Below are 57,671 nucleotides of genomic sequence, written 5' to 3'. Positions count from 1 at the left end.
ATCGGGTATATTATAGTGTTCCGGGTAAGTTACTGCCACCAGGTAAAGTCCGCCGGGTTTCGCTGTAGCTGCAGCCTTGGTGCGGTCTTTCTGTCTTAACAATTCGCCAATCCAGTCCGGTGGCTGCAGGTGCTGACCAACAACGATCAAACTGCCGACGATATTTCGCACCATGTGGTGCAAAAAGGCATTCGCCGAAATATCCACGATAATATAGTCGCCACGGCGTTCAACCGTTAAATCGGAAACCTTACGAAACGGGGTATGCGACTGGCAATGAGATGCCCGGAATGCAGTAAAGTCGTGTTCACCGACTAGCGCCTGAGCAGCTTCTTGCATAACTTCAGCGTCAAGTGGTTGATGATAATGACTGACCCCTGCCGAATGGATACCCGGACGGAATCTGGTATTGGCAATAATATAACGGTAACGTCGCGACGTAGCGCTAAACCGCGCACTGAACTCACTGTCAACTTCCCGCGCCCAGCGTACAGCAATACCAGCGGGCAGATTACTGTTCACTCCTAACGTCCAGGCAACATCAGCTCTTGGTACCGGGACATCAAAATGCACGATCTGTGCGGTAGCATGAACACCAGCATCCGTTCTGCCGGCACAAGTTACCTCAACAGGCGCATTCGCTATTTTACTCAAAGCCTCTTCAACACACTGCTGAACACTGGCTACTTCACGTTGTCGTTGCCATCCATAATAACGACTGCCGTCGTATTCAAGGCATAAGGCCATTCGCATACTACTTTATCCTACGAATCTAGTTTCTGTTTCAGCGTCTTCGCTTCATTTGCCAGCGCTTCATCATCACCTTCTGCTAATTGCTGAAGAATCTCCCGAGCTTCGTCCTCTTCGCCCATTTCAATATAGGCTCTGGCAAGATCAAGCTGACCCGACGGATCATCATCTTGTGGAGCCCCTTCGGCATCTCCAGATTCATCATCCGGTAAAACGTCTTTTACTGCCGACGACTGATAGCGATCACTGTCTTCGTCTTCCTCATCGGCATCCGCCATTAAGGAGTCAATATCCACAAATTCATCGTCGTCGGTAGCGCTAAATGCATCAGTTTCGGCTTCGCTTTCGGTGTCGTTTTCTTCTGTAGCCGGCTCATCTTCATCGACAAGATTATCCGCATTATCGGAACCACCAAATAGCGACTCTAAGTCTTTGTCCGCTTCATCTTCAGCCTGATCAAGTTCCGCATCATCGTCGGGAACTTCTTCTTCAAGATCATCCAGGTCGTCCAGTGACTGCGTCAACTCATCCGACTCTTGTAACAACTGTTCCAGATTATCTTCTTCGGAGTCTTCTTCTACAGGCTGGCTTTCCTCCTGCGAGGTTAGCTCGGTTTCTTCCGCTTCGGCAGCTTCTTCTGATTGAGCCTCATCAGCTTCTGGTTCATCTTCGGCTTCGGAGCCCCCTGTTTCTAAACTTTCCGCTTTCTCAGTTTCCGGCTCATCGGCTTCGTTTTCCGCAAGACCCAACTCAGCGAGAACATCATCAACCTCGCTGTCGTCAAAGTCATCCGGCAACAAATCGTCACTTTCCTGGTCTGAATCAGTTTCGCCTTTGTCAGGCTTATCATCAACTGCACGCTCATCGTCGCTGTCAGCTTCTTCAGGAGTTTCTGAAGGCGCGTTGTCGGACAAAATGTCATCGATATCATCGACGTCAGCTACTGCAGACTCTTCTTCTGTTGCTTCACCTTCTTGCTCAATATTTTCTGAAACAGGTTCATCAGCATCTGCACTCGATGACTCCGGAGACTCTTCTTCATCAGTGACGGAAAGGTCAATTGCCTGTTCATCATCATCGTCGGCTTCGCCAAATAAACGATCCAGTTCATCCTGAGACAATTCACTAGACTCTTCGTCTTCTTCATCCGGCAATACAGCCTGATCATCGTCGTCTAAATCGTCTTCTACAGCCGGTTCAGTTTCGGCTTCCGGCTTCGGTTCTTCCTTCCTGGCATCGTCTTTTCCATCGTCAAGACGAACGCTCAAATCAGCGGCTTCCGGCTCATCCGAATTTCCGGTTAACTCAGCCTCTAGCGCACTTAAGTCGTCACCTTCGTCATCAGTGCTTTCTTCACCATCAATATCGAATAAGCCATCTGTACTGTCGTTAGGTACATCTCCCAGCAGTTCTTTATCGAGTTCAGCGGCGGCTTCTTCTTCAGTAAGCTCTTTACTGCTCTTTTCTTCCGCCTCTTCATCTTCCTCTACCGGTTTGGCTGAACGGCGCAAAAAGAAAAACACAATAAGACCGATAATAAGCAGTGCCGGTAATACTGATACAAGCAACATATTCAAAGGACTTTGCAACCAGTCGGAAAACCCGGACTCCTGCTCCAGCTCTTCTCTAGCCTGCTGTTCAAGCAGCTCCCGTTGTTGAGCTAATACCTGTTGAAACTGAACTTCCAGTTCATCGGTTTTGCTCACATTATTGGCAAGCTCATCTAAACGCGACGCTAATGCGTCGATACGCTCCTGCAGAGACTTATTCTCTTCATACATGCGCTCAACCGCCTGCATGGACTGCTGCATATCAGAGCGCAACTCCTGAAAGTTTTGTTCCTGTCGCTGTTCAACTTCCTGAATGGTTTGTTCAGCTTTCTCCCGGGCCTGCTCAAGTAACTCCTGCTGTTCCGCGCGAGTTTTCTGAGTGTCCTGCCGAGCTTGCGAGAGTTGTTGAGACTTGGTTTTTAATTGGCTATCTACCACGACTTGCCGACGAGCGGCTTCGGGGTTAACCATTTTAATTTCTTGCAAAGAGGGAATGCGCAGGTAAAAACCATTGAGCATGCGGTTCATATTACCATCGACGAAGGCATCGTCATTAGCCTGCACAATAGCAACCATAGTCTGATACTGGGTCACACTGGAGTGTGGCTTATAACGCCGCGCAATATCCCACAAGGTGTCGTTGCTGCTTATAGGCCCATAGCGCTCCTGGCCGATACGAACATCGGTTGCTTCTGAGCCTTTCTCGCCTTTTATAACGACGCCATCCTGCCAACCTGCAGCAGCGACAGTCATGCTGCCGGACAACACCATGGCTGCCAGCGAGAAGTATCTCAGTACCTGCACTATCTTGGTTTTTCTCATCCTTTAGTCTCTGCCCGCGCTTTGCTCTTATCTTTAACGGCGTTCGTTAAAAAAACTTTATGACATACAGCTGCTTAAATTACCAGTAATCACGAATTAAAGTTTCTGCAATTTGTATGCTGTTGGTTGCCGCACCTTTGCGTATGTTGTCCGATACAACCCACAGGTTAAGTCCGTTAGGGTGGCTGATATCTTCCCGTACCCGCCCTACAAAGACATCGTCATTGCCCGCGGCATTTCCCACTTGAGTCGGAAACTCCTCGCGCTGCTCCATTAAAGTAACACCTGGGGCTTCACTTAACAGCTGTTTTGCATGCTCGGCCGTAATTGGCTGTCGCGTTTCAATGTGAATGGCTTCTGCGTGTCCGAAAAATACAGGAACCCTTACCGCCGTGGGATTCACCCGAATACTGGGGTCATTAAATATCTTTTGGGTTTCCCACACCATTTTCATTTCTTCTTTGGTGTAATCATTCTCCTGAAAAACGTCTATTTGAGGAATGCAGTTGAAAGCAATTTGTCGACTGAAGTTCGCTACCGTCGGCTGCTTACCGTTTAAAAGTTCTGCTGTCTGCTTTGCCAGCTCTTCCATCGCTTCTTTACCAGCGCCAGATACCGACTGATAGGTACTGACATTAATACGCTCAATACCAACCGCATCATGAATAGGCTTCAGTGCAACCATCATTTGAATGGTCGAGCAATTCGGGTTAGCAATAATATTGCGGTTTCTGAAATCGGCTAGCGCCCAGGCATTAACCTCCGGCACCACCAAAGGAATATCCGGCTCGTAGCGATATTCAGAGGTGTTATCAATAACCACACAGCCTGCTTCAGCAGCTTTGGGGGCGAACTCGCGTGAAATTGAACCGCCCGCTGAAAAGAACGCGATATCAGCATTAGACCAGTCGAACTCACCAGCATCTAACACTTCTATTTCTTCGCCATTAAAATCAACTGTTGCGCCAACAGAGCGGGCACTAGCTAAAGGGAAAAGTTCTGCCACCGGGAATTTTCGCTCAGCTAAAATTTCTATCATTTGCTGGCCCACTAAACCTGTTGCACCTAATACAGCAACGCGAAACCCATGTGACATGCTAACTCCTTACTTAGACAATAGCCGGGCACTAAAGCCCAACTGTAAAAACTGGATATATTGCTCGCTATTATGGCATGTAACGACCTGATTAATGAACTCTCTGCGCGGGCTTTCTTTGCGATAATTGCGTCGTAAACTATCAAAACCTTCGGTAGTGAGACCCTGTTGTCGGAAAAGTTCATCGTCCCGGAACAAGTCGTAGTGTTCTTTTGCCCACAAATTAAGACTTTCCAGTGAATTCAACTCATCGGCATCACGTTCATTCCAGGCCTTCCCCGGCAACACATCAGACAAAGTCTTATCGGCGGGCTTACCAAAGTGTTCCAGCAATGCATTTGAAATCATTACCGCCCCGCCGACTTTACCTTCCAGACTGTGTCCGGCAATGTGTGGAGTTGCGATATCAACATAAGGCACTAAGCCTGACAATACTTCGGGTTCATTCTCCCATACATCCAGCACCAGCGATGGCCGCTCCCCCTGCTCTACACGCTCCAGTAAGGCATTATTGTCGATAACCGCACCCCGGCTGGCATTAATTAGTAACTGCTGCGAATGCAGTGACTGCAATGCCGTATTTTCAAACAAATGCTGAGTCGGGAAATCGCCGTCCCGCGTCAGGGGGACATGACAGGAGATAATATCGGCCGTTAGTACACGCTGCCAATGGTCATGCACAAACTTAACGCCTTTTTTACACAAGGGCGGATCATAATAATGAACATTGAGTCCCAGAGCTTCCAGCCTTTTTCCCGCCGCTTTCCCCGTATGCCCTGCACCAACAATAGCAACATCGATTTCGTCAGCTATATACCGGGATTTGCCATTTAACCAATTGAGCACGGCGCACAAAACATACTCACCAACTGACTGCGCATTCGCCCCCGGCGCGTGTGCAAAGCCAATGCCTCGCTCTTCTAGAGCCTGAAGATTGATATGCTCAGTGCCAATGGTTGCGGACGCAACAAACTTAAGTTCGGGAGCTTGTTCTAAAAGTACTTCATCAACTTGAGTCACAGAACGCACGAGTAAAGCATCAGCTTCTGCCAACAGTTTCTGCGGAGGGATTCGTTCAGAAAAGTAGGAAAGTGTTCCCGCACCCGACAATAAGTCGGAAAGTGCGGGAATATTCTGATCGGCAACGATTTTCATCGAAATAACCGATCTAGTCGATTATTCAGAGTATTGGCGCATCACTAACGATGCGTTTGTACCACCGAAGCCAAAGCTATTAGACATAACCGTTCTAAGTGGTGCTTCAGTCGTCTGCTGAATAATGTTCATGCCGTCGGCTTTTTCATCCAACGCTTCAATATTGATTGAAGGTGTAACAAAACCATTCTTAAGCATAAGCAGAGAGTAAATAGCTTCGTGCACACCAGCTGCGCCCAGAGCATGGCCTGTCATTGCTTTAGTAGCACTAATCATCGGCGTTTTCTCTGGGAAAACTTCACGAATAGCTTCTAACTCTTTAACGTCACCAACCGGTGTACTGGTGCCGTGCGTATTCAGATAATCGACCGGAGTATCTACCGTTTCCATTGCCATTTTCATACAGCGAACAGCGCCTTCACCCGACGGAGCAACCATATCGTAACCGTCTGAAGTCGCACCATAACCTACAATTTCACCGTAAATTTTGGCGCCACGAGCTTTTGCCGCTTCCAGTTCTTCAATAACCAGAATACCGCCACCACCAGCAGGTACGAAACCGTCACGACCCTGATCGTAAGTACGTGAAGCTTTTTCAGGCGTATCATTGTACTTAGTACTTAATGCGCCCATAGCGTCAAATTCCATGCCCAGCGTCCAGTGCAGTTCTTCACCGCCGCCGGCAAATACTCGGTCTTGTTTACCGAACTGAATTAATTCCAGCGCATGACCGATACAGTGCGCAGAGGTTGCACAAGCAGAACTAATTGAATAGTTAACACCTTTAATTTTAAAAGGTGTTGCCAGGCAAGCTGAAGTCGTTGACGCCATGCAACGAGGTACCATGTATGGGCCAACTTTTTTCACGCCACGTTCACGCAAAATATCAGCTGCTGCAACTTGATGTTCACCAGAAGCGCCACCGGAACCAACAACTAACCCCGTACGCGGGTGAGAAACTTGCTCTTCGGTTAAGCCTGAATCCTCGATAGCCTGAGCCATTGCGATATAGGCATAAGCCGCCGAATCGCCCATGAAACGCAACGCTTTGCGGTCAATATGGTCTTTAGGATCTAACTTAACTTCGCCCCATACCTGACAACGCAAGCCCATTTCAGCAAAAGATTCTGAACGGGTAATACCCGATTTGCCGGTACGTAATGACTCCAGCACTTCTTCTTGATTGTTCCCGATACTTGATACAATACCAAGTCCGGTGATAACAGCTCTTCTCATTCTATAATCCTGTCTGACATTTCTACGTCGATATCTTACCAACGTCGTGTGTGAATGTGGTCTGCTTTGTCCACTGTTGTTCGTAAAGTTGTTATTATAGCGTTCATCAACCAATAAATCATGGGATAGCCGCTTGAATTCTAGTTCATCTGTTCAGTTTAACGAGCAAGGCGTACCCGTTTCCACTACTTTCGATGATATTTATTTTTCTGTCGAAAGCGGTGTTGACGAAAGTCAGTACGTATTTCTGGCGCAAAACGGATTACCCCGCCGCTGGCTGTCGCTACCGGCTCATTATAGCTTTACCATAGCCGAAACCGGGTTTGGTACAGGTTTGAACTTTCTTCTGACCTGGAAACGTTTTTTAGAGCAGGCACCTGCCAATACACGTCTTCATTTTGTCAGTTTCGAGAAGTTCCCTTTATCGCGTCAGCAACTTGAACAAGCATACCAATTACTGGAACCCTTAAAGGAATTCAGTCAGTTGTTTCTGGAGCATTACCCGGCAACCGATCCCGGCTGTCATCGCATTATCCTATCACAGGGCCGGGTCATTCTGGACCTGTGGATAGGCGACCTCAATGAGCTATTGCCCGAATGGCTTCCACAGGCACAACACCAAATTGACGCCTGGTTTCTCGACGGTTTTGCTCCGGCAAAGAACCCGGAAATGTGGCAGCCCACACTTTTTGATGCCATGAAGCAAACCGCACACAGCGAAACAACCTTTGCTACCTTCACCGCTGCAGGCAGTGTCAAAAGAGCACTACAGCAAAACGGATTCGAGGTTCAAAAAGTAGCAGGCTTTGGTCGCAAACGAGACATGCTTTGTGGTCACTACCTTAGCGCCGAAGTTTGTCAGAAATATTACGATCGCCGCGATGTTACTATTATTGGCGGCGGCATTAGCGCGGCATGCTCTGCCCTTGCGCTGAAGCATAGAGGCGTTAACGTCAGAGTCGTTAGTGCAGGTAGCGCCGACGGCGCATCCGGAAATCCTCAAGGAGCCGTTTACCCTCTGTTACACGCCGAGCATACGCCGCTCAGTCGCTTCTATTGGCAGGCGTTTTCTACAGCCACCAGCTTCTACCGTAATTTTTGTGACGACCACTGGTTTCCCGTGGGGGTTATGCAGCCAGCATTTAACGACGACAGAGCCCGGCGTTATCAACGTATAGCCGATGAACTGTATGCGCCAGAAACGGTACGCTATTTATCTCAGCCGGAAGCAGAACAAGAAGCAGGGGTTTCGCTGGCGGTTCCGGCGCTGCTTTACCCTAAAGCCGGATGGTTACGACCGGCGGCTGTGGTCAAAAGCCTTTTAGAAACAGCACAAATTGAGCTTATTGAAGGCGAAGCTAAGGCTTTGGAGAAAACTGAAAGTGGCAGTTGGCAGATATCACTAAAGGACGGAAGTTTGCTGGCCGCTGAGCGAGTTCTTATTGCCACCGGTCATCACATCAATGGGTTATTGCCGGAAAGCGTTAACCCCCTGCCAATACAACCAGTTCGCGGACAAGTCAGTCTGGTTCAAACAACACCGTTATTATCTTCACTAAAAACGGTTTTATGCTTTAAAGGGTATTTAGTTCCGGAAGATGGCAACCATCATTGTGTTGGCGCAAGCTTTAATCGCGACAGAGAGGATTTAGAACCAACCCCCGAAGATGACGAAGAAAACCTGAAACAACTCGCTGAAAACGCGAAGCAGCCATGGGCTGAATCTCTGCAGTTAACATCCCAAAGAGTCTCGGTACGGGCGACCAGCCCCGATCACCAGCCTGTTACCGGAGCGGTTGCCGAAAACTTATATGTCATTACAGCGCTGGGGTCTCGGGGCTTCACTTCTGCCCCTATTCTGGCAGAAGTGATTGCCTGTCAGTTAACCGGAGAGTTAACGCCGTTAACTCAAGATGCTTTACGCCGCATCTCCGTTAGTCGCTTTAAGAGCTAACTTATCCAATACATTGTTAATGTGAGTCTGGTCAGCCGGAGACAACTCATGCCGCGTTTTGTGAACTGCCTCACGCAAAGCCGGCATAATTCTCTCCGGTTGAGTCTCACCAGCCATTTCCAGTTGCGCAACGACTAAGTCGAAATGCCCGCGCAAATAACCGCAGGCAAATAGCTCATCATCTGTGCCGGAAACCACCGCATCATCGAATACGGTTTCAAGTCGTTCCACTAATTGATCAAAGTCCGTACGAGTTCCCATCTGCAGTTTCCCGTTGAAAAACAAAGGCGCTCATTCTAACGGTCTTTTTGTTACAATGCATCCGCATCAAAGACTCAACCTATGACAGAGGTAGTTATTATGTCCCTGGAAATTGGCTTGTTTTACGGCTCTACCACTTGCTATACCGAAATTGCTGCAGAAAAAATTCAGCAAGCCATTGGCGAGGACATTGTTCAGCTGTTTGATATAAAAAATACCCCGCTAAAAGAAGCTGAGCAATTTGATATTCTTATTTTTGGTATTTCCACCTGGGATTTTGGCGAACTTCAGGAAGACTGGGAAAGCCATTGGGACGACATAAATGACGTGAACCTGCGCGGTAAAGTTGTTGCGCTGTTTGGAATGGGTGATCAGGAAGGTTATACCGACTGGTTCCAGGACGCTCTGGGCATGCTGCACGATGCCATAGCCAACCACGGCTGCAAGCGCATTGGTTTTTGGCCAAATCAGGGCTACGAATTTGCCGCCTCCAAAGCGTTAACCGCAGATAACACTCAGTTCGTCGGTTTATCACTAGATGAAGACTCCCAATATGAGCTATCAGATGAACGTATTGAACAATGGACGACGCAAATTTTAGAAGAAATTGCCGAACAATTAGGATAATAAAAATGCAAAGCTTTCTTTCAAAAACCCTGCTGTTACTCGCTTTGTTGATGTCGGTAACGGCCCAGGCAAAAACCGAAGCTCCCGGCATTGACGAGTTCACTTCGTCATTTCAGGAGCACCCCGGTTTTTTCACCTTTTACCACGATGAAGCTAGTGCAAAGTTTTATCTGGAAGTGCCCAGACAAGGACCACAGTTTATTTTTCAAACCAGTCTTCCCTGGGGGTTAGGTTCTAATGATGTCGGGCTGGACCGCGGGCAACTGGGTGAAACTCGGTTAGCATCATTTCATGTTGAAGGAAATAAGGCGTTATTGGTTCAACACAATACCGAGTTTCGTGCACAAACGCGGAATCAGGCTGAACGCAGCAGTGTCGATCAAGCGTTTGCCGACGCCGTGCTTTATGGTTTTGACGTTGTTGCGAGCAACGATGAACGTGTGTTAATCGACTACACCCCTTACTTGTTGAGCGATGTGCACGGTGTTAGTAAGCGCTTACAGCAAACCGAGCAAGGACAATTTAAGGCCGATACAAGCCGCTCAGTCATTTACCCTGAACGTAGCAAAGCCTTTTCAGAAAATACGGAGCTAGAAGCGAAAGTCACTTTTGTCGGTGACGGAAAAGGGCAGTGGATAAATCAGGTTGCGGCCAACGCCGATGCACTTTCTTTGCACCTGCACCACTCCTTTATAAAGCTACCTGACGCCGGATACCAACCCCGGAAATTTCATCCAAACAGCGGTTTTTGGGCTCACAGCTTTAAAGACTACGCAGCACCTCTTGGCGAATCGATGACAGTGCAATATATCCCGCGTCACCGGTTGAATAAGAAAGACCCTATTGCCTCACAAAGTGAAGCGCGTGAACCTATTGTTTATTATCTTGACCCAGGTGCACCGGAACCTGTCAAAACGGCACTGCTTGAAGGTGCCCGCTGGTGGGCTCAGGGCTTTGAAGCCTTAGGTTTCGAGAATGCTTTTCAGGTAAAAGTTCTGCCCGACGGTGCTGACCCTATGGATGTGCGCTACAACGTTATTCAGTGGGTTCACCGGGCAACCCGTGGCTGGTCTTACGGCTCGTCGGTAATAGACCCTCGTACCGGCGAAATCATTAAAGGTCATGTCACCCTGGGGTCGCTGCGTGTTCGCCAGGATATGAAAATAGCCGAAGGCTTGTTGACGCCTTTTATCGAAGACCGCAGTGAACTTAAAAGCGCGGTAAAAAATATGGCTCTGGCTCGTATTCGCCAATTAAGTGCACACGAAATAGGTCATACCTTAGGAATAGCTCATAACTTTGCTGCCAGCGCGTCAGACAGAGCTTCCGTTATGGACTACCCTCACCCGCTGGTAAACCTGACAACCGATGGCGGTTTAAGCCTAAGCAACGCTTATACAGAAGGCTTAGGAGTATGGGATAAGCAAGTTCTGGCTTATGGGTACAGTGACTTTGGCGGTATGCCATCGTCTGACGAGCAACTCGCCCGTATTCTGGATGAAAATAAAACGCTCAATCTCAGCTTCATTTCAGACAGAGATGCACGCCCTGCCGGTGGTGCTCACCCTCAGGCACATTTATGGGATAACGGCAGCGAACCTGTTACCGAGCTTGAACGCCTGCTTTCAGTGCGCCAGCAAGTGCTGGATAACTTCAGCAAGGACATGCTGAACAGCGATCAGCCATTAAGCCAGTTACAATCGATCTTTGTGCCTATTTACTTGCTGCACCGGTACCAAACAGAAGCCGCAGTAAAATGGTTAGGCGGCGTTAACTACCATTACTATATGGCTGACGACTCTACGGACGACTACCAGCCGGTAGGGGCCGCCAGACAACAAGCGGCTCTTAAACAGTTGTTAAAAACCATTCAGGCAGATACTTTGCGTGTGCCTTCACATATTAAACAATGGCTGGTTCCGTCAGCTTACGGTGAAAGCTCATCGCGCGAAAACTTCAGTGGTAAAACAGGGCTAATACCCGATACCGTCAGCATGGCTGCCAGTGCGGCGGATCACAGTTTAAGTTTGATGTTAAACAGCCAGCGTCTGAACCGGTTAGCACAACAACACGCGGACAATGACCGAGTGCCTTCTCCGGCCGGACTGATGACAGCTATTTTCAATACCGTTTTCAGCGACTGGGAAAACGCAAAGAAAGCCCCGGTTCAGCAGCGCTTGCTGGCAACAGCTATCAACGCCGAAGTAAGAGCGGTAAAAAATTCGGGACTGGCTGCAGAAACCCGGTTAGTTATGCGAGCTGAGCTTGCTGAGCAACAACAGAAGCTTGCCAAGTCCGACTCACTACTCGTAAAGCAATTGGCAAAAGATTTAGATAAATTCTTAAACGAAGGGGAATGGCCGGAACAATACGAACCCGAGCCGTTACCGCCGGGTTCGCCAATTTAAATGAAAGATCAGAGCCGCTTAAAGCGGCTCTGGAAAATCGTCTAACTGCTCTTTGGTTTTGCCATGAGGCGTTGGCTGACGAGTTTCCGGATCAATATGTACGAAAACAATATCATCAGCTGAACAAATATTTTGCTTGGTGTGCTTATTGCGTACCAGACAAGTAATCGCTAACGACGTGCGTCCCACAGATTTCACCTGCAGACCAAATTCAACGACATCGCCCTGAAACGCCGAAGTTTCAAAGGTAATAGCGCCAATATGCTTAGTTACCAGGCTTTTTGCCCCTAACTGGCAACTGGCAAAGATATAAGCTTCTTCGTCAATCCATTCTAAAATACGGCCACCAAATAACGACCCGGCAAAGTTCAAATCATTTGGCATAACCAGTCGGCGAGATAAAAAGCGCATAGTCACTCCTTGTTCATGGAAGATATGTACATATTATAACCTATTGTTCGCCAATGGTTTGTTGAAAAAATTGAGCAATCATTGAATATAAATGAATTTTTGTATTACGCCCGTTAATAGAATGCTTTTTCCCCGGGTAATTCATCATTTCAAAAGCCTGAGCGTTGTCCTGCAATTGCTTATACAGCTTCGTGCTATGAGTAAACAAAACATTGTCATCCGCCATTCCATGGTAAATCAGTAAATCACCTTTTAAGTTATCGCTGTATGGAAAAACCGATGAGTTTTCATAGGCATTACCATCACCCGGCATGCCCATAAAACGTTCGGTGTAATGCGTATCATACAAACGCCAGTCGGTTACCGGTGCGCCAGCCACTCCAGCCTTAAAATATTCAGGTGCTTTAAACATAGCCAGCAGCGACATGTAACCGCCGTAACTGTGACCATATATACCGATGCGCTTTGGGTCGACATAAGGCAGGCTGGTTAAATACTTAACCCCAACCACCTGATCATCTACTTCCGGGCTCCCCATATTCTTATAAATAGGTGCCTCAAAACGCTTTCCCCTATTCGCCGAACCGCGGTTATCCAGAGTGAAAACAATAAAGCCCTGTTGAGCCATATATTGAACAAAACCACTGCCCCAGCTTTTGGTTACTCGCTGCGCTCCGGGACCGCCATAAACATACACCAGCACCGGATATTTTTTTTCTGCATCAAAATCTCCTGGCTTGGTCATTTTGTAATAAAGCGTCTGCCCGTCTTCAGCTTTTAGCTCACCGAACTCAGGGTAACGCCAGTTTCTCAAGTAAGGAGACAGTGGATGCTCACCTGTCACTTCGTTTTCAGCCAACCACACCAAATGATTACCAGTTGGCCCGTGCAAACTTACTTGTTTGGGCTGCTGAGGCGATGAGTAGGTGTCCAGATACAAGCGCACATCGGCATCAAATTCAATATGGTGCATACCTTCACGCGTTGTAATGCGCGTTGGGTTGGCCGCAGAACTTGCATTTAGCTGAGTACGATACAGGTGAGATTCTAGTGGTGATTTTTTCCGGGCGGTAAAGTACAGCGTGCCAGTACTTTCATCAATAGCTTCCAGTTCATCTACTTGCCAATCGCCAGAACTCAATTGACGAATTAACGATCCGTCCAGGCGATATAAATAAAGATGTTTGAAACCGCTTCGTTCAGATGCCCAAATGAAATGCTTATTATCATTTAAGAAATACAAGTCATCGTGCAGATTCAGCCAGCTATCTGAGGTTTCTGTCAACAACTCACGCTGGGTTTCACTTGTTCGATTATAAAGCCAAAGCGTCAGTGCTTGCTGATCTCTGCTTTGCCATTGATAACTCAAACGTTTGCTGTCACCAACCCACTTAACCCGGGCTAAATACCCATCATTTAGCTTATCCAGCTGCAGCCAGTTGGTCTGTTTATCAGCAATTTGATATACCCCAAGGTCAATCTCTACGTTGTCGCTTCCGGCGAACGGATAACGCTGTTGTATGGTTTCAATTCGGTCCGCGTATATCTCACTGCGGGTAGCGAGAGGCACAGGACTTTCATCAACTTTGGTTAACGCAATAGCCGACTCATCCGGAGCCCACCAGTAACCGGTCATGCGCTTCATTTCTTCCTGGGCAACAAACTCCGCCATACCAAACTTAAGCGTGTTACCGCCTTCGGTTGTAACCGCATGTTCTTCACCACTGGCAAGGTCAATAAAGTACAAATTCTGTTCGCGGACAAAAGACACGTAGCTGCTTTTTGGCGAGAACTTAACGTCAGTTTCAAAAGCATCCGTTTTTGTCAGCTGAGTCACTTTTTCTTCGTCAGTCTGGTAATAAAAAACATCACCGTTATAGGGAAAAAGCAGCGCATCCCCTTTTGCTGACCAGCTGTACTCAATTATGCCACTGCCGCTAATGCGTTGACGTTCCCTACGGGCTTTCTCTTCGTCGGATAATTCAAGCTCACTGGCAGCGATCTGGTCTGCCGCAACTAACAATTTATGTGTCTCGGCCTCGATATCGTATAACCAGAGATCATAACGTTGCGGTTCTTCCTTACTGCCTTTTAAGTATGAAAGGTATTGCCCACCGGGCGCAAACTTTAACGATTTTGGTGTTTCCCCCGTAAGACTGGGGCCACTAAACAAACGTTCTATGGTTAACTCTTCGGCAAAAACAGAGAGACTAAAAAAGCTAAAAACAATAATAGCAATCGCCTGAATACGACGATTAAAATGAAAAGGCATGATGCAAGATCCAACGATGAGTTTATTACCACTTATATTAACAAAGTTCGGGATAAAAATCGGTTGGCTGCGGTGAAATAACACGAAAACGCTACCGCCGAATTACGACGATAGCGTTATTTTCGGGAGGGCGGTTCAATTAGAAGCTAATAGATACGCCAGCCTGGAAACGACGACCGGTAACAGGTGCGTCATCTTTTATAAAGGAGCTGTGAACAAAGCCTAGCTGATCTGTCAGGTTTTCACCTTTCAGATAAAGCGTAGCACCGTAGTTTGCTAACCACTCCGGGTAAAAATTGACGCGGGCGTTCAGTAAGCCATAAGCATCGGTTACGGTCTCATTCTGCCCTATTTTATCCTGTTCCATGTAGCGCGTATAACCGATAGCACCATCCCAGCCAACGGCCTGATAACGCACTTCTGTACCAATGCGTTGCGCCGGGATTCTCGGTAAATCATCGCCATCACGCTGTTTTGCACGGGTATAGTCACTAAAACCGTGAAGTGACCACTGTTCTGTGAATTTCCAGTCTAACTCAAGTTCATAACCATAAAGCTCGGCGTCAACTTGTTTAAACTGAACCACTTGCAGACCGCCATGATCATGCTCGCCTTCGTGTTCGTGCTCCTCTTCGTGGGCATGCTCTTCGTGGTCATGGTCCTCATCACCATGCAATTGTTCACTGTTAAGGCCAATAAAATCATCGTAAATGAAATCATCAACGCGATTGTAGAACACGTTCAAATTTGCATGAAAGCTGTCATTTTCATAATGCAACCCGACATCAATGTTGTTTGACGTTTCGGTTTTAATTGCCACATCGTTTGGCTCAACATGATACTCGTCAAGCTCTTCTTCATGTAGTTCGTAACCCAGGCCAAGTTCATAAGTACGGGTTGCAAAGTGATTCCCGTTAGCAAAGACTTCATTTGCAGCAGGAGCTCTTTCTGCATGACTGAGGTTAAATGAAACCGAGGTGTGATCATTGAAGTGGTAGAGATAACCAGCAGACGCTGAAGTGGCATCAAAGGTATCCAGTTTGCGCTCCTCACTGGAAAGCGATGTGCGCTCGTGACGAACACCTAAATCAACGTGATGAGAACCAAATTCCTGCTCTACGACCCAGAACAAGCCTTGAGTGCGACGCGAGGTATTCGGCGTAAAGGCTTCTTCTCCAAAAGCCGCTTTATCGCTGATGTCCCACTGCCAGCCGACAGCACCTTTCCACCCTGCAATTTCTTTATGCTGACCAATCAGTCGTATCTCTTTTTGTTCATTTTCAAATTGAGTCGCAACGAAATTGTCTTCAATTTCCTGATGCTGGTAGTCAGTTAAAGCGGCGCGAAAATCTAAGCGGTTAAAGCCACTGAATGGATTACGCCACTGACCGGCAAATTGAATACGTTCCTGCTCCAGGTCTGCATAAGGGCCGGCCTCTGCGTGTTCATGCTCGTCTTCATGACCCGGCTCTTCCTCATGCTCATCTTCTTCCTCACCATGACCGTGGTCATGACCGGGAATACCGTATTCCTGATAGAGTCCCTGGTAAGACACTCCGAAAAAGCCGTCATCAAACTGGTAGCTGGCACCAATGGTGCCACCCTGAGCATCAATAAACGAGTTCTCAACATGGTCTACCGTTTCACCTTCGTCATTCGTAAAGGATGGCGTCTCATAATCATTGGCGCGGCGAATAAAAGCATCGGTATAAAGTGCCCAGCGACCATTGCCTATTTGCAAGTCGTAAGAGCCTTCTTTGTTATCATTATTGGTAGAGGCTGACACATTTGCATTACCTTGAATGCCGTAAACAGGCTCAGAAGGGATCCGGTTGTCGACCACGTTAATCACGCCACCAATTGCTCCACTACCGTAAAGCAAAGTTGCAGGCCCTCTTAATACCTCAATTTGTTGTGCTGTACTGGTTTCCGTTGTAACTGCATGATCGGGACCACCACGGGATACGTCACCAGTATCGAGACCATTCTGAGTAATTTTCACTCTTGGTCCGCCCAGTCCACGAATAATGGGTCTACCAGCGACATTCGCAAAATGAGTGTTATTGATGCCCGGTTCCATTGCCAGAGTTTCCCCCAGACTATGAGCATTCTTTTGCTTAAGCGCGTCACCAGAAATAATATTGACCGGCTGTGCTGATTCAAGCGCTGTCTTATCCAGCGGGCTTGCATTAATGACAATGACTTCATAGTCATTAATGTGTTCATGTTCTTCTTGCTGTTGCGCATGCACGACGGTACTTGTTGCCAGTAATGCAAGAGTTAACGCATTCAGTTTCATAACCACTCCAGTTAACGTTGTTTCAGATTAACGCCATCTCGTTATTGTAATAATATAACATTACAAAATCCTGATACGTTTTGCAACACTCTTTCAACTATCCACTCTGGTTGTCTGTTATCTGCTGCGGTACACTAGCTTCGCTATTACGATAAAAATAAAACCAAGGACATGATATGAAGCCATCCCATATTCTTCTGCCCGTTACATTAAGCCTGCTGGTAGCGGCTTGTGGCGCATCAGAACCCGAGTCAAAAACGACGGAAATCCGTGCTGAGGAATCCAATATTCGTGCTCATTTAGAGTTTCTTGCAGACGATGACCTTAAAGGTCGTGAAACCGGTAGCAACGAGCACGAAATTGCCTCGAACTACATCGTTTCTGAATTCAAGCAGTTAGGCCTTGAGCCTGCAGGTGATGACGGCACTTATTATCAGCGCATTCCTTTTCGTAAAAGTACACTGAAAGAAAACAGCGCCCGAATGACCTTTGAAAACAATGGTGAAGTGGTCGAGTTTGAATTCCCTAAGCAATTCATTACCGGTCCAAGTCATTATGAAGAAAAGGACGAAATTACTGCGCCATTAGTTTTTGTCGGCTATGGTATGGAAGCTCCTGAATTTGGTCTTGATGACTACAACGGCCTTGACGTAGAAGGCAAAATTGTTGTCATGTTAACCGGCCGTCCGGAATTTTTACCTAGCGAGGAAGGTGCTCACCTGGCCAACATTAAAAGTGATATTGCCCGCGAAAAAGGTGCTGTTGGCATTATTACACTACACACTCCAGTGCGCGAAAAAACTCGCAAATACGAAACCAGTGTTTATTACACCAAGACACCTCGCATGACCTGGTTAGGTCCTAATGGCTTACCTAAAGGCGAAGAACAGCAGTTAAAAGGTTCTGCCTATATTGATGATGAACCTGCAGAGAAACTGTTTGCGAATGCTCCGACTGAATTGAGCACTATCTTCGAGAAAATTGAGGAAGACCCGGACTTCTCTCCTAAAGGGTTTGAACTGGAAGGCGAAGTCACCCTGGCTCGTGAATCGCGTCACGAGGAAATTTCCAGCCCTAACGTCGCAGCCGTATTACCTGGTTCTGACAAAACGCTGAAAGACGAATACGTTGTTTATACTGCGCATTCCGATCATATCGGCGTAGTAAAAGACATGAGTCGCGAAGACAATATCAATAATGGCGCGATGGATAATGCCAGTGGCGTTTCCATTATGCTGGAAACCGCGCGCTTGTTTGTAGAGTCAGAGCAAGAATTTGACCGTTCAATTATGTTCTTGTCGGTAACTGCAGAAGAAAAAGGTCTGTTAGGTGCGGACTACTTTGCCAATAACCCAACGGTTCCTTTAGAAAATATCGTAGCAAACGTAAACCTGGATATGCCGGTACTACTGTATGATTTTGCCGATGTCATTGCCTTTGGTGCTTCTCATTCAACTTTGGGTGACACTGTTAGCAAGGCAGCTCAGCAATTCGATACAAAGCAAAGCCCTGACCCTATGCCTGAGCAGGCTATTTTTACTCGCTCAGACCATTACACTCTGGTCAAAAAAGGCATTCCGGCGGTATTTTTAATGACTGGCTTTACCTCACGTACCGAAGGTGAAGACGGCGGCGAAGTCTGGGGCGAGTTTTTTGCTGAGCACTATCACAAGCCCAGCGATGGACTCAATTTAGATATTAACTACGAAGCAGGAGCCCGCTTTACCAATATTAACTTTGCCATTGGTAAAGAAATTGCGAACGCCGATAAGCGTCCACAATGGCTGGAAGACTCATTCTTCGGTAAGCAATTTAACGACTAAGCGTACTGTTAAAGCACAGAACGAATTCCAGGGAGTCTTAACCGGCTCCCTTTTTGTTAGCGACCGTCATTAAACTGTCATTTACGCTCTCTACACTTTTACCATCAGTAGCTGCCGGAGCACTTGATGTTATCTGTAGACAAAGTCGTTAATGACAAGCTTCCACTCATTAAAGGTAAACCCTGGTTAGAAAAGCCAACAACCTGGGTTTTACGCAACCTTTTACACGAAGAAGACATTCAGAAGTTTGGCAAAAGCTCGCCCTCTTTAGAAGGCATAGACTTTGTTGAACACACTCTGGACTACTTCAATTTCACTTACTCCTACTCTTCGCAAGAACTGGATAATATCCCTGTAAGCGGACGTCTGGTTATTATTGCGAATCATCCGATAGGCTCTCTTGATGGGCTGGCGTTATTAAAGTTAGTGAGTGAAATGCGCAGCGATGTAAAAATAGTTGCCAATGAATGGCTGTCTGCACTCGAACCTCTTAATTCTTTATTGCTGCCGGTTAATGTCTTCGGCGGCAAACCCAGCCGCAAAGATATTCGCAACATACATAACCACCTTCACGACGAAGGGTGCGTCATACTGTTTCCTGCAGGTGAAGTGTCGCGGTTACGCCCTAACGGGGTACGTGACACACACTGGCAAAGTGGCTTTCTGAAAATAGCCAAGGCGACTCAAAGTGACATTTTGCCTATACGCCTTGATGCCCACAACTCTGCCTGGTTTTACACCGCTTCTATGGTCTACAAGCCTTTAGCTACCATGCTCCTGGTGAAGGAAATGTTTCGTCAGCAACGTAAGCAGGTTAAGTGTCATATAGGGCAAAGAATTCCGGTTGAAGCCTTTCTTCATCAGGGGTTGAGTGTAAATCAGCAGGTTAAACTGTTTAAAAAGCACCTGTACCGTTTAGGCACTCAAAAAAAGCCGATTTTCCCGACTCAAACAGCAATAGCCCGTCCCGAGTCGCGCCAGCCTTTGAAAGCGGCCATTGAGGCCTGTGAATTACTGGGTGAAACCCCATGTGGCAAAAAGATTTATCTGTATGAATTCAGTGGTAGCTCCCCTATTCTTCGGGAAATAGGCCGCTTAAGAGAAGTGGCTTTTCGCACCGTGGGCGAAGGTACCTGGCGTAAACGCGACCTTGATGAGTACGATACCTGGTATATGCACCTGATACTCTGGGATCCGGATGATCTTGAAATTGCTGGTGCTTACCGTCTGGGCGACTGCAATAAAATAATAGAAACGCACGGCCAAAACGGACTCTACAGTGACGGATTCTATGAGTTCTCAGACGCTATGAAGGAGATTTTTCCGCAAAGTCTGGAGCTGGGTCGCTCATTTGTTCAACCCCGGTACTGGGGTAAACGCAGTCTGGACTATCTTTGGGTTGGTATTGGAGCTCTGTTGCGTAAGCACCCAAATTATCGTTACTTATTTGGCTCTGTCAGTATTAGCAACGCCTTACCAAAGGATGCACAGGCCGCTTTAGTTAAATTTTACAGCAGCCATTTCCCACCGCAAACACCCATGGCAAGGGCGAACATTCCTTATCGTTTAAACACCGACTCAACGGTGCCTGACTTTACCGGTAACAACTACGCCGATGAATTTGTTCTGCTAAAAAGCTACATGGCAAATATCGGTTCCGCCATTCCCACACTTTACAAACAGTACTCAGAGCTATGCGAACCCGGCGGAGTGCAGTTTTTAGAGTTTGGCGTTGACCCGGATTTTAATCATTCGATAGACGGACTGGTGTTAGTGGATACCACCAAACTCAGTGCGAAAAAGCGCAAGCGTTATTTAGAAACGAGATAAGCACTGGCCTGCTGATACCAGTCGCCCAATACAATACGTTTAGCAGGTTTGCCGTCACCGAGAGTAAAGCAATGCACGGCCGGACGGTGTGTGTGACCATGAATTAGCTTTCTAACGCCGTGCTTTTCCATAACATGCAGCACTTCACTGTGCTGAGCATCCATTTTATAAAGCTGTTCCGGGGTTAATTCAGGTCTTTGGCTACTGGATTTTTGCCGTAACCGATTAGCAATACGCATACGCCAGGACAAGGGTAAGCTGCGCATAATACCTTTGACCATAGCATTCTGGATAATAGCCCGATAACGCAGATAGCCTTTATCCAGCGTACATAAGGTATCACCATGCATCAGCAGTATCCGCTCGCCATACAAGTCAATGACCGTTTCATCCGGGAGAAGAGTTAAGCCAACGTCGCTGGCAAAACGCTCACCCACCATGAAATCACGGTTCCCGGCCATAAAGTAAAGGCGTACACCGCTATCCGTCATGTGCTTCAGCTGACTTTTTACTTGCGCCGCAAATTCGCTGGTGTCGTCGTCGCCCAGCCAGGCATCGAACAAATCACCTAGAATATATAGCGCATCAAGATTTTGGTGTTGCTGACAAAAGTCATCAAAAGCAGCCAGAATATCTGGCCGCCCCGGACTTAAATGTAAGTCAGCGATAAAACCGGTGGTCATGGAATCAGTCTTTAACCGACACACTTTCAATAACCACGTCTTCAACCGGCACGTCCTGATGGAAGCCCGCTGAACCGGTTTTCACGTCTTTAATGGTGTTTACCACATCCATACCTTCAACAACTTCAGCGAATACACAATAACCATAGCCATTCGGTGTTTCATTCTGAAAGTTTAAAAAGGCATTGTCGTTCACGTTAATGAAAAACTGAGACGATGCGGAATGAGGATCGGGCGTGCGCGCCATAGCCACCGAGCCAACCACATTGGGTTTTGCTGCCGGCGCTTCGTTTTCAATATTCGCGCGTGTTTCTTTTTGCTTCATGCCGGGCTCAAAACCACCGCCCTGCACCATGAAGTTACTAATAATACGGTGAAAAATTGTGCCGTCATAAAAACCGTCACGGGCATACTGTAAAAAGTTATCTACAGTCTTAGGCGCGGTTTCATTGTGCATTTCTAAAGTGATATCACCATGATTGGTATGTAAAACGACTTGCATTGAATGTACCTGTTTCATTGACTAAACCAGCCAATAGTGTACCAGAGCCGTACCATAGGTGGTATCATAAGCCCCCAGTTTTCATCGCTAACCGTTTAAAAGTAAGAGACACTATTTATGGCATTAACCGTATTTAACACCCTCACCCGCAAAAAGCAGTTATTTGAGCCTATTCAACCCGGCCTCGTGGGTATTTATGTGTGCGGTGTTACCACTTACGACTACTGCCATATTGGCCATGCCAGAACTTATGTCGCTTTTGATATTGTTGTGCGCTATCTGCGCAAGCTGGGGTACAGCGTTAAATACGTCCGCAACATTACTGATCTAGACGATAAAATCATTAAACGTGCAGCAGAAAACGGAGAGGATTTTCATCAGGTGACTGAGCGTTTTATTCGGGAAATGCACAAAGATTTTGACGCGTTGAACTTAGTCCGTCCCGATATTGAACCACGTGTAACCAGTCATATGGATGAAATTATCCAGATGATTGAACGCCTTATTGAAAACGGCAACGCCTATGAAGCCGGTAACGGCGACGTTCTGTTTGATGTTTCCACATTTAACGATTATGGCAAGCTCAGTCGTCAGGACTTAGAGCAATTACAAGCCGGTTCGCGGGTTGATGTTGATGCAGCCAAGCAAGATCCGCTCGACTTTGTGCTCTGGAAAGGTGCTAAACCCGGAGAGCCCAGCTGGTCTTCGCCCTGGGGCGAAGGTCGCCCGGGCTGGCATATTGAATGTTCAGCAATGAATAAGAGGCACTTAGGCAGCACTTTCGATATTCATGGTGGCGGCTCTGACTTGTCTTTTCCTCATCATGAAAATGAAATAGCTCAAAGCTGCTGCGCAAATCAATCTGAGTACGTAAAGTACTGGATGCACAGCGGTATGGTGCAGGTCGACAATGAAAAAATGTCGAAGTCACTGGGTAACTTTTTTACGATTCGCAGCGTACTGGAACAATACGACGCGGAAACGGTGCGGTACTTCCTGTTGTCGAGCCACTATCGCTCGCAGTTGAACTATACTCAGGAAAATCTGGATCAGGCGCACTCCGCTCTGGAGCGCTTATACACCGCATTGCGTGACATAACACCGCAAACCGCCAGCGAAGAACTGCGTAGCAAATACTGGCAGAGCTTTCAGCAGGCAATGGACGATGACTTAAACGCACCGGAAGCCATGAGTGTGTTATTTGAAATTGCCCGGGAAATTAACCGCAACCGCGAGAGTGCTCCGGACACAGCCGCGCAGTTAGCGCACGTTTTGCTTGAGCTGGCTGAGGTAATGGGGCTGCTGCAACAGTCTCCGGAAGAGTTTTTACAAGGTGACGACGACGATGTCGCCAAAATTGAAGCGTTGATCGCCAAGCGTAACCAGGCCCGGGAAGATAAAGACTGGGCTGCAGCAGACGAAGCCCGTGATGAACTAACCAACATGGGTATTGTTTTAGAGGATGGTGCTGAAGGCACCCGCTGGCGTCGCGCTTAACCGACAAACTGATTAAGAGGTTTTACCTATGGCATTTGCACAGTTGCAAATCGTCAGCTCACTGGCTGACGCATACTCAAAAGATGGTGCCGACGCACTTATCTTAATTGGAAATTTTGATTCTATTGACGACTCTGCTTTGGCTGAAACTATCCAGCAGGCACAAATCACCGATCAAAGAGTGGGCAAACAGCCGTTGCTGTTAAAAGCAGACGGTGTTCCGGGCCAGCGTTTGGTCGCGGCGCCTACCGGGCCGTTAAACCGTGACTTTGACGATGTCCGTCAAGTTTTCGATGCGGCACATGCAGCAGCAAAAGTTGCACAGGATGCCGGCGCCCGCCACCCGGTTATTGCACTGAATAATGTCAATATCAATGACGAACGTTACCAACAAGCCTTTTTAGCCGCTTACCTTGGCTTTTGTCAGGCACTTTACCAGCCACTGGAAGCTCGTGAAGCTCATGGTGAAGAAGCCATTGAACCGACTCAGAACGTCATTTTAGTTGGAGAGCTTGACGTTGAATGGGCTATGGCAGTTGAAGCCGGTAAACGCGTTGCTCGCGATCTTGCAGGTACCGAACCTGAGCGTATGGCACCACCCAAATTCGCTGAGTATTGCCGCCAGGCTTTTGCGCACACTTCGGTTAAGGTCACGGTTATCGATGACTACCAGCAACTCCAACATGAGTACCCTTTGCTGGCAGCCGTTGGTCGCTCATCAATGGCTGTGGAGCGTCACCGCCCTTGTGTTATTCGCCTTGAGTATCACGGCAGCAACCCGGAACGTACGGTCATGTTTGCCGGTAAAGGTATTGTTTACGATACCGGTGGTGCTGACTTAAAAACCGGTGGTCATATGGCTGGTATGAGTCGAGATAAAGGTGGTGCCGCAGGCGTTGCCGGCTTCTTAAAAACGGTTTCGGAATTACAGCCAGAACACCTTAATGTGGTTGCTGAGATAGGCGCGGTACGTAACAGCATTGGTTCGGATGCTTTTGTTGCTGATGAAATTATTACCGGCCACAGCGGCAAGCGTGTCCGCATTGGTAATACCGATGCCGAAGGCCGTCTGATAATGGCCGACTTGTTGTCGCATTTGCGCGAAGAAGCGGCAAAAAGTGATGGCGAACACGAATTGTATACGGTAGCAACTCTGACAGGCCACGCAGCCCTTTCAAAAGGTCCATACAGCGCTCTGGTACCCAATGGCCATGCACGTCGTCAAAATCTGGCTCAGGCTCTATTCAATGCAGGCGAAACCTATGGTGACCCAACAGAAATATCCTGGTCACGTCGTGAAGACTTTGACTTTGTTAAAGGCCGTACCTTGTGCGATGACCTCTTGTCATCTAACAACGGTCCTTCTGCCGCTACGCCACGTGGACACCAGTTCCCAATGGCATTTCTGACCGGGGTGTCCGGTCTGGACAATCATGGCATTGATAGTGAGCACCCAATAAGTTATATCCATATTGATATTGCCGGTAGCGGTGTGGAAGGCGGAGACTGGCAACACGGCAAACCAACAGCAGCTCCGGTTACTTGTCTGGCGGGTCATTACCTGAAGAAATAACTTTTACGAAAGCACTTTATTGAAAACAATAAAAAATGCCCGGTTCTGGTTAAACAGAACCGGGCATTTTTTTATTTAGCATTTACCTTAAGAAATAAAATCTGGCCCAAAACCATTGGTCCATAAAATGGCGGTTGTTGCCATTAATACAACCATAGCAATAAGACCTGCGGTCACTACCGAGCTCGCGTACAGAAAGCCACGTTCTTCCGGAATGTGCATAATAACCGGTAGGCCTGAGTAAAGCAGGTAAACCGAATAAGCCACACCAATAAGAAAAACGGAAGCAACAAACCACAGCTCAGGATAAATTGACGCTATCCCCGACATAATAACCGGAGTTGCCGCGTAAGCTGCTAATTCAAGCGATTTCGTATAGCTGGGATCAGCACCAAAGGTTTTTGCCATCCAGTAAATTAAGTAAGCCAACGCAAACGTGGCTCCCAAAATACCAATATACATTGCAACGCCAAGCATGATGCCACTGCTTTGGGTAAGATAAATAGACTCGCGGGCACCAACACTCCAGCCGATATGAGCTGAAGCGTAGTAAGCTGCCAGACAAGGTAATATTGCTATCAGTAAAATATGAGAACACGAATAAAGAAAGCTCTCACGCTTGCTGTCTATCGATTTCCACTCTTGCGCTGGATGGGCGTATAAACCCCAAATATGATTCAGTATCATAATTTCACTTCCCCATAGTTCGCGGTCATACCGCCAAATTCGTAAATACGTTATAATTTTTGATGCGGGTACTGCTGAAAAATTCACCCCATGTATCTAATATTCAGCACCACCGGTATTCTGTCAAGGCCTTTTGTTATAGAACAAAGGGTTAGTTGTTAATTTCTTATTACACCTTTTACGCCAAGAAGGATCGCTGTGAACTATAGTCTCGTCGAACCCTATCTAAATCTACTCGACCCAATACACTCGTTTTTACTTTGCCGAACGCCTCCTGAGTGGGTTAAGCAAGCGTCGCTGGCTGAGAATCTGCCCGTCATCTTACTGGATCATTTGCACTGTGAGCTAAAAGCGGCTCAAAGTGCAGCCTTATTGCTGCGCCGTTATGCCGTTAATAAAGATCACGGACAAACCCTGCTTGACGCTCTGCAGCCATACGAAGACCTGGTTTATCGCGGTATCGGAGATTTTCAACAACTTAAACAAAGCAAGAAGCTGTCTCACGCTTTACAAGCCGCAGAGTCACAACCATACGCCGACGAAATTATTGATAAAATGTCCCGTTTAATTCGGGAAGAGCTACATCACTTCCAGCAGGTTCTTGAAATAATGCAGGCGCGTGATGTGCCCCTTTATAAGCTCAGCGCATCGCGTTATGCGGCCAGCCTGATCCGGCATGTACGTACATACGAGCCGCAGGCCTTAATTGATAAGTTAATTATAGGCGCTCTTATTGAAGCGCGCTCTTGTGAGCGCTTTGCCGCACTGGCTCCTTATCTGGATGAGGATATAGCTCGCTTTTACGTGTCCCTGCTACGTTCAGAAGCACGCCATTATCAAGATTACCTCGAGTTAGCGCAGAAGCTAAGCGATACGGACATTACCGAGCGGGTTAATCAGTTCAGAGAGTGGGAAGCAGAATTGATTATGTCTGAAGATACTGAGCTACGTTTTCACTCAGGAGTACCGGTGCACGCTTGAGTGTGCACCGGCTCTCAAAGTAATAACCGGAAAAACGTCAGCCGTTAGAGCTCTTCCAGCTTTTTGCCAGCGTCGTTGTCATAATAAACATCTTCATCAAAGTCGCCTTCTGAGCGCGCAACCACACAACTGACCATCGCGTCACCGGTTACGTTAACTGCGGTTCGGGTCATATCCAACAAGCGATCCACACCGATAATAAGGCCAATACCTTCAACCGGTAAACCAACTTGCTGCAGCACCATGGCTAGCATGATAAGCCCAACCCCGGGCACGCCAGCTGTACCGACAGACGCGAGCGTCGCAGTCATAATCACCATCAGGTATTCAGCAACGCCTAAGTCCAGGCCATAAACCTGCGCAATAAAGACGGTAGCAACACCTTGCATAATAGCCGTACCATCCATGTTGATGGTAGCGCCCAGCGGCACAGTGAAGGAACCGACACTGTTACTAACACCTAAACGACGGGTAACGGTTTCTAATGTGATAGGCATAGTCGCATTACTGCTTGCTGTGCTAAAGCCAAACAGTTGAGCGTCTCGCATCTTACGCATAAAGATACCCGGCTTAACCCGTGCCAGAACGCGCATAAATAAGGGGTAAACAATTAAACCATGAGCGAGCAGCACAAACAGCACAAGCAGGAAGTACTTCGCCAGACTGCCTATCATTTCCACGCCAATTTCCGTAAACAGCTTAGCCATTAACGCAAATACACCATAAGGCGCCAGGTTCATTAAAATAACAACCAACTTCATGATGACCGAATTCAAATCATCGAAAAAGCCTTTCAAACGTTCACCCGGTTTACCAACCAGGGCCATAGAAATACCGAACAGCAATGCAAACACAATAATTTGCAGCATATTGCCTTCAGCCATCGCGTTAATGGGGTTGTCGGGAAACAAATTAACAATGACTTCGCTGACCGATGGTGCTTCACTGGGCTCAAAGCTGGCATCTGAAGCACGCTCAATACCCGAGCCCGGTTGCACCAGAATTGCCGAGCCAATTGCAAAAGTAATTGCTATGGCCGTGGTGACCATATACATGCCCACTGCTTTTCCGCCTAAGCGCCCAAGCTTACTAGGGTCACTTAAGGAACAGGTTCCGACCACCAGTGATACAAACACTAATGGCACAACCAGCATTTTCAAAGAGGTAATGAATATTTGACCAACAACGTCGAAAAGACCATTGGTTAAATACAAAGAAACCCAGGCATTATCACCGGCAACGTAACGAATAATGGTACCGAGAATGATCCCAGCGACCATGCCGATAACAATGCGGCTAGTCAGACTGAGTTTTTTCTTTTCGCTCATAAGCGTCCTTTATTATTCATTCTAAAAAACTGCGACAGCCTAGCAGAAAGCTTTTAAATAAGCAGCTATAAAACTGTAAGCCTCGCTGAACACCTTCTATTGTGCGACATCTGACCGGGTTAAGGAAGATTTTAAGGTATGAATAATAACAGACATACCTTTCGCAAAACGTTCACTTAGCGGTTTACGGATAACATACTGTAATTTTAATACGTCAAAACCTTTATGCTGTTTCATTAACCACGCGTCACTGGTTATCACTTCATCAATTAAGCCAAGCTCTTTTGCTTCCTGACCTGACCAGACCTCGCCTGTTGCTACTTTGTCTATATCCAGCTCGCTACGATTTTCCTGAACAAAAGACTTAAACTGACGGTGAATGGCCTCTAAATCCTGTTTAAACTTACGACGCCCTTCATCAGTATTTTCACCAAAGATAGTCAAAGTGCGCTTATATTCACCCGCGGTTAATTGCTCAAAATCGACATTATGCTTTTTCAAAAGCCGATGAAAATTCGGTATTTGCGCAACCACGCCTATTGAACCGATAAAGGCAAAAGGTGCCGCCATGAGCTTATGACCAACACAGGCCATCATATAACCGCCGCTTGCAGCCACTTTATCTATAGCAACATTAACGGTTAAGTTATGCTCTCTTAAACGCAGCAACTGAGCCGCCGCCAGACCATAACCATTAACCACACCACCGCCGCTTTCCAGCCTTACCAGTACTTCGTCTTTCTCGGTGGCCAAGTTTAGAATAGCGTTGACTTCATGGCGTAAACTGTCGACCTCTTTTGCATCCATGCTGCCTTTAAAATCAATAACAAAAAGACGTTTCTCTTTATTCTGCACAGCCTTCTTTTTCTTTAACGCTTTCAGTGCTTTTTTCTGAGCTTTTTTATCCATAAGCTCAATTTTCAATTGTTCACTCAGCTCATTCAGCTCTTTAGATAAATGCGTGACTTGTAAGTCACCTTTACTCTTTTTCTGTTTCTGCGCCGCCTGAGCAATAAGGCCCACAATAAAACCAACAGCCACCACAATAATAGCGGCTTTTAGTAAAAAACCTCCAATATCAGCAACAAAATCCATACCACTCTCCTAAAACGAAAAAGGCCAGCATAACTGCCGGCCTTTGAATACCAAGTGTTCAATAACCTGAGATTATTCTACCAAATCTGCGTCGCTGATTGTCACTTGCATCATATCAGATGCAAACCAAAATGCGATTTGTTGCTGCATTTCAGCCGTAACCGCCGCAGACGATTCTGAACTAACTAATGAAGCGTGCTCTGCATCACCGCCAAAACGAACGATGCCCGACACTGAATTGCCATCAGGTGTTGTTGTCTCAGAAATGCCCTCTAAACCTAGTAATCCGGCTAGAGGTTCGGTACCTGCCAAAGGTTTATTTTCAACTGCGTTTGGAATTACTGCATCACCTACAGCTTCAATCATAAGTACAGGTGTTTCCGATGCGACTACGCTACTTGCATAGTTAACAGGGTCGCCTGAATCGATAACGGTCTGAGCCGCAAAAGCGAACTGTTCAAGAGTTGCATTAATTTGCGCAACTTGCTGTTCTGACGCTTGTGCCATAAATCCTGCGTAGAATTCTTCAAGAGTCGCGCCGCCAGCGATAGCCTGGTCGGCCGCCGCTTTAAACTCTGGGTTAGACGAATAGAGTAAAGTTGCTTTAATAGTCGGTCCGAAGCTGTCAGAAGCCAATAGGAAACTCGCTATGCTACCACCTGGCATACCTAAACTTGAGGCTTGAACAGAAAACTGTCCATCAAGAGCCGCAAGCGGGCTGTCTTCACCGAAAGACGTATTAGCTAAGGCTGTGAAACCAGTTCCGGCAATTGCGCCTAAAGAATGTCCAACAAAATGCACATCCTGACCGTTTAGTTCTTCTGTAGCACCCGCATCCTGAAAGTAATTCAAACTTAGACGAAGCCCAATAAGGTCAGTAATAGACTGACGCAAGTTATCTCGTGTCGTTAATAAACTGCTTAAGTTCATATAAGCGGTAACGCCACTTTCACTGGATGCGTCGATATCATCAGTGCCGTCATTGTCGACATCAAATGCACGCCCGCCATGCAATGGATGGTCGATGGCAACAGTCGCAAATCCGGCTACTGCGAAAGTCCCCGCTATTGCTGCAGCATTTTCTTTCTCGCCCGTAATACCGTGTTGGAAGATAATAACAGGCCAACCATTGGCCGGAGCGGTTAAAGGATCAAGCCCCATTGTAGCTCGCACGCCATTTGCCGTTGCCAAATCAGGAATGGTAATAAACGCTTCTATAGTCTGATCGCCCTGATTTGCAGGAATAGGATTATATCGAGTTAAATTGCGTTCCTCATCAACACCTTCAATATCAAAGCAGTCGTTAGGCGGCAGCATCAATTTTGGATCATCAATCATTGCAGCACTGATTCCCTCAGCTGCAGCATCAATTTCACCAGCCTGCAAAGCATTTAGTATAGCAGCCGGACTATCACATTGAGCCGTCCACCGTCCTGTCAAAGGTGCATTTGGGTTCTCTGTAGTAGGTAACGGCGAGTAATAAGGTAAGTCTACCTGCCCTCCATAAACTTTTGCTGCACTTGCTACAGCCAGAACGTTCGGATCAGTAATTCCTGCGCCGGACAAAACCGTATTCAAAGTAATCCCCTGAGAAACGGCTTGAAGCACTGGTGGATTAGAAGCCGAAACCCGTTGTCCTAGTAAACTTTTAGTCGCGCCCAAAACATCACCCACAGACTGTGTAGTAAAGTTCGAGCTGTAAATCACGCCTTCAGGATCAACGCCAAACTGCTCTAAAGAACCTTCATAACTGTTAACCAGGCGCTGCAGAGAGACTGCACTTGCATCACCTGAAACAGGCTTCTCATCGGCATTACGCTTCATTAATGTATAGGTTTGTGATGGTTTAACATCGCGACCGAGGGAGTCTTGAATATTGTCGGTCAATACCACCAGGTAACCGGTTTTAGGTTTGAATGGACGCAGTGGTACAACGGCAACACTGCCCTCACCCGTTGCTTTAACCGTAAAGTCGGTATTGTGTTCAAGCTCACCTGTTACGGCACATACAGCCGCAGGATTTGCAGCGGCACATTGCTCAGAAACAGCGCTGCCGCCCTGAATCGTTTCAAATACCCGTATTGAACCCTGAGCTTCCAGGCTCGCAGCTTCAATAGTGACTTTCTCACCGTTTTCATCAACTGGTAATGAGAAATTAAAAGTTAAGGTTGAGTGCGTACCCCAGCCATCAAGCCCATTGATAGCAACCTGAGGGTTTGCTATATCTGACGCATCTTCAACCGGCAAATTCAACGTACCGTCAACTGATCCGCTTAAGAGTATGTTTGTTGGTACAGGTAAAGCACCATTCGACGGATCAAAAACTACGCGAGACGCAGCAACACTAACTTCAGTTTCTGTAACAGGAGCTTCGTCACCGCTACCACAGCCTACAAGGCTAAGTGCAGAACCAATTGCAAGCGGAAGTAATAATTTCTTCATGAGGTATCCTCAATTCTTTTTATGATTTGTTATTTTACGTCTTCTCTTAACGATTTTTATACACCTGTATCAAATAAGATGAAAGGCTTTTTACCGATTTTTCGTTCGTTTGCTGAGAAGTTACTCGAATATCGTTACAATAGCCCACTCACCCGACCACAGTCCAATGGTATTAAGAAACTGTTATGGAAATTAAAACCGTACATGATTATCAGGCAAGCCCTGAATTATTGAAAAATAAGGTTATTTTAGTTACTGGTGCAGGCGACGGAATTGGTCGTCAAGCCGCTCTGAGCTACGCGGAACATGGTGCTACAGTTATTTTACTGGGGCGTACGGTCAGCAAGCTGGAGTCGGTCTATGACGAAATTATCGCTCAGGGAAGCCCACAACCGGCAATTATTCCGCTAGATATTAAAGGCGCGACAGAAAATCATTACCGCGATATGGCAGCGACCATTGCCGATCAGTTCGGTAAACTTGACGGCGTACTGCATAACGCTGGGTTGCTTGGCATTCTGTCCCCTTTTACGCACATTGAGAAAGACAGCTGGGACGACATTATGCAGGTTAACGTAACGGGTCAGTTTGCCATGACTCAGGCACTGATTCCGGTAATGGAAAAGTCTCCGAATGCCTCCTTAGTTTTCACGTCTTCCGGCGTAGGAAGAAAAGGCCGGGCATTCTGGGGACCATATTCTGTCAGTAAATTTGCTACAGAAGGTATGGCTCAGGTTATTGCCGACGAGTATGAAGATACCAAATTACGCACCAACGTCATTAACCCCGGCGCGACCCGCACAGCGATGCGTGCAAAAGCGTATCCGGCAGAAGACGCGAAGTCACTTAAAACACCAAAAGATCTGATGCCGACTTATTTGTATCTGATGAGTGACGACAGCATTTCTGATAATGGATTGTGTTTCGACGCCCAGTAAACCGGCAGCTTCGAACTGACGTATCGGTAAAAAGGAAACGTGTTACACTCAATAACATGCATAATTAATTAGGTTACGTCTATGACATCGAAGCTACAGCAGCGAGCCGTTAATATACTTAGGCTCGCTTTGCCTTTCAGCGCATTGTTCAGTTTGTCAGCAGTTGCTGAGCCTCCGGAAATCGAAATTTTTGATAACGTCCGCCAGCAACAATGGGTGGGGGTAAGTCCTGTTAGTCGCGATACTATTTGGATCTCCGGTGAGAAAGGAACCGTAGCCAGAACCACAGATTCAGGGAAAAGCTGGGAGTATTTTCAACCCGGACCTAATGATCTGGATTTTCGCGATATTGAAGCTATTGATGACCGCCGCGCCTATGCATTAAGTGTTGGTACAGGAGGTCAGTCACGTATTTACTATACTGAGAATGGTGGTAACAGTTGGCGTCTGCGTTATCGCGGCGAAGCGGACAGCTTCTTCAACTGCATGGCACTTTCTCCTAGCGGCGAAGCCTGGGTACATGGCGACAGTGTTGGAGATGAATGGCGGATGGTACGCAGTGCCGATGGTCGCAACTGGATGCAAGTTCGCAGCGCGGTCGCCGAGCCGCCTCAATCTAATGAAGGTGGTTTCGCCTCAAGTGGCAGCTGTGCCCGCTTTAATAACGACAACTGGATGATTGCAACGGGTAATGCTGATAAAGCTCGAGTATTAATTAAAGGCTCGTTTGGCATTCGCTTTCGTGTGGTAGAAACACCAATGGAAGCAGGCCCTATGGCGGGCATTACCAGTGTGTGGCCTATTGACGATAAAACCTTTTATATTGCTGGTGGTGACTTAAATGATGCTTCTGGCGATGAAAATCGTTTATGGCATTATCAAAATAACGAATTTGAAGCCTTGCCCGGGCCACCAATTAAAGGCGCTCTTTATAGCTTGAGCCTTATCGATCACAACGGTTCCTGGTTACTAACGTCTAACCCCCAGGGCGCGGCGGCACTTAACCTACAAACTAAGAAATGGTTTAAGCTCTCTGATGCCAACATCTGGAATATTCAGTGTCATGGGGATATCAGTTGCTGGCTGGTTGGTAAAGACGGCTACGTTGGCCGTTTGCAATGGCAGGCGCCGCAACAGCGCCCTAAGCTCTAACAGTTCACGTACATTAAGCGGCTGGAGAACTTAATAAAGCCAGCCCACCTAATAAGTGACGGCTATTAAATCCGTGCCGCTTAAGCACGTTAGCGACAACCTGGCTTCTGTTGCCCGAGCGACATAAGCAAATAATATCGCGTTCTCGCAAGTGTGAGTTACTGTGTATAAACTGAATGACTTCAGTCAATGGTACATTAACCACCTCTGCATTACAGGGAATATCGGACAACACGTGCTCCTGCCGCTCTCGCACATCAACAATTAACAAATCATCGCGATGCCAGAATTCGTCAGTATCTCCGACCGGAATATTAACGCCATCATCAACACGACAGTCGCCGTTTAATTCACAAGGAGTGTAAACAATATGGTGCTCCGAATCCTGTCCCGGGCAAATAAGCGTATTCTCTCCGATAAAACACTCATAAGCGCTTGATGCTGCCTCAGCCCCCGTAAATAAAAAGTCTGATGCAACCCGACTTTTCAGTGTGGCTGATTCACTTAATACATAAACCGGATTACGGCTACCGACTCGAAATAAACGCCGCTCACCAATACTCACACAGCCAATGACGCTGCCTTCGCACTCAACCGGAACCGCGTCGCACGAATCGGCCGCAGAATGCGGCCAGCCAAATACATCATACTCGTCTATAGACTGGTCAGGCATAAGTATTGGCAATAACAACTCGATGGACTGGCTGGTAATTGAATCAGCTGATGTCGATACCACAGCTTTCACTCGATAGTGCTGGCAGCTGACAATATTTTCAATTCTGCCAGCCAAAGCCGGATGAGGATCGATAACGGCTATTTCTTTAGCTTGCTTATCTATCACCAGGTAACAGCAATGATCATCGTACTTCAGTTGCACAACACCATCTAACTGAGCGTCGTTATCGTTATTCGTGTCCGCAACAATTAGACAGGAATTTCTTAATGCGTCAGCAGCTTGTTTTATACGTACACAAGCCTCAGTAATTTCCTCTTGTCGCGTTGCCGGACCAAAAGATAATCGAATAGCGGAACCGCTGCGCCACTCTTCCAGCCCCATAGCGTCTAAAACAAAGCTTTTTGTTACCTTAGAACTGCATGCAGAGCCTGAACTCACTCTTATCTGACAGGCGTCAAAAACATCCATAATATCGCGCGAGGCAACTCCTTCTACGGAGAAGTTCAGCGTCGTAGGAACCGACAGCTCAAAATCATGATTAAATACAATAGAGGGAAAAGCTGACCGCAGGGCTTCAACCAACTGAGATCGATAATTCTGTAATTTAGCTTCACTATGAAAGCGACGGTTACTGCCATCCAGCATCAATTCAAATAACGCATTTAATGCTGCTATTCCGGGTAAGTTTTCGGTTCCGGAACGCAGGCCTGACTCCTGCCCTCCACCAATAATTAAAGGGGTATAAGGTGCTGAATCCCGAACCGCCATAAACCCGATACCTTTGGGGCCATAAAGCTTATGGCCACTAAACGGAGCGTAATCAATGGTTGTTTCATCTAAATTAAGAGCTTTTTTCCCTAGTACCTGAACGCAGTCAACCATCCAGGGTACATCCGGGCTATGCTGACGTATTGTCTTTTCCAGTTGTTTTAAGTTCTGAATAACACCGGTTTCGTTGTTAACAGCCATAGTGCATATCATGGCAGCATCTTTGACATGCTCAGCAATAAACTGGTTATCCAACAGGCCTTGTTTATCAACCGGAATGGCAACAAGCTCTGCCTCCAGTCCAAGTAACTGATTCCAGTGAGCTAAAGCTTGGGGCACGGCTTTGTGTTCCGTGGCACCATACAGCAGGTATTTTTTTCGCTTATCGGGAGCAACCTGCATAGCTGCATTAATTGCAGAAACCACGGCCGTCTGAATGCCTTCTGTCGCGCCACTGGTAAAAATAAGCCGCCCTGAAGGCAAACCAACAATTTTACGAGCTAACTGACGCGTGGTATCCAGAATATAACGAGCTTTTAAGCCCGTAATATGGCTACTTGAAGGGTTACCAAAAACTGTTTCCATCGTATGCGAAACAGCTTGGATAATTTCGGGAAGTACCGGAGTGGTAGCATTACAATCCAGATAAAGTTCGTTTGCGTTTGTCTGAATATCTATTGGTTTCATGCCACCCTCCAAATTAACTAAAAGTTATATGTTTATAACCTTTATGACTAAAAGGGTCAATGAATCTGGTTTTCTTTCCAGGTTTGTTCCTTTCTCATTCTATCTTTTCGCTTATCGCATGGTTCATCACAGTCACAGGCTTTTTCCATACCCAGAGCGCCGATACCACCACAGCTGCCGGAAATTGTCTTGCGCTGTACAATATAGCCAACGGCCATTGCCAGCACAACGATGATGAATAAGGCGAATACCATTATAAAGGTTTGCATTAAAACTCCTACTACTGCTCAGCCAACAACGGCTTAAATGCTTCACTCATATACTCTTCAAAACCGTCATCGGTTTTATAAATGAGCATAACTGCCATATTGTGTTTTTTTGCGAAGGACTTTGCTTTCTCCGTTCCCATTACAAATAATGCAGTTGCATAAGCGTCGGCAGACATTGTGTCCTCAGCATAAACTGAAGTAGAAACCAAGTTATGCTGCACTGGAGCACCAGTTACCGGATCAATAATATGCGAATATCGTTTACCATCTTCTTCATAATAGTTCCGGTAATCACCCGATGTCGCCAAAGCGCCGTCTTTAAATTGGACAACACGTTGCACCGCACGTTCCGTTGAAACCGGTTTTTCTATAGCCAGGCGCCATAATGCTTCATCCGGTTTGCCGCCTTTTGCAATAACCTCACCGCCAATTTCCACCAAGTACTGCTTTATCCGCAATTGATCTAATAAATGAGCAACTCTGTCGACGCCATAGCCTTTGGCAATAGTCGACAGGTCGACGTATAGCTCCGGGTTGTCTTTAATCAACTGATGATTTTCTACGCGTAGTTTCTGATAGCCCGTTTTTTCACGAACCGCATTCAACTCTTCTTCAGACGGTTCTTTTTCTGGCCTAGCCTGAGGACCAAAGCCCCAAAGATTCACCAGGGGACCAACGGTTATATCCAGAGCACCTTCCGTTTCCTCAGCAATTTCGAGACCACGATTAACTACCCGTTCAAGGTCGCGGCTAATAACCATAGGTTGGGTACTTTTAAACTGATTAAACTGGGAGAGTTCAGACTCTGGATCATAAGTCGACATTTGTGCATTAACTCTTTTGAGCACTATATCAACTTTCTTCTGAATCTCTTCTTTGTTGTGTCTGGGATCCTTAGAGTAGACAGTGACACTATAGGTGGTTCCCATAGTCTTACCGCTAAAGGATATTTTCTCAGGTGAATCAGAACAAGAAACTAAAAAGGCCAGCCCCAGAAGGGCTAGCCAAATTTTAGCAATCGACAATTTCGATAGCATCATGAATTAACCACCAAAGTCATCCAACATGATATTTTCGTCTTCAACGCCTAAGTCTTTCAACAAGTTGATAACTGCCGCGTTCATAACCGGTGGTCCACACATGTAGAACTCACAATCTTCTGGTGCGTCGTGGTCTTTAAGATAACGCTCATAAAGAACGTTGTGAATAAAGCCAGTATCGCCTTCCCAATTATCTTCCGGTTGTGGATCAGATAATGCCACGTGCCAGTCAAAGTTCTCGTTCTCTTCGGCCAGCATGTCGAAATCTTCAACATAGAACATTTCTTTTTTCGAGCGCGCACCGTACCAGAACGATACTTTACGATCCGTTTTTATACGACGCATCTGATCAAACAAATGAGAACGCATTGGCGCCATACCGGCACCACCACCAATAAAGACCATTTCAGCGTCAGTGTCTTTGGCAAAGAATTCACCAAATGGACCTGAAATTGTGACTTTATCGCCTGGCTTCAGACTGAAAATGTACGATGACATTTTGCCTGCAGGCAAGCTTAAGTCGTTAGGTGGCGGCGTTGCTATACGGACGTTCAGCATAATAATGCCTTTTTCTTCCGGATAGTTAGCCATTGAATAAGCGCGTACAACCTCTTCGTCAACTTTAGACTCAACATCAAAGAAACCGAAACGATCCCAATCTCCATGATATTCTTCGGAGATATCAAAGTCTTTGTATTTAACGTGATGCGGTGGAGCTTCAATCTGAATGAAACCACCTGCGCGGAAAGGCACTTCTTCGCCTTCCGGTAACTGAACAATAAACTCTTTAATGAAGGTTGCTACGTTATCGTTCGACTTAACCGTACAGTCCCACTTACGAATACCAAAAACTTCTTCTGGTAATTCAATTTCCATGTCCTGTTTAACGTTAACCTGACAGGAAAGACGACAGCCTTCACGAGCTTCACGTTTAGTAATGTGGTCAAGTTCAGTCGGCAATATGTCACCGCCACCCTCTTTAACTGTGACACGACACTGGCCACATGAACCACCACCACCACAAGCTGACGAGACGAAAATACCCGCATTAGCCAGCGCGCCCAGAAGTTTAGTGCCTGGCTGGGTCACGATTTTTTTGTCTTCGTCGTCATTAATCAGGATTTCCACATCACCCTGAGGTACCAGCTTTGATTTTGCGAACATAATAATCGCAACCAAAACCAGTACGATGATGGTAAACATCCCTACACCGAGATATATCTCTTGCATCGATTCGTACCTTTTTTTACCGATTCAACACACTGGTTATAAGGATACGCCGGAGAACGACATAAAGCCCAAACCAATCAGACCCACTGAAATAAATGTGATACCTAAGCCACGCAGGCCATCAGGTACATCTGCATATTTCAGTTTTTCGCGCACTGCAGCCAAAGCAACAATAGCTAAAGCCCAGCCAACACCACTACCAATTCCGAAAACAACGGATTCGCCAAAATTGTAATCACGCTCGACCATGAAAGCTACGCCACCAAAAATAGCGCAGTTAACGGTAATGAGTGGCAGGAAAATACCCAGTGCGTTGTAAAGTGCAGGTACATATTTATCCAATGCCATTTCCAATATCTGCACAATAGCGGCAATAACACCTATAAAGGTCAGAAACTTCAGGAAACTTAGATCCGCATCCGGGAAGCCAGCCCATTCCAGAGCACCTGGGGCCAGAATGTTGTGGTAAATTAAGTTGTTAACCGGTACCGAAATACCCAATACAACAATAACCGCGACACCCAGACCAAATGCTGTTTTTACTTTCTTAGATACAGCCAAAAACGTACACATACCTAAGAAGAAGGACAATGCCAGGTTTTCAATGAAAACCGCGCGGATGAACAGGTTGATATAGTTTTCCATGACCATTACTCCTTAGGTTCAACTTGTTCAGTGCGGAAGGTACGCAGTACCCAGATAAACCCGCCAATGATGAAGAAGGCACTAGGTGGCATCAGTAACAAGCCAACCGGCTCGAACCAACCACCTTGTGATGCCAGAGGTAAAATCTGTACATCAAACAAGCTGCCTGAACCAAAGAGTTCACGAATGAAGCCAACAACCAACAGCACCACTGAGTAACCTAAACCGTTACCCAGTCCGTCCAGGAAGGACATAAACGGAGTGCTCTTCATAGCGTAAGCTTCTGCGCGACCCATAACGATACAGTTAGTAATGATTAAGCCAACGAACACTGACAACTCTTTAGAAATTGAGTAAGCGTAAGCTTTTAGTATCTGGTCAACGACAATAACCAAGCTCGCAATAATTGTCATTTGGACAATAATACGTACGCTTGACGGAATATGATTCCGGATAATCGAAATAAATAAGTTAGAGCACGCGACAACCGCAGTTAGTGCAATACACATAACCAAGGTGTTGCTCATTTTCGACGTTACAGCCAATGCAGAACAGATACCAAGGATCTGCAGTGCGATGGGGTTGTTGGCGAATATCGGTCCGAATAATACGGACTTCATTTCTTTTACATTAGCCATTGTTCAACTCTCCCTCACGAAGTTTCTTGAGTAATGGACCGTAACCATTTTCGCCCATCCAGAATTGAACCAGGTATTCAACACCATTACTGGTCAAAGTTGCACCAGAAAGCGCATCAACTTCGTGCTCGCCTTTGGCGCCGCCTTTTACCACTTCAAACTGGACGTTACCGTCCTCGCCGTAAACTTCTTTACCTTGCCAAGTTTTTACCCAGGCCGGATTGGTGATTTCACCACCAAGCCCCGGAGTTTCAGAGTGCTCGTAGAAGTTAACGCCTTTAACAGTGTCAAAGTCGCCTTCTAATGCCAGCAAGCCGTACATGGTTCCCCATAGCCCCTGGCCACGAACATGAAGAACAAGACCTGTTGTTTCGCCGCTTTCATCTTTAACAAGATAAATCTGTGTTAAATTTTCGCGGGTACCCAAACCAGCAGGGTCGTTCTTTTTCTCAAGTTTTTTACTTCTTTCAGGGTCACTCGCTGCTTTGCGGTTGCTAAAAGATGTCGGGTCAATGTCTTCCTTAACGGTTAAATCTTCAAGGCTGACAACCATGGTATCGATGCGTTGCTTGTAAGTTTCAACAACGTCGGTATCGGCTTCCAGAATACCGGCAGCATCCAAAACGTTCTTCTGCATATCAAGTGCCGCATTCTTTTCCTGCATTGGTTTCAAACCAATAGCAGCACCAGAAACAACAATTGAGCAAACCAGGCAAAGCGCCAGCACGACACCAACGGTCTTGCCTAAACTTTCATTTTTCTTAGCCATTGCGCGCTAACCTCCGTTTGATATTTGCCTGTGCTACAAAGTGGTCAAATAACGGTGCAAATACGTTAGCAAATAAGATGGCCAACATGATGCCTTCCGGGAATGCCGGGTTAATGACACGAATCATGACCGTCATAAAACCAATTAACAAGCCGTACGCAAACTTCCCTTTATTGGTAAAGGACGCTGATACCGGGTCGGTAGCCATAAACATCATTGCAAAGGCAAAACCACCTAATACTAAGTGCCAGTACCAAGGCATTGCGAACATTGGATTGGTCTCGCTACCAACAAGGTTAAGTAGTCCGGAGAACAGAACCATACCAGCAAAGACACCCAGAACGATGCGCCAGGAGGCAATACGGAAATAAATTAACGCTAAGCCGCCAATCAAAATCAGTAAGGTTGAGACTTCGCCTACTGATCCCTGGATGTTACCAAGGAAGGCGTCCCACCAAAGCTGAGTATTCCCATAATCCATTTCACCCAGAGCCGCTTTACCCAGGTTTGTTGCACCAGAAAAGCCATCGACGGCAGTCCAGATGGAATCACCTGACATGCTGGCAGGATAAGCGAAGTATAAGAATGCGCGACCGGTTAGTGCCGGGTTAAGGAAGTTGCGGCCAGTACCGCCAAAAATTTCCTTACCAATAACGACACCGAAAGTGATACCTAAAGCAACCTGCCACAATGGTGTTGTCGCCGGTAAAATCAGGGAGAATAAAACCGAAGTAACAAAGAAGCCTTCGTTAACTTCGTGCTTACGAATAGACGCAAACAACACTTCCCAGAAACCACCAACAATAAAGGTAACCGCATAAATAGGTACGTAGAAACAGGCACCATACCAAAGTTTCGTGCCCCATCCAGCACTAGCGCCTAACTCGCCGCCGAACAAGTGGAATAACCCAACCTGCCAGACGTCAGAAAGCGCATAACCGTCAGCCAAAGCCAAAGCAGCCTGGTTACCAACGTTGTACATACCCCAGAACATTGCCGGGAACGTCATCATCCACACCAGAATCATAATGCGCTTAAGATCGATACGGTCACGAACATGCGTAGCCGACTTAGTCACAGTACCTGGTGTGTACAAAATAGTGGCTACGGCTTCGTAAAGCGCGTACCACTTCTCGTATTTACCGCCTTCTTCAAATTGCGGTTCAATACGCTCGAGTGTGTCTTTCAAGCTCATGGTTAGCCTTCTTTCTCAATCTTAGTGAGACAGTCACGCAGCACCGGGCCATATTCGTACTTCCCGGGGCAAACATAAGTGCACAATGCGAGGTCTTCCTCGTCCAGTTCCAGACAACCTAGTTGCTGACCTTCATCAGTATCTCCTGATAACAAGTCACGCAACAGTAATGTCGGCAGAATGTCCAAAGGCATTACGCGTTCGTAGTTACCAATTGGAACCATTGAACGTGAAGAACCATTCAGTGACGTTGTCATGCTGAATAACTTCTTCGGATTAAAGTGTCCGGCATAAGCACGTGTTACTGAGTGCAAGTCAGAGCCCGGGCGTATCCAGCCCAAAAACTCTTTATAATTGCCTTCCGGAATAACACTAACCTGATTGTGAAAACGACCTAACCAGGCATGCTCGTCATCCGCAGTGTGACCATGCAGGACTGACCCTGAGATAATACGTTGATTATCACCACTTAGCTCACCATCCGTTAACTCATGCAAGTTAGCACCTAAGCGAGTACGCAGTAGACGAGGTTCTTTCACACCTTCTCCGGCAACGGAGACAACGCGGTCAGTAAAGATTTCACCTGTAGTGAATAACTTACCGTAAGCTATAACGTCCTGATAACCTATGTGCCATACCGGGCGTTTGATGCTAGCAGGCTGAAGGAAGTGTATATGAGTACCAACCAAACCTGATGGGTGAGGGCCTGAAAATGACTCCAGCGTGACATCTGCGTCACCAGTATCCACTTCAGCATTACCCTCTTTACAAACAAACAACTTACCTTCGGTCAGGTTAGAAAGAACCTTCAGACCATCAATGAAAGCTTGTTTCTGTTCATTTATAAATAAAGTTGGGTCACCAGCTAATGGGTTAGAATCCATCGCGTTAACAAAAATCGCGCTGGCTTCTGCATCTAATGCCGGAGACTTACTATAAGGACGGGTACGAAGAGCTGTCCATTGACCAGACTCAACCAAAATGTCCTGAACTTTCTCACGACCTAATGAGTTAAGCTTGTCGCTGTCAAATTTGTCAAAAGTAACTTGCTCGTCACCTTTCAGCTCAATAACAACCGCCTGCAACACTCGACGCTCACCACGCAGGATGTCTTTTACTACACCAGCACCAGGGGCTGTGTACTTGACACCAGGGTTTTTCTTATCCTCGAAAATCAGCTGACCTTTCTTAACCTGGTCACCTTCTTTCACGTGCATGGTTGGGCGCATACCCACGTATTCTTCACCTAGGGTAGCAACTGTCGTCACAGCCTTACCGTCGGATAATTCTTGCTGGGGCGCCCCTTTTATAGGGATGTCCAGCCCTTTCTTGATCGTAATCATATGCGTTTGCACTACTCGTTAAGGGAAGATTCATCACAACCAGCCACCAGGACTGGAAACCTGAATAATCAAATAGTTACCGACACAAACAACCGCCTTCAGGGGGCTTGTCATCGGCAACCTGAAACATTTTCCACACTTATCGTTGGGATTTTAGCATTTTTCCCACAACGCTTACCAGTTTACTTTTGGATCAATATCCGCGTCATAATCGACATTATCGAAGCCAAAACCGAATAAATGCAGGAACTCCTGATGATATCCTTCGTAATCGGCAAGCTGATGGAAGTTGTCCTGAGTGACTTGCTCCCAAAGGGCTTCTATTTTCGCTTGAGTCTTATCGTTAGTTTCGTAACCGTCCATGTGAAGCCGACCTGCTTCGTCAAGCTCAGGGTTACTATTATATAAACCTTCGGTAAACAGGCGATAAATCTGTTCGATGCAACCTTCGTGCGTGCCTTCTTCTTTCATGACTTTATAAATTAATGAAATATAAAGAGGCATAACAGGAATTGCCGAACTAGCTTGTGTTACCAACGCCTTTAATGAAGAAACGTAAGCTTTCAGATTAAGATCATCGCACTCGGCGACAAGTTCTGATGCCGCACGATCAAGATCTTCTTTTGCACGACCAATGGTTGCATGACCATAAATTGGCAATGTCAGTTTTTTACCTATGTAGGTATAAGCAGTGGTTTGACAGTTTTCGGCCAGCACGCCTGCATTATGCAGAGCTTTAACCCAGCGCTCCCAGTCTTCACCGCCCATGACTTTTACCGTATTGGCAATATCTTCATCAGTAGCCGGATCAAGTGTCACTTCGTGTACCTGATCTTTGTCCGTATTGTAGGTTTTAGTTGTGTATTGTTTGCCTATTGGCTTTAACACTGAACTGTAGACTTCGCCGCTATCGGGGTCTTTACGTTTAGGTGATGCCAGGCTGTAAACAACGAGGTCAATTTTTCCCATGTTTTGTTTAATGTAGTCGATACTTTCCTGTTTAATTTCATCAGAAAATGCATCGCCATTAATTGAATGGAAAGCCAAACCAGCTTTGTTCGCTTCTTGATGAAAAGCGGCAGTATTATACCAACCAGCTGTCGCTGTTTTCTTTTCCGTAGGCTCTTTCTCAAAACAAACACCGAGAGTATGAGCTTCGCTGCCAAAGGCAGCAGTAATTCTTGAGGCAAGTCCGTAACCTGTGGAGCAACCTATGACGAGAACATTCTTAGGGCCATTGGCGATGGCAGGTTTACTACGGACAAATTCGATTTGACGTTTGACGTTTTCGGCACAACCCACTGGATGAGAATTGGTGCAGATAAAACCGCGAATTTTTGGCTTAATGATCATATTGATGTATCCCTGTTGTTCGCATTATTTTGGCTATTGTAACCAATCAAACCACAGGAACACATCAGACATGCGTAATTTTTCTTAATTTGCCGCTATTTTCGACCCACCCAGACAGTTCGGTGAACGTCTGGACTCTCCCAATTGCTCCCACTCACCTTGGGTATAGGTGTGTAACGCCAGTGCATGGATATGATTCATTAGTTCATCCGCTAAAATTTTATTAACCGCACGGTGACGGTTAATAAGTCTCTCTCCACTGAACTTAGGGGTCACTAAGACCACTTTAAAGTGAGATTCAGCATTAGCTCCGCCTGAATGCATATGACTTTCATCCGCTACTTCCAGATGTACTGGAGTAAACGCTTCCCGCAATTTATTTTCAATATCTAGCCCAATAGACATAACGACTCCCCCTCTGCGTTCGCCTCTAATCTTCAGTTTAGTTTACTTATACTGAATCGCAGAAATTTTTTTCAAAAACTTGCTAACTCTACGAATTTTCGGAGAATAAAGTTTGCTCAATATTCAGAGTCATCGACTGCTGCATGACACACTTCATCAATGGCGGATAAGCTGACGACAGCAGGAAAAACTGCATCAACCACTTCGCCTTTAGAAGCCTTTGCTGGTTTGACCAAATGATAGCGTTGTGCACTGACATTTCCTTCTGCCTGCCAGAGTAAAACATCGGTTTGTTTGAAAAGCTTTGATAAAGCATTTATGCCCTCGCTTCTGTGCGGCGGAAAGGCCGTACTTTCCCCCGATAGGCGCCAGCCTCTGAGTTCGGCTTCCGATGCCAGCAAAGCCTCATTAATGCGGTTACGGCAAAAACTAAGCTCAATCGTTGCCCGGCTCAGTTGCCAGTTATTATTAGGCAGTAACTGTTCGTCCAGAGCTTTGACTTCAGCACTGTGCAAATCGGTTGTACCTTCCTGCCCGCAGCCACTAAGAACGGCGAGGAATAACCCTGCCACCAAAAAATTTTTAAAAGCCATAAGGAAACCTCCAAGGCTTGATATTATAACTGAAAAGCGCAGATAAACCGTTGTCTTAGTGTTAAAATTTCTGGCAGTATAGAACGTAATTTGTCATAGGGATTCAAATCAGTTTCATGTCATCCATCTCATTTTTTCGTAACACACTTATTGCTGGTGGTCTTAGCTTACTCATGACCCCTTCTGCGCTTAGCTCCGTATGGATTGAAGCAAATGATGCGGAATTGCGGAACAGCTTGATTGTATTAGCTGAATCAGGGCTTATCAAAACACCCATTCAGCAATTTCCAATAACCTGGAAAAGCTTACTGCCGGAGTTGGATGCGCTTGAATTAAAAGGTTTGAGCCCAACCCAGCAATTAGCATTACGCCATGTGCGTCATCAATTATCACAAGCTCAGAATGGGCCTAAAACACGATGGTATATCGGTGCAACGGATAGCGAGCAGGTAGTTCAGGATTACGGCGACGACACCTATGAGGAAGGCAAAATTAGCCTAAGTCGCAGTATGCACGGTACAAACTGGGCGGCAAGAATTCAGGTAAACTATCGTCAGGACCCCTTTGAAGGTGATCACAAAAAGACTCTGGATGGCAGTTACTTAGCTTACAACCTGAATGACTGGAGCTTCAGTCTGGACTCACTGCCACTGCGTTGGGGGCCGGCAGAGCACAGCAGCTTGCTGTTTTCTAACAATGCACGCCCTATGCCTAAAATTCGAATCGATTACGCTCCTGATTATCCACCAGCCGGAATGAATCCATTCAAAATCAGTTTATTCAGCGCCTATCAGGACGACGGATACAGCGACCATTACCGGGTTAACGGCATCCGCTTCTCCAGTCAGTTATTTCAACATTTATGGTTCGGCATTAGCGCCATTGAGCAGAGCGGCGACAACCGCCCCGACAACCGGATGTTGACCGCCGATGCCAGAACCGGTTTCGACTGGGGGACTCATCAGTTTTCAGCTTACGCAGAACTGGGTATTGACCGAAAACTGGAAACCGACGACAAACCGGTATATACCCTGGGCGCACAATGGATGACAGGCTCTAAAGAACGTCGTCATAGCTTCACGGTTGAATACAGTCAGTTAGACGGCGGAGAAGAACACGACTTTTATTCGCTGGACGAAAATCAAAGACAATACTTTCTGAACCACCAGCGTAATCCCGGCTCGCCTTTCCCCCGTGAGAGTCAGACTGTATCTGCCAGCTATCGCCAGTTTTCAGCCGACGGTTCTGCCTGGACGGCGCTGGTCAGTCATAGTAAAGAAAAAGACGATGACACTCTGTCACGGGCTTTACTGCGGCGCACTGAACCTGCTTTTTCGGGGTTAGTTAAACTCTCTCTGCAATACCTTGACGGCAGCAATTACGACGGCGAAGTGGGCGTTCAATTGAGTGGAGAATGGCGCTTTTAACGCGCCAGCTTCTGCCCTACTCCCAGGCTGATGGTGTCCATAACATTAAGCCAGGCTTCATCCAGAGCATTGACTAACGCAGGATAGCCGTCACTTTTCAACGGCGTGCTTTCAGTAAAGGTTCCTTTCAACACCGTCTGGCTATCCTGACTTTTATACTCCCAGTGACCCGCAACAACGGCCCGTGAGTCATTACTTCCATAAAAATCGTCAACCCAAACCGTTAGCTTGCCTTCACAATTGTCAGCCAGCAAAAGGCGCTGAACACTACGCTGAAGTTGATGCGCCAGAGGCGTACTCCAACGGTGCTGCCGGGCACTATGCCAGCGGGTTTCATCCTGCTGTAGCTGCAACCCGGGTTTCGCCGCTGAATCACCCACAAATACAGGACGCTTATCCGCATGACACAAGGCTTCCGCGGACTCACTCAAATGTGGAAGTCGATATTGCGTTATCTCATATGAGTTAGAGGAACACCCGGCGAGCAACGCAATTGCTGCACCAGTAACAAACGGCTTGAGTATTTTTGGAAAAGAATATCTGCTATTCATAAGCTTTCGGCTCCGGATCGGGCTCTATAGATGGGCTAAAAATAAGCGAGTTCGGCTGTTCCTGTAACAACTCAATTACCGGTTTTAACTCACGTGAGAGCTGCTCAATTTCAGTTAACGTTTGATTCAGCTGCTGTCGTGTCGGGGAACCTTCATTAAAACTGCCGGTAAGCTCTTTCAGCTGAATAAGATTTTGCTGCAATAACTGAGGCAATTGCTTCATTTGTGGTTGCTCAACAATAGCCGCCAAACTTTCCGACACACTATCAAGCTTCCTGGCCGTACTGTCGACCGAACTCATCGCTGCCGAAAAGTCATTAAGTCCCTGCTCCAGTGGCAACTGATTGAACTTATCCAATAGCGCCGTTAACTTTTCTTCCAGTCGAGTGAAGTCACTAGCCATTGCCGGCATAACCGGGTATCCGGCAAATATATCGTCGCCACTTTTCTCACCAGCGTTCGGATAAAAGCGAACATCGACAAATAAGGTATTGGTTAACAAGTTAGAGGCTCGGATATTCGCTCTTAAACCCTGCTTAAATAATTCTGGCAAACGTCTTTCCCAGTTTTCAATATCGGTATCGGCCACCAACCCTCTTAGGCGCTCAGGTTCAAAGCGAATAAGAATGGGAATACGTTTTAAAGGAGCTTCATCACCGTTTTCCGGGAACCAACGCAGCGGCACCTCTCTTACCGTACCAACACGCACCCCTTTAAATTGAACAGGAGCTCCTTTTTCAAGACCCGCAATAGACTCATCCAGTAAAACAACGTAATCAATACCGTGAATATAGCCTTGCTGTTTTGCTTCCTCCAGACTTTCAAACAGCTCAAACTCCTGTTCACTGGTAAGCTTATCCCCCCGTGGCTGTCCTTCAGGAACACCAAAAGTCACACTGGCTCCCAATAGGGACTCGATGGAGCCCAAAGCCAAGTCCAGTCCCTGAGAATTCCACTGAATAGAAACGCCCCGCTGCAACCAGAACCGCGTATTTTCGGTAATAAGCTCATCATAAGGAGCCTTTACAAAAATTTGATATCGAGTTTGTCGTTCATCGACCTGAAACTCCGACTGCTCTACCTGACCAACGGTGAAACCTTGATATTGCACTGAGTCACCTACTGTTACGCTGGTTTGCCCCTCGCTGGTCAAATTTAACCGGCGCCCTGGAGTTTCCTGAGAAGTAACAGGTGGCTGTTCCAGTGCTTTAAAATGCGACTGCTGCTCCTTAGAGTCTCCTGGCTGCAAACGAATATAAGCACCTGATAGTAAAGTTCCCAACCCGCTAATTCCCTGTCGTCCAATTCTGGGTTTTACTACCCAAATTCGGGTCTCCGGGTTTAACATTCGCTCGGTGCCTTCGTTCATCGCCACTTCTATAACAGCCGAAGAAAAGTCTTCCGACAGGCGCACTTCAGTAACCTGTCCGACGTCTACGTTACGAACTTTCACCTGAGTTTTTCCGGCTTCGATGCCTTCCGCGTCCCCTACCGCCACAGTAATAGTGGGCCCGGTTCCGCGCGTATCCTGCCAAACCATCCAAAGCGCCACAGCAAGAGCCAGCAGCGGTACAATCCAGACCGGTGATATGCCGGAAAATTTGCGGACCTTAGTCGTTGAACTCTCTGTCATTTATCTGCCTCTCGCCAGAATAAGCGTGTATCAAAACTCATCGCTGCAAGCATAGTAAGAACCACAGCTGCCGCGAATGAAACCGCAGCACTGCCCGGGTAAACCGACATAACGGAACCACTACGAACCAAAGCTACCAGTATCGCAACAACAAAAATATCGATCATTGACCAGCGCCCTATCCAGTCCGTCAGTTTGAATAAAATAAGACGGTGGCGAACCGTTTGCGGGGTTTGCCAGCGAGCTAATATTAGCAAAGTTATCAGCACCAGTACTTTAGCCACAGGTATAACCAGACTGGCGACAAAAACAATAGCCGCTATTGGTTTATCCCCACTTTGCCATAACTCCGTTACTCCGCCAATTATGGTTGACGGTTGGTCGCTACCAAATCGGACGGTTTCCATAACCGGTAACCAATGCGCCGGAATTAACATAATAGCGCCGGCAGTAATTAACGCGACCGTTGTGCCTGGCCTACGCCACCAGGATGTTTTCTGTGGCTCTGTGCATTGGTAACAAGTATCAGCGTTCTGAGAATTCAGTGCATAACATACCGGGCAAGTCTGTAACCCTTGTTCAAATGCTGTCATTCCGGGTTGACCGTCAGGTGCTGACTGTGGCGTTTTAATCAAATGCCGCCAAACGGGTGTCTGTTTCACCCGCTCATAAACGAAAAGTAACAGCACAACAAAGGCGCTAAAGCTCCAGAAGCCCTCCAGTAAGCGAATATCTGCCAGGCTGGAGATCTTAACCAACGCCACCAAAGTGCCAAGCAGGAAAACGTCGGTCATTAACCAGGGTTTTAGATGTTCGGTTAAGCGCAGTAAATATAGACTACTTCGGTTTCGTGCTGCGTTTTTAGCATGACTGTAAACCCAAATCAGGCTCACCAGGTAAATAAACGGAATGAGAATAACCGTTAAAAGAACTAACACAGCCAATACTTTTTCGTGAAAATAAGAAAGCTGCCACGCAGTGTCCAGTAGGGTCATTGACTGTTCAACACCGGCCGCAGAATAACGAATAAAGTCGACCGATAGACTGGCTAAAAGCATGACCAGAGCCGAGGTGGCTATTGCCACCAAAGTAAAATGCTTTGCTTTCTTACCATGCTCCAGAATGTACCCACAACGTGGGCATTCAGCTCGTTCATTCGCCGAAAGAACGACTCGTCGGCTTACCCAGTCGCATTGAGGGCAGCCGACAACATCATTCTTTTCGTTCTGCGTTATCCTGCTCGACGTCATTTTCTTCAGGCTCCGCTGAAATCATGGCTATTACCGTCCAACCCGGCTGCGGTATCAATTCCCTTTCGGTGGTAAAGATATGGAGTTTTTCGGCATCGTCCAATGCAAACATCGGCAAGGCACGAGTTCCATACTTCTGCTGATAGTCTGCAAAACTAAAACTGTCGGTAATAGGTGTCGACTTAATTTTAGCGCCTTTAAAATGCAGGCTGGCAAGTTTTGAATAAGTTACGCTGTCGCCAAACAAGTTTAATGTTTTGCGGTAGTTTTCAGTCAACTGGTGGCTGGCCCGGTAGTCCTGCTCACCACCGTTCAGGCCATGCACTTTTCTGGAACCAAACCAGTCCTGATAATACATCGACACTAAGGGGTTCAGCTGTTTGTAAGGTGACATAACTAACAGTTGACCAAGGCCAGTTAGGTCAATGTTGTTAGCGGCGTGCTCAGATGCCGGATTACCAAAATACACCGGTAAATTATCCATCCGCGCTAACTTGATGTTTTCCCAGTTAGTATCAGCCAGACGAACGGGGATGCCGCTTTCCTGTATGCTTTTTGCAACGGCCCGCGCCATTTGGTTAGCACCGAAAATTAAGAAGCCTTTGGCTTGTGGTTCCAGCAGCCCAAGCATTCTGGCTAATGGTTTCGCGGTTAAACTCTGCAATACAACGGTGGTCATTATCACCAGAAAAACCAGTGGAACAACCGCCGCGGCTTCGGTCCAGCCAGATTCTTCCATTTTTAACGCAAATAATGCAGAAACTGCCGCCGCAACAATACCGCGGGGCGCTATCCAGGATAATAAAACCTTATCTTTAAATCTTAATTCTGTTCCTATCGCAGACAACCACACAGCCAAAGGGCGCACGGCAAACAAAATAATGGCAATTAGAATAACCGCGGGTATCCCCAGCGCATCAAACTCTGAAAAATCCAGTCGGGCGGCCAGAATAATGAAAAGCGCGGAAATAAGAAGCACACTGAGGGTTTCTTTAAACTCCAGTATTTCTTCCATATTAAGGTTACGGGTATTAGCCATAACCATGCCCATAACCGTAACGGTCAATAAGCCAGACTCATGCTGAATCGCATTAGATAACGCGAAAACACCCAGCACTATGGTTAAGGTAGCAACGTTCTGTAAGTAATGCGGAAACCAGCCTCGCCCCAGAGCCAGGCCAAGCAAGCGCGCTGCGCCCCAACCCAGAGCAAAGCCCAAAGCGATAGTAGTTGCAAAGGCCTGCAAAGCGTGCAGGAAAGCAACGTCCTGGCTGGCAATAATAAACTCGTATACCAATACCGCGAGCAAGGCACCCAGCGGATCAATAATAATGCCTTCCCAGCGCAAAATATTCGCTAACTTATTAATCGGCCGGATAGACCGTATCATGGGCTGGATAACGGTCGGCCCTGTGACCACAACAAGGGCTCCGAACAAGGCTGAAATTTCCCAGCCATAGCCCATAATAAAATGCGTTAGTATGGCGATAACAACAAAGGTTACCAGCATGCCGATGCTAACCAGGTTGGTTACCATGCGACCATGACCACGAATTTCTTCAAATTTCAGGGTCAGGCTGCCTTCAAATAAAATAACCGCCACCGCTAATGAGACAAAAGGAAAGAGTAAATCCTCAAATAGCGAGTCTGGTTCAAGTAACCCCAGAGTGGGCCCTAGCAGTAAGCCACAAATTAACAACGGCAGTATTGCCGGCAGCTTAATACGCCACGCTAACCACTGACAACTAATGGACAATACGCCAATCAGGGCAAGCATCGATAAGTCAGACATAATTTCTCCGCTGAAAGTAAGTCGTTTTAGAATAGCAGAAGCTAACACTCTGACTACCCTCAAATAACGAATTTAGATGACTATTTTTTTAAATGAGAATGGCTATCATTATTCGCTTTGTTTGATATAATCATCGCGTTTCTCTCAAGATAGTTCGTTAAGGAGTCATCTGAAATGCGTAAGTTTCATTCACTACTGGCAATATTTGCTGCGACTTCTGCGACACTGGTGTCCTTCACTAGCGCCGCCGCTGAAGTTAATATTTACTCAGCCCGAAAAGAAGCGCTGATCAAACCCGTTCTGGAAAAATTTACCGAAGAAACGGGCATCGAAGTTAATTTACTAACCGGTAAAGCCGACGCGCTACTTGCCCGGCTTAACTCCGAAGGCAAAAATACCCCGGCAGATTTATTCTTAACCGTTGACGCAGGAGCTTTGCACCGCGCTGTTCAAGCTGACGCATTCCAACCGGTAAGCTCTGACGAAATTAATTCAGCCGTTCCTTCGCATTTTCGCTCTACCGACAACCTTTGGTTCGGATTAAGTTTACGCGCCCGCCCAATTTTTTACTCGCCAGAGCGCGTTAACCCGGACGAACTGGAATCTTATTTAAGCCTGGCGGATGATAAGTGGAACGACCGTATCTGCATTCGCTCTTCCAATAACCTGTATAATCAGTCGTTAGTTGCTGCGCTAATTGAACACCACGGCGCAGAAAAAACGGAAGAATGGGCAGAAAACTTTGTCGCAAACTTTGCCCGTAAACCGGTTGGTGGTGACCGTGACCAAATTAAAGGCGTTGCCTTTGGCGTTTGCGATATCGCAGTTGCTAATACCTACTACTTTGGCCATATGCTGAACTCCGATGACGCAGAAGAGCGTGCAGCGGCCGAAAAAGTGAAAATATTCTGGCCAGCTCAGGACAAACAAGGTGCCCATGTGAACGTTTCTGGTATAGGTATCACCAAACACGCTAAAAACGTTGACGAGGCTCAAAAGCTAATCGAGTTCCTGGTCTCTGAAGAGTCACAAAAATGGTATGCTCAGGCAAACTATGAATACCCGGTTCGCGAAGGCGTTGAGTGGAGTGAAACACTCCAGCAATGGGGTGACTTTAAGCAGGATGACATTGAAATGGATATTCTGGGTGAAAATAACGGCGACGCCGTGCGCTTAATGAACCGTGCCGGCTGGCGTTAATTTGCTACCAGGAGATGCATAAATGAACCGTGGCACGCTGTTGCTGTTTGCCGTCGCGGTCTTGATAGGGCTACCACTCATTGTGGTAGCTTTGTCGTTACTGAACCCTCAATGGGACACTCTGCAACATCTTTGGCAAACCGTGATACCGGAATACATCGGTCATTCAGTGATCTTATTATTCGCTGTCGGTACCGGTGTCACTTTGCTTGGGGTAAGTACTGCCTGGTGTATTAGTCAATACGACTTTCCTGGCTGGCGCTGGCTAAGCTGGGCGTTATTACTTCCATTAGCAATGCCCGCCTACATTACGGCCTATACCTATACCGGCCTGCTCGACTATGCAGGCCCTGTGCAAGGCCTTCTCCGGGACATTTTCTCCGTCAATATAGGTGAGTACTGGTTTCCGCAAATACGCAGTCTGAACGGTGCTATTTTTGTTCTCTGCATTGTTCTTTACCCCTACGTTTACCTTATTACCCGCTCCGCTTTCATGCAGCAATCGACAACCGCGTTTGAAAGTGCGAAAACCCTGGGTGCCAGCTCATTAAGAAGTTTTTGGAAAGTTGCTCTGCCACTGGCGCGTCCGGCTATAGCAACCGGCGTCACTCTGGCGTTAATGGAAACTCTGGCCGATTACGGCACCATGGAATACTTCGGAGTCACGGTATTTACCACAGGTATTTTCCGCACCTGGTACGGTATTGGTGATGCGCAGGGAGCGCTGCAGCTATCGGCTTTACTGCTGGTATTTGTCATTATTTTGATAATGGTCGAGCGTTACTCAAGACGCCGGGCTCGTTTTTATCAGCAGCGTTCTGCAACCAAGCCTCCTCAACGCCGGCCATTAAGCGGCTGGCGGGCGGCGCTGGCTTCGCTGGTTTGCTGGCTACCCGTCGTGCTTGGTTTTATTATACCGGCAACACAACTCCTCTGGTGGTCGGTTCAGAAGTCTGAAATATGGCAGCAAAGCGAATTCTGGGTGCTAACCTTTAACACGCTTTGGTTGGGTTTATTAGCCGCATTAATCACTGTCGCTCTGGCGTTATGGCTTGCTTATGGTCGCCGTAGCCACCCTACCCGTCCCTTGCGGGCCGCTATCAGCCTGGCGGGCATGGGCTACGCTATTCCCGGTATTGTTATAGCGGTTGGGTTGTTGTCACCTTTAGCCTGGCTTGATAATCAAATTATCGCTACTAGTGAATGGATATTTGACTTTAATCCCGGGCTATTATTTTCCGGTACCGTTATCGCGCTTTTATTTGCCTACAGCGTTCGGTTTTTATCCGTGTCATTGCAAACCGTTAACTCGGGGCTGGAACAAATTACACCGCAAATGGACGATACAGCGCGAACTCTGGGCGCCAGCGGTAAACGTATTTTATGGCGGGTTCATTTGCCGTTGCTCCGCAGCCCGTTGCTGGCTGCGCTAATTTTAGTACTGGTTGATGTCATGAAAGAACTACCGGCCACGCTGGTGTTACGTCCGTTTGACTTTAACACCCTGGCGGTGCGCGCATTTGAAATGGCGTCAGATGAACGCTTAGCCGATGCCGGGCCACCCGCATTGATGATTGTCGCAGTCGGGTTAATTCCGGTTATTATGCTGTCCCGGGCCTTACGCAGCAAAACACTGAAAACAGGAGAGTAAATGAGCACATTACTGAAGATTGACGCAGTCAGCATCCAGCTCTCCGGTGACCTCATCGTAGACAGACTGAGTTTGTCTCTGGAGCCAGGTGATATTGGCTGCCTGCTCGGCCCCAGCGGCTGTGGTAAAACCACTTTGCTGCGCGCTATAGCCGGTTTTATTCCGGTTTCCAGTGGACAGGTTGAGCTGCATGGAAAAACCGTCTCATCCGGCCGGGTGCAAATACCAACCGAGCAAAGACAAGTGGGTATGATGTTTCAGGACTTTTCATTGTTCCCGCACTTAACCGTGGCCGACAATATTCGTTTTGGCATTAATCGTTTACCTAAAAAACAGCAGGAAGAGCGAGTTAAAGAGCTACTCATCCGCATTGGTCTTAACGGTTATCAAAATCGCTACCCGCACGAGCTATCCGGAGGGCAACAACAACGTATTGCTCTGGCCCGTGCTCTGGCTCCGAAACCTAAACTGATGCTGCTTGATGAGCCCTTCTCCAGTCTTGATGCCGAACTACGCGAAGTTCTGGCTCACGACGTAAGACGATTGCTAAAAGAAGAAGGTATTACCGCCTTGCTGGTTACTCATGATCAGCAGGAAGCCTTTGCCATGGCAGATAAATCGGGCGTCATGTATTCAGGTCAGCTACTGCAGTGGGAAACGCCTTATGCCCTTTATCATCAACCAACGCATCAACTGGTCGCCGACTTTATTGGCCGCGGCGTTTTGCTCAATGGCGAAATAAGAGAACATCAATTACATTGTGCATTTGGAATCATAGAGCACTCTCAGTTGCACAACAAACCCGACATGAGTGTTAACTTTTTAGTTCGCCCCGATGATGTATTAATTAATAACGATAGCAGTATGCAGGCCATAGTGGTTGGCTGCGGTTTTCGTGGTTCTCATTATCTCTATACTCTGGAGCTGGCCGACACCAGTCACGTGCTGGCTGTAGGTCCTTCGCATCAACCGTTAAAGACAGGCGAACAAATCGGGATTGATATCGACTTTGATCACTTAGTGGTATTCGACTCGTCTTTGTGCGAATTGCCTGACTAATTAGCCCGTAAAACAATGACAAGTTGAATGCCTCACTATAGACTTTGAATAATTGTCATATGTGAGGATTCTATGGATTTTTTAATTGACGCCTGGGATTTCAGTCAGCATCCCGCAAAACAACTTCAGTCGCCATCGAGCGCCGCAGAAAACACCTGGTTTCATTTTCAGCGTGATGCCGATGGGTTGACCGAGTGGTTAACTCAAGCCGGTATACCTGAGCCTCTGATTGATGCGGTACTGGAAGAAGACACCCGCCCTCGTTTTCAGCGTTTACCCGACGGTTTCATGCTGTTGCTACGGGGCGTTAATTTAAACACCGGCGAATCTCCCGAAGACATGCTCAGCCTGCGCTTACTCTATTATAAAGGCGCGTTGTACAGTTTTCGTAAGCGCCCTTTTTTATCCATAGCAAAATTGCGTGAGCAACTTGACCAACAAATGGGGCCGGAGTCGTTACACGACTTTATCGTTGCCCTAATTGAGCAACTGAACTTACGAATTGAAGATGTGGTGTCCTCGGCAGAACAGCAACTGGAAGTCATTGAAGGTGAAGGCTTTGATAATACGGCATCGGTTCAGATAAAACTCACCGCTTTGCATCGTCGTCTGTTACGCCTTAACCGCTTTATCCGCCCGCAGTTGGCCGCTTTAGAAAAACTCAGTACCGAAACCGAAAAGGTTATGAGCACAGAGTTGCACCAGTGGCTTATCAATGAGCGCGATACCACTCAGCGCTTATTCGAGCAAATTGACCTGATGCTGGAGCAAGTCTGGATGCAGCGCGAGCAACTGCAGCAGGCCATAGCCGAAAAAATGAATCGCAACACCTATTGGCTCTCGGTTATTGCCGGAGTGTTTTTACCTCTCAGTTTTTTAACCGGTGTTTTTGGAATAAACATTGGTGGCATGCCCGGGGTAGAAAGTGAAGGTGCATTTATGATTTTCTGTGGTGCGCTGGTAATTATCGCTATTGTCGAATTCCTGTTGTTGAGACGCCTGAGATTCTGGTAAACCTGACTTATATCAAAGCGGTTTAGACCTAAGTCGAATAGGAAATTTAAGCCAACAGAATATGCTTAAAGGCTCTGCATAAAAGGATTTGAGGTAGTGCTATGCAAGCCTATAAAAACGTTTACTCCGAAGCTCAGCAAGATCCTGAAGGTTTTTGGCTAGAGCAAGCGCGTCGCTTAAATTGGTTCAAAACGCCTAAAGTCGCTGCACAGGTCAAAAAGAATGGACTGGCAGACTGGTTTCCGGACGGCGAAGTTAACATCAGTTATTTAGCACTCGATGCACAAATTGAAGCAGGCCGCGGCGAGCAAGTCGCTTTGTATTACGATTCCCCGGTAACCCAAAGCAAAGCAAATTACACCTTTAACCAGTTGCGTGAACAGGTTGCCTGCTTTGCTCATGTCCTGAAGCAACAAGGCGTAGAAAAAGGCGACCGGGTTATTATTTATCTCCCTATGATACCGCAAGCCGCTATTGCAATGCTGGCCTGCGCTCGCATTGGGGCCATTCACTCCGTCGTTTTTGGTGGCTTTGCTGCGCACGAACTGGCTGTTCGCATCGACGACGCAGCTCCCAAACTCATTATCACCGCGTCTTGTGGTATTGAGGGGACCAAAGTTCTGCCCTACAAACCTATTGTGGATAAAGCTCTGGCTGAAGCGAGCTACAAACCGCGCACTATTGTCTACCAGCGCGAGCAGTGCCAGGCAGACATGCAGGAAGGTCAGGACACCGACTGGGAACAGGCACTGACGACAGCTAGCCCTGTAGAAGCCGTTCCTCTACCGGCAACTCATCCTCTTTATATTCTCTATACCTCGGGTACCACGGGCAAGCCGAAAGGTGTTGTGCGCGACCACGGTGGCTATGCCGTTGCCCTGAATTTTTCCATGAATTACGTTTACGGATTAAAGCCGGGGGAAGTCTTCTTCACGGCATCCGATGTGGGCTGGGTCGTTGGTCATTCTTATATTGTTTATGGTCCGCTGCTCTTTGGCTGCAGCAGTGTACTCTACGAAGGCAAGCCGGTTAATACGCCAGACGCAGGAGCCTTCTGGCGCATAGTTCAGGACTATAACGTCAGCGCCATCTTTTCTGCTCCGACGGCTTT

General features: G+C 47.0%; 47 protein-coding genes (2 of these 47 cut by a window edge). 16 read left to right on the top strand and 31 right to left on the bottom strand.

All coding sequences use genetic code 11. The annotated features are described in order from the left end of the window. The 5 genes from truA to fabB all read right to left on the bottom strand — a co-directional run. Positions 1–753, bottom strand: partial view of a tRNA pseudouridine(38-40) synthase TruA gene (gene truA / locus DEU30_RS00820; protein WP_011234268.1) — the 5' portion only. It extends 33 nt beyond the left edge of the window; only the first 753 of its 786 coding nucleotides appear in the window; its start codon is at positions 751–753; the stop codon falls past the left edge of the window. Positions 754–764: 11 nt separating this feature from the next. Further along, positions 765–3,122 (bottom strand): FimV/HubP family polar landmark protein, encoded by a 2,358-nt coding sequence (locus DEU30_RS00815; RefSeq protein ID WP_114981566.1) that lies wholly within the window; start codon positions 3,120–3,122, stop codon positions 765–767. Positions 3,123–3,201: 79 nt separating this feature from the next. After that, positions 3,202–4,218, bottom strand: coding sequence for an aspartate-semialdehyde dehydrogenase (locus tag DEU30_RS00810; RefSeq protein WP_110012646.1), 1,017 nt, complete (start codon positions 4,216–4,218; stop codon positions 3,202–3,204). 9 nt (positions 4,219–4,227) lie between these two features. Continuing rightward, entirely contained in the window at positions 4,228–5,373 is a 1,146-nt protein-coding gene (locus DEU30_RS00805; RefSeq protein WP_110012647.1) for a 4-phosphoerythronate dehydrogenase, read from the bottom strand. A gap of 21 nt (positions 5,374–5,394) precedes the next feature. After that, positions 5,395–6,609 (bottom strand): beta-ketoacyl-ACP synthase I, encoded by a 1,215-nt coding sequence (fabB, locus tag DEU30_RS00800; protein ID WP_114981567.1) that lies wholly within the window; start codon positions 6,607–6,609, stop codon positions 5,395–5,397. Positions 6,610–6,742: 133 nt separating this feature from the next. Between fabB and mnmC the strand changes: the two genes are divergently transcribed. Next, positions 6,743–8,563 (top strand): bifunctional tRNA (5-methylaminomethyl-2-thiouridine)(34)-methyltransferase MnmD/FAD-dependent 5-carboxymethylaminomethyl-2-thiouridine(34) oxidoreductase MnmC, encoded by a 1,821-nt coding sequence (gene mnmC, locus DEU30_RS00795; protein ID WP_114981568.1) that lies wholly within the window; start codon positions 6,743–6,745, stop codon positions 8,561–8,563. Here mnmC and DEU30_RS00790 read toward each other — a convergent pair. After that, positions 8,528–8,824, bottom strand: coding sequence for a YfcL family protein (locus DEU30_RS00790; protein ID WP_011234274.1), 297 nt, complete (start codon positions 8,822–8,824; stop codon positions 8,528–8,530). The two genes, mnmC and DEU30_RS00790, sit on opposite strands and share 36 nt — an antisense overlap. Before the next feature lie 105 nt (positions 8,825–8,929). On the opposite strand from DEU30_RS00790, the gene fldB reads away from it, so the two are divergent. Next, positions 8,930–9,451, top strand: coding sequence for a flavodoxin FldB (fldB, locus tag DEU30_RS00785; RefSeq protein WP_034820885.1), 522 nt, complete (start codon positions 8,930–8,932; stop codon positions 9,449–9,451). Positions 9,452–9,456: 5 nt separating this feature from the next. After that, entirely contained in the window at positions 9,457–11,859 is a 2,403-nt protein-coding gene (locus tag DEU30_RS00780; RefSeq protein ID WP_114981569.1) for a zinc-dependent metalloprotease, read from the top strand. A gap of 18 nt (positions 11,860–11,877) precedes the next feature. Here DEU30_RS00780 and DEU30_RS00775 read toward each other — a convergent pair whose 3' ends face one another. The 3 genes from DEU30_RS00775 to DEU30_RS00765 all read right to left on the bottom strand — a co-directional run bounded on the left by DEU30_RS00775 (position 11,878) and on the right by DEU30_RS00765 (position 16,841). Then, on the bottom strand, positions 11,878–12,270 hold the full coding sequence (locus DEU30_RS00775; RefSeq protein ID WP_011234277.1) for a hotdog domain-containing protein: 393 nt from the start codon (positions 12,268–12,270) through the stop codon (positions 11,878–11,880). 40 nt (positions 12,271–12,310) lie between these two features. Then, a complete protein-coding gene (locus DEU30_RS00770; protein WP_114981570.1) occupies positions 12,311–14,542 on the bottom strand; it encodes a DPP IV N-terminal domain-containing protein in 2,232 nt (743 codons plus the stop codon). A gap of 139 nt (positions 14,543–14,681) precedes the next feature. After that, on the bottom strand, positions 14,682–16,841 hold the full coding sequence (locus DEU30_RS00765) for a TonB-dependent receptor (protein ID WP_110012651.1): 2,160 nt from the start codon (positions 16,839–16,841) through the stop codon (positions 14,682–14,684). Positions 16,842–17,017: 176 nt separating this feature from the next. On the opposite strand from DEU30_RS00765, the gene DEU30_RS00760 reads away from it, so the two are divergent. Further along, positions 17,018–18,664: a M28 family metallopeptidase gene (locus tag DEU30_RS00760; protein WP_110012652.1), complete on the top strand. Its 1,647-nt coding sequence runs from the start codon at positions 17,018–17,020 to the stop codon at positions 18,662–18,664. 126 nt (positions 18,665–18,790) lie between these two features. Beyond that, complete coding sequence (locus tag DEU30_RS00755) at positions 18,791–20,494, top strand: GNAT family N-acyltransferase (protein WP_011234281.1); 1,704 nt, start codon at positions 18,791–18,793, stop codon at positions 20,492–20,494. Here the strand turns inward: DEU30_RS00755 and DEU30_RS00750 are convergent. Continuing rightward, on the bottom strand, positions 20,476–21,177 hold the full coding sequence (locus DEU30_RS00750; RefSeq protein WP_011234282.1) for a UDP-2,3-diacylglucosamine diphosphatase: 702 nt from the start codon (positions 21,175–21,177) through the stop codon (positions 20,476–20,478). The two genes, DEU30_RS00755 and DEU30_RS00750, sit on opposite strands and share 19 nt — an antisense overlap. Before the next feature lie 4 nt (positions 21,178–21,181). Further along, a complete protein-coding gene (locus tag DEU30_RS00745; protein ID WP_110012653.1) occupies positions 21,182–21,679 on the bottom strand; it encodes a peptidylprolyl isomerase in 498 nt (165 codons plus the stop codon). 117 nt (positions 21,680–21,796) lie between these two features. On the opposite strand from DEU30_RS00745, the gene cysS reads away from it, so the two are divergent. Both cysS and DEU30_RS00735 read left to right on the top strand, forming a co-directional pair. Further along, the gene (cysS, locus tag DEU30_RS00740; protein ID WP_114981571.1) at positions 21,797–23,176 is read left to right on the top strand and encodes a cysteine--tRNA ligase; all 1,380 of its coding nucleotides are present in this window, start codon (positions 21,797–21,799) and stop codon (positions 23,174–23,176) included. A gap of 28 nt (positions 23,177–23,204) precedes the next feature. Beyond that, positions 23,205–24,749 carry a leucyl aminopeptidase family protein gene (locus tag DEU30_RS00735; RefSeq protein ID WP_114981572.1) on the top strand — a complete coding sequence of 515 codons (1,545 nt, stop codon included), beginning with the start codon at positions 23,205–23,207 and terminating at the stop codon, positions 24,747–24,749. Positions 24,750–24,836: 87 nt separating this feature from the next. On the opposite strand, the gene DEU30_RS00730 is transcribed toward DEU30_RS00735, so the two are convergent. Then, entirely contained in the window at positions 24,837–25,436 is a 600-nt protein-coding gene (locus tag DEU30_RS00730; protein WP_011234286.1) for a Yip1 family protein, read from the bottom strand. A 198-nt stretch (positions 25,437–25,634) separates the two neighbouring features. Between DEU30_RS00730 and miaE the strand changes: the two genes are divergently transcribed. Then, positions 25,635–26,417 (top strand): tRNA isopentenyl-2-thiomethyl-A-37 hydroxylase MiaE, encoded by a 783-nt coding sequence (gene miaE / locus DEU30_RS00725; RefSeq protein WP_114981573.1) that lies wholly within the window; start codon positions 25,635–25,637, stop codon positions 26,415–26,417. A gap of 44 nt (positions 26,418–26,461) precedes the next feature. Here miaE and DEU30_RS00720 read toward each other — a convergent pair whose 3' ends face one another. The 3 genes from DEU30_RS00720 to DEU30_RS00710 form a co-directional block, all read right to left on the bottom strand. Continuing rightward, positions 26,462–27,745, bottom strand: coding sequence for a dicarboxylate/amino acid:cation symporter (locus DEU30_RS00720; protein ID WP_011234288.1), 1,284 nt, complete (start codon positions 27,743–27,745; stop codon positions 26,462–26,464). A gap of 96 nt (positions 27,746–27,841) precedes the next feature. Next, positions 27,842–28,840: a protease SohB gene (sohB, locus tag DEU30_RS00715; protein WP_011234289.1), complete on the bottom strand. Its 999-nt coding sequence runs from the start codon at positions 28,838–28,840 to the stop codon at positions 27,842–27,844. 72 nt (positions 28,841–28,912) lie between these two features. After that, on the bottom strand, positions 28,913–31,282 hold the full coding sequence (locus DEU30_RS00710; protein ID WP_110012658.1) for a VolA/Pla-1 family phospholipase: 2,370 nt from the start codon (positions 31,280–31,282) through the stop codon (positions 28,913–28,915). Positions 31,283–31,467: 185 nt separating this feature from the next. On the opposite strand from DEU30_RS00710, the gene DEU30_RS00705 reads away from it, so the two are divergent. Next, a complete protein-coding gene (locus DEU30_RS00705; protein ID WP_114981574.1) occupies positions 31,468–32,220 on the top strand; it encodes a YciK family oxidoreductase in 753 nt (250 codons plus the stop codon). 81 nt (positions 32,221–32,301) lie between these two features. Continuing rightward, on the top strand, positions 32,302–33,372 hold the full coding sequence (locus DEU30_RS00700; RefSeq protein ID WP_114981575.1) for a hypothetical protein: 1,071 nt from the start codon (positions 32,302–32,304) through the stop codon (positions 33,370–33,372). A 13-nt stretch (positions 33,373–33,385) separates the two neighbouring features. On the opposite strand, the gene DEU30_RS00695 is transcribed toward DEU30_RS00700, so the two are convergent. From DEU30_RS00695 to DEU30_RS00640, 12 genes are all read right to left on the bottom strand, one after another. Further along, complete coding sequence (locus DEU30_RS00695) at positions 33,386–35,503, bottom strand: aminotransferase class V-fold PLP-dependent enzyme (RefSeq protein WP_114981576.1); 2,118 nt, start codon at positions 35,501–35,503, stop codon at positions 33,386–33,388. Positions 35,504–35,559: 56 nt separating this feature from the next. Next, complete coding sequence (gene nqrM, locus DEU30_RS00690) at positions 35,560–35,772, bottom strand: (Na+)-NQR maturation NqrM (protein ID WP_011234294.1); 213 nt, start codon at positions 35,770–35,772, stop codon at positions 35,560–35,562. Positions 35,773–35,783: 11 nt separating this feature from the next. Continuing rightward, positions 35,784–36,812: an FAD:protein FMN transferase ApbE gene (locus tag DEU30_RS00685; RefSeq protein WP_011234295.1), complete on the bottom strand. Its 1,029-nt coding sequence runs from the start codon at positions 36,810–36,812 to the stop codon at positions 35,784–35,786. 3 nt (positions 36,813–36,815) lie between these two features. Continuing rightward, positions 36,816–38,042, bottom strand: a complete 1,227-nt coding sequence (gene nqrF / locus DEU30_RS00680; RefSeq protein ID WP_011234296.1) for an NADH:ubiquinone reductase (Na(+)-transporting) subunit F — start codon at positions 38,040–38,042, stop codon at positions 36,816–36,818. 36 nt (positions 38,043–38,078) lie between these two features. Next, positions 38,079–38,687: an NADH:ubiquinone reductase (Na(+)-transporting) subunit E gene (nqrE, locus tag DEU30_RS00675; protein WP_011234297.1), complete on the bottom strand. Its 609-nt coding sequence runs from the start codon at positions 38,685–38,687 to the stop codon at positions 38,079–38,081. A 5-nt stretch (positions 38,688–38,692) separates the two neighbouring features. After that, positions 38,693–39,325, bottom strand: a complete 633-nt coding sequence (locus DEU30_RS00670) for an NADH:ubiquinone reductase (Na(+)-transporting) subunit D (protein ID WP_011234298.1) — start codon at positions 39,323–39,325, stop codon at positions 38,693–38,695. Continuing rightward, on the bottom strand, positions 39,318–40,094 hold the full coding sequence (locus DEU30_RS00665) for a Na(+)-translocating NADH-quinone reductase subunit C (protein ID WP_011234299.1): 777 nt from the start codon (positions 40,092–40,094) through the stop codon (positions 39,318–39,320). The genes DEU30_RS00670 and DEU30_RS00665 overlap by 8 nt, the downstream gene beginning before the upstream one ends. Beyond that, entirely contained in the window at positions 40,087–41,289 is a 1,203-nt protein-coding gene (locus DEU30_RS00660) for an NADH:ubiquinone reductase (Na(+)-transporting) subunit B (protein ID WP_114981577.1), read from the bottom strand. Before DEU30_RS00660 ends, DEU30_RS00665 begins: the two co-directional genes overlap by 8 nt. A 2-nt stretch (positions 41,290–41,291) precedes the next feature. Beyond that, positions 41,292–42,632, bottom strand: coding sequence for a Na(+)-translocating NADH-quinone reductase subunit A (locus DEU30_RS00655; RefSeq protein ID WP_011234301.1), 1,341 nt, complete (start codon positions 42,630–42,632; stop codon positions 41,292–41,294). Between the two features lie 174 nt (positions 42,633–42,806). Continuing rightward, complete coding sequence (fabV, locus tag DEU30_RS00650) at positions 42,807–43,985, bottom strand: enoyl-ACP reductase FabV (RefSeq protein WP_114981578.1); 1,179 nt, start codon at positions 43,983–43,985, stop codon at positions 42,807–42,809. A gap of 84 nt (positions 43,986–44,069) precedes the next feature. Further along, positions 44,070–44,390, bottom strand: coding sequence for a BolA/IbaG family iron-sulfur metabolism protein (locus DEU30_RS00645; RefSeq protein WP_011234303.1), 321 nt, complete (start codon positions 44,388–44,390; stop codon positions 44,070–44,072). A gap of 116 nt (positions 44,391–44,506) precedes the next feature. After that, positions 44,507–44,983 carry a hypothetical protein gene (locus DEU30_RS00640; RefSeq protein ID WP_011234304.1) on the bottom strand — a complete coding sequence of 159 codons (477 nt, stop codon included), beginning with the start codon at positions 44,981–44,983 and terminating at the stop codon, positions 44,507–44,509. A gap of 116 nt (positions 44,984–45,099) precedes the next feature. Here DEU30_RS00640 and DEU30_RS00635 point away from each other — a divergent pair, with 116 nt between their 5' ends. Beyond that, entirely contained in the window at positions 45,100–46,410 is a 1,311-nt protein-coding gene (locus DEU30_RS00635) for a capsule assembly Wzi family protein (RefSeq protein WP_011234305.1), read from the top strand. On the opposite strand, the gene DEU30_RS00630 is transcribed toward DEU30_RS00635, so the two are convergent. The 4 genes from DEU30_RS00630 to DEU30_RS00615 are packed head-to-tail and all read right to left on the bottom strand — an operon-like array spanning position 46,407 to position 51,636. Continuing rightward, positions 46,407–46,961, bottom strand: coding sequence for an ABC-type transport auxiliary lipoprotein family protein (locus DEU30_RS00630; RefSeq protein WP_011234306.1), 555 nt, complete (start codon positions 46,959–46,961; stop codon positions 46,407–46,409). The genes DEU30_RS00635 and DEU30_RS00630 overlap by 4 nt on opposite strands. Then, positions 46,954–48,594, bottom strand: coding sequence for an intermembrane transport protein PqiB (pqiB, locus tag DEU30_RS00625; RefSeq protein ID WP_011234307.1), 1,641 nt, complete (start codon positions 48,592–48,594; stop codon positions 46,954–46,956). Before pqiB ends, DEU30_RS00630 begins: the two co-directional genes overlap by 8 nt. Further along, entirely contained in the window at positions 48,591–49,844 is a 1,254-nt protein-coding gene (locus DEU30_RS00620) for a PqiA/YebS family transporter subunit (protein ID WP_081423217.1), read from the bottom strand. Before DEU30_RS00620 ends, pqiB begins: the two co-directional genes overlap by 4 nt. After that, a complete protein-coding gene (locus DEU30_RS00615) occupies positions 49,807–51,636 on the bottom strand; it encodes a sodium:proton antiporter (protein WP_114981579.1) in 1,830 nt (609 codons plus the stop codon). Before DEU30_RS00615 ends, DEU30_RS00620 begins: the two co-directional genes overlap by 38 nt. Positions 51,637–51,810: 174 nt before the next feature. Between DEU30_RS00615 and DEU30_RS00610 the strand changes: the two genes are divergently transcribed. The 5 genes from DEU30_RS00610 to DEU30_RS00590 all read left to right on the top strand — a co-directional run. After that, entirely contained in the window at positions 51,811–52,836 is a 1,026-nt protein-coding gene (locus DEU30_RS00610) for a Fe(3+) ABC transporter substrate-binding protein (protein WP_114981580.1), read from the top strand. Between the two features lie 22 nt (positions 52,837–52,858). Further along, positions 52,859–54,487, top strand: coding sequence for an iron ABC transporter permease (locus DEU30_RS00605; RefSeq protein ID WP_114981581.1), 1,629 nt, complete (start codon positions 52,859–52,861; stop codon positions 54,485–54,487). After that, positions 54,488–55,546 carry an ABC transporter ATP-binding protein gene (locus tag DEU30_RS00600; protein ID WP_011234312.1) on the top strand — a complete coding sequence of 353 codons (1,059 nt, stop codon included), beginning with the start codon at positions 54,488–54,490 and terminating at the stop codon, positions 55,544–55,546. 72 nt (positions 55,547–55,618) lie between these two features. Further along, a complete protein-coding gene (locus DEU30_RS00595) occupies positions 55,619–56,560 on the top strand; it encodes a CorA family divalent cation transporter (protein WP_011234313.1) in 942 nt (313 codons plus the stop codon). 101 nt (positions 56,561–56,661) lie between these two features. Next, a protein-coding gene (locus tag DEU30_RS00590; RefSeq protein ID WP_114981582.1) for an acetate--CoA ligase crosses the window boundary here: on the top strand, positions 56,662–57,671 show its 5' portion. 862 nt of this gene lie beyond the right edge of the window; only the first 1,010 of its 1,872 coding nucleotides appear in the window; its start codon is at positions 56,662–56,664; its stop codon lies beyond the right edge, outside the window.

The sequence above is a fragment of the Idiomarina sp. 017G genome (genome assembly GCF_004362265.1).
In the GTDB taxonomy this organism is placed as follows: Bacteria; Pseudomonadota; Gammaproteobacteria; order Enterobacterales; family Alteromonadaceae; genus Idiomarina; species Idiomarina loihiensis.
Note: the sequence above shows the minus strand (reverse complement) of the source record. Positions and strands in the feature narration are given on the sequence as shown.

Coding starts and splice junctions, on each gene's coding strand:
- DEU30_RS00815 (WP_114981566.1), bottom strand. CDS start 3,122: ATGAGAAAAACCAAGATAGTGCAGGTACTGAGATACTTCTCGCTGGCA.
- DEU30_RS00810 (WP_110012646.1), bottom strand. CDS start 4,218: ATGTCACATGGGTTTCGCGTTGCTGTATTAGGTGCAACAGGTTTAGTG.
- DEU30_RS00805 (WP_110012647.1), bottom strand. CDS start 5,373: ATGAAAATCGTTGCCGATCAGAATATTCCCGCACTTTCCGACTTATTG.
- fabB (WP_114981567.1), bottom strand. CDS start 6,609: ATGAGAAGAGCTGTTATCACCGGACTTGGTATTGTATCAAGTATCGGG.
- DEU30_RS00790 (WP_011234274.1), bottom strand. CDS start 8,824: ATGGGAACTCGTACGGACTTTGATCAATTAGTGGAACGACTTGAAACC.
- DEU30_RS00780 (WP_114981569.1), top strand. CDS start 9,457: ATGCAAAGCTTTCTTTCAAAAACCCTGCTGTTACTCGCTTTGTTGATG.
- DEU30_RS00775 (WP_011234277.1), bottom strand. CDS start 12,270: ATGCGCTTTTTATCTCGCCGACTGGTTATGCCAAATGATTTGAACTTT.
- DEU30_RS00770 (WP_114981570.1), bottom strand. CDS start 14,542: ATGCCTTTTCATTTTAATCGTCGTATTCAGGCGATTGCTATTATTGTT.
- DEU30_RS00765 (WP_110012651.1), bottom strand. CDS start 16,841: ATGAAACTGAATGCGTTAACTCTTGCATTACTGGCAACAAGTACCGTC.
- DEU30_RS00760 (WP_110012652.1), top strand. CDS start 17,018: ATGAAGCCATCCCATATTCTTCTGCCCGTTACATTAAGCCTGCTGGTA.
- DEU30_RS00755 (WP_011234281.1), top strand. CDS start 18,791: ATGTTATCTGTAGACAAAGTCGTTAATGACAAGCTTCCACTCATTAAA.
- DEU30_RS00750 (WP_011234282.1), bottom strand. CDS start 21,177: ATGACCACCGGTTTTATCGCTGACTTACATTTAAGTCCGGGGCGGCCA.
- DEU30_RS00745 (WP_110012653.1), bottom strand. CDS start 21,679: ATGCAAGTCGTTTTACATACCAATCATGGTGATATCACTTTAGAAATG.
- cysS (WP_114981571.1), top strand. CDS start 21,797: ATGGCATTAACCGTATTTAACACCCTCACCCGCAAAAAGCAGTTATTT.
- DEU30_RS00735 (WP_114981572.1), top strand. CDS start 23,205: ATGGCATTTGCACAGTTGCAAATCGTCAGCTCACTGGCTGACGCATAC.
- DEU30_RS00730 (WP_011234286.1), bottom strand. CDS start 25,436: ATGATACTGAATCATATTTGGGGTTTATACGCCCATCCAGCGCAAGAG.
- DEU30_RS00720 (WP_011234288.1), bottom strand. CDS start 27,745: ATGAGCGAAAAGAAAAAACTCAGTCTGACTAGCCGCATTGTTATCGGC.
- sohB (WP_011234289.1), bottom strand. CDS start 28,840: ATGGATTTTGTTGCTGATATTGGAGGTTTTTTACTAAAAGCCGCTATT.
- DEU30_RS00710 (WP_110012658.1), bottom strand. CDS start 31,282: ATGAAGAAATTATTACTTCCGCTTGCAATTGGTTCTGCACTTAGCCTT.
- DEU30_RS00705 (WP_114981574.1), top strand. CDS start 31,468: ATGGAAATTAAAACCGTACATGATTATCAGGCAAGCCCTGAATTATTG.
- DEU30_RS00700 (WP_114981575.1), top strand. CDS start 32,302: ATGACATCGAAGCTACAGCAGCGAGCCGTTAATATACTTAGGCTCGCT.
- DEU30_RS00695 (WP_114981576.1), bottom strand. CDS start 35,503: ATGAAACCAATAGATATTCAGACAAACGCAAACGAACTTTATCTGGAT.
- nqrM (WP_011234294.1), bottom strand. CDS start 35,772: ATGCAAACCTTTATAATGGTATTCGCCTTATTCATCATCGTTGTGCTG.
- DEU30_RS00685 (WP_011234295.1), bottom strand. CDS start 36,812: ATGATGCTATCGAAATTGTCGATTGCTAAAATTTGGCTAGCCCTTCTG.
- nqrF (WP_011234296.1), bottom strand. CDS start 38,042: ATGCAAGAGATATATCTCGGTGTAGGGATGTTTACCATCATCGTACTG.
- nqrE (WP_011234297.1), bottom strand. CDS start 38,687: ATGGAAAACTATATCAACCTGTTCATCCGCGCGGTTTTCATTGAAAAC.
- DEU30_RS00670 (WP_011234298.1), bottom strand. CDS start 39,325: ATGGCTAATGTAAAAGAAATGAAGTCCGTATTATTCGGACCGATATTC.
- DEU30_RS00665 (WP_011234299.1), bottom strand. CDS start 40,094: ATGGCTAAGAAAAATGAAAGTTTAGGCAAGACCGTTGGTGTCGTGCTG.
- DEU30_RS00660 (WP_114981577.1), bottom strand. CDS start 41,289: ATGAGCTTGAAAGACACACTCGAGCGTATTGAACCGCAATTTGAAGAA.
- DEU30_RS00655 (WP_011234301.1), bottom strand. CDS start 42,632: ATGATTACGATCAAGAAAGGGCTGGACATCCCTATAAAAGGGGCGCCC.
- fabV (WP_114981578.1), bottom strand. CDS start 43,985: ATGATCATTAAGCCAAAAATTCGCGGTTTTATCTGCACCAATTCTCAT.
- DEU30_RS00645 (WP_011234303.1), bottom strand. CDS start 44,390: ATGTCTATTGGGCTAGATATTGAAAATAAATTGCGGGAAGCGTTTACT.
- DEU30_RS00640 (WP_011234304.1), bottom strand. CDS start 44,983: ATGGCTTTTAAAAATTTTTTGGTGGCAGGGTTATTCCTCGCCGTTCTT.
- DEU30_RS00635 (WP_011234305.1), top strand. CDS start 45,100: ATGTCATCCATCTCATTTTTTCGTAACACACTTATTGCTGGTGGTCTT.
- DEU30_RS00630 (WP_011234306.1), bottom strand. CDS start 46,961: ATGAATAGCAGATATTCTTTTCCAAAAATACTCAAGCCGTTTGTTACT.
- pqiB (WP_011234307.1), bottom strand. CDS start 48,594: ATGACAGAGAGTTCAACGACTAAGGTCCGCAAATTTTCCGGCATATCA.
- DEU30_RS00620 (WP_081423217.1), bottom strand. CDS start 49,844: ATGACGTCGAGCAGGATAACGCAGAACGAAAAGAATGATGTTGTCGGC.
- DEU30_RS00615 (WP_114981579.1), bottom strand. CDS start 51,636: ATGTCTGACTTATCGATGCTTGCCCTGATTGGCGTATTGTCCATTAGT.
- DEU30_RS00610 (WP_114981580.1), top strand. CDS start 51,811: ATGCGTAAGTTTCATTCACTACTGGCAATATTTGCTGCGACTTCTGCG.
- DEU30_RS00605 (WP_114981581.1), top strand. CDS start 52,859: ATGAACCGTGGCACGCTGTTGCTGTTTGCCGTCGCGGTCTTGATAGGG.
- DEU30_RS00600 (WP_011234312.1), top strand. CDS start 54,488: ATGAGCACATTACTGAAGATTGACGCAGTCAGCATCCAGCTCTCCGGT.
- DEU30_RS00595 (WP_011234313.1), top strand. CDS start 55,619: ATGGATTTTTTAATTGACGCCTGGGATTTCAGTCAGCATCCCGCAAAA.